General features: G+C 63.6%; 48 protein-coding genes (1 of these 48 cut by a window edge). 34 read left to right on the top strand and 14 right to left on the bottom strand.

Annotated features, from left to right (window positions below):
* Positions 1 to 399, bottom strand: partial view of a sodium:solute symporter family protein gene (locus P3T24_RS05435; protein ID WP_074268381.1) — the start only. The gene continues 1,083 nt to the left of window position 1, outside the view; 399 of the gene's 1,482 nt are visible here — the first part of the coding sequence; the start codon lies at positions 397 to 399; its stop codon lies beyond the left edge, outside the window.
* Positions 396 to 611: a DUF3311 domain-containing protein gene (locus P3T24_RS05430; RefSeq protein WP_074268382.1), complete on the bottom strand. Its 216-nt coding sequence runs from the start codon at positions 609 to 611 to the stop codon at positions 396 to 398. The genes P3T24_RS05435 and P3T24_RS05430 overlap by 4 nt, the downstream gene beginning before the upstream one ends.
* 348 nt (positions 612 to 959) lie before the next feature.
* Here P3T24_RS05430 and P3T24_RS05425 point away from each other — a divergent pair, with 348 nt between their 5' ends.
* From P3T24_RS05425 to P3T24_RS05410, 4 genes are all read left to right on the top strand, one after another.
* The gene (locus tag P3T24_RS05425) at positions 960 to 1,628 is read left to right on the top strand and encodes a MarC family protein (protein WP_074269428.1); all 669 of its coding nucleotides are present in this window, start codon (positions 960 to 962) and stop codon (positions 1,626 to 1,628) included.
* A 95-nt stretch (positions 1,629 to 1,723) separates the two neighbouring features.
* The gene (locus P3T24_RS05420; RefSeq protein WP_429432973.1) at positions 1,724 to 2,005 is read left to right on the top strand and encodes a type II toxin-antitoxin system HicA family toxin; all 282 of its coding nucleotides are present in this window, start codon (positions 1,724 to 1,726) and stop codon (positions 2,003 to 2,005) included.
* Complete coding sequence (locus tag P3T24_RS05415) at positions 2,002 to 2,343, top strand: type II toxin-antitoxin system HicB family antitoxin (protein WP_074268383.1); 342 nt, start codon at positions 2,002 to 2,004, stop codon at positions 2,341 to 2,343. Before P3T24_RS05420 ends, P3T24_RS05415 begins: the two co-directional genes overlap by 4 nt.
* 49 nt (positions 2,344 to 2,392) lie before the next feature.
* Positions 2,393 to 3,226 carry a class II glutamine amidotransferase gene (locus P3T24_RS05410; RefSeq protein WP_429432971.1) on the top strand — a complete coding sequence of 278 codons (834 nt, stop codon included), beginning with the start codon at positions 2,393 to 2,395 and terminating at the stop codon, positions 3,224 to 3,226.
* Between the two features lie 94 nt (positions 3,227 to 3,320).
* Here P3T24_RS05410 and P3T24_RS05405 read toward each other — a convergent pair whose 3' ends face one another.
* Entirely contained in the window at positions 3,321 to 4,904 is a 1,584-nt protein-coding gene (locus P3T24_RS05405) for a methyl-accepting chemotaxis protein (RefSeq protein WP_074268385.1), read from the bottom strand.
* A gap of 207 nt (positions 4,905 to 5,111) precedes the next feature.
* On the opposite strand from P3T24_RS05405, the gene P3T24_RS05400 reads away from it, so the two are divergent.
* Positions 5,112 to 5,972, top strand: a complete 861-nt coding sequence (locus P3T24_RS05400; protein ID WP_429432969.1) for an MBL fold metallo-hydrolase — start codon at positions 5,112 to 5,114, stop codon at positions 5,970 to 5,972.
* 65 nt (positions 5,973 to 6,037) lie between these two features.
* Here P3T24_RS05400 and P3T24_RS05395 read toward each other — a convergent pair whose 3' ends face one another.
* Together P3T24_RS05395 and P3T24_RS05390 are read right to left on the bottom strand one after the other, a co-directional pair.
* Positions 6,038 to 7,777 carry a cobaltochelatase CobT-related protein gene (locus P3T24_RS05395; protein WP_429432967.1) on the bottom strand — a complete coding sequence of 580 codons (1,740 nt, stop codon included), beginning with the start codon at positions 7,775 to 7,777 and terminating at the stop codon, positions 6,038 to 6,040.
* A 5-nt stretch (positions 7,778 to 7,782) separates the two neighbouring features.
* On the bottom strand, positions 7,783 to 9,042 hold the full coding sequence (locus tag P3T24_RS05390; RefSeq protein ID WP_429432965.1) for an AAA family ATPase: 1,260 nt from the start codon (positions 9,040 to 9,042) through the stop codon (positions 7,783 to 7,785).
* 358 nt (positions 9,043 to 9,400) lie between these two features.
* Between P3T24_RS05390 and P3T24_RS05385 the strand changes: the two genes are divergently transcribed.
* The 13 genes from P3T24_RS05385 (at position 9,401) to P3T24_RS05325 (ending at position 22,557) form a co-directional block, all read left to right on the top strand.
* Positions 9,401 to 10,486: a porin gene (locus P3T24_RS05385; protein ID WP_429433253.1), complete on the top strand. Its 1,086-nt coding sequence runs from the start codon at positions 9,401 to 9,403 to the stop codon at positions 10,484 to 10,486.
* A 145-nt stretch (positions 10,487 to 10,631) separates the two neighbouring features.
* Positions 10,632 to 11,753: an NAD(P)/FAD-dependent oxidoreductase gene (locus P3T24_RS05380; RefSeq protein ID WP_429432963.1), complete on the top strand. Its 1,122-nt coding sequence runs from the start codon at positions 10,632 to 10,634 to the stop codon at positions 11,751 to 11,753.
* Between the two features lie 307 nt (positions 11,754 to 12,060).
* On the top strand, positions 12,061 to 12,546 hold the full coding sequence (locus P3T24_RS05375) for an Hcp family type VI secretion system effector (protein ID WP_429432961.1): 486 nt from the start codon (positions 12,061 to 12,063) through the stop codon (positions 12,544 to 12,546).
* Positions 12,547 to 12,548: 2 nt separating this feature from the next.
* Positions 12,549 to 13,067, top strand: coding sequence for a DUF2778 domain-containing protein (locus P3T24_RS05370; protein ID WP_429432959.1), 519 nt, complete (start codon positions 12,549 to 12,551; stop codon positions 13,065 to 13,067).
* A 676-nt stretch (positions 13,068 to 13,743) separates the two neighbouring features.
* On the top strand, positions 13,744 to 14,841 hold the full coding sequence (locus P3T24_RS05365; protein WP_429409569.1) for a BMP family ABC transporter substrate-binding protein: 1,098 nt from the start codon (positions 13,744 to 13,746) through the stop codon (positions 14,839 to 14,841).
* A gap of 36 nt (positions 14,842 to 14,877) precedes the next feature.
* On the top strand, positions 14,878 to 15,993 hold the full coding sequence (locus P3T24_RS05360; protein WP_429432957.1) for an ABC transporter permease: 1,116 nt from the start codon (positions 14,878 to 14,880) through the stop codon (positions 15,991 to 15,993).
* On the top strand, positions 15,986 to 16,912 hold the full coding sequence (locus P3T24_RS05355) for an ABC transporter permease (protein WP_429288808.1): 927 nt from the start codon (positions 15,986 to 15,988) through the stop codon (positions 16,910 to 16,912). Before P3T24_RS05360 ends, P3T24_RS05355 begins: the two co-directional genes overlap by 8 nt.
* 73 nt (positions 16,913 to 16,985) lie before the next feature.
* A complete protein-coding gene (gene biuH, locus P3T24_RS05350) occupies positions 16,986 to 17,678 on the top strand; it encodes a biuret amidohydrolase (protein WP_074268393.1) in 693 nt (230 codons plus the stop codon).
* 6 nt (positions 17,679 to 17,684) lie between these two features.
* Positions 17,685 to 19,307 (top strand): ABC transporter ATP-binding protein, encoded by a 1,623-nt coding sequence (locus tag P3T24_RS05345; RefSeq protein ID WP_429432955.1) that lies wholly within the window; start codon positions 17,685 to 17,687, stop codon positions 19,305 to 19,307.
* A gap of 159 nt (positions 19,308 to 19,466) precedes the next feature.
* Positions 19,467 to 20,129: a cysteine hydrolase family protein gene (locus P3T24_RS05340; protein ID WP_429409574.1), complete on the top strand. Its 663-nt coding sequence runs from the start codon at positions 19,467 to 19,469 to the stop codon at positions 20,127 to 20,129.
* Positions 20,130 to 20,131: 2 nt separating this feature from the next.
* Positions 20,132 to 20,530 (top strand): oxalurate catabolism protein HpxZ, encoded by a 399-nt coding sequence (gene hpxZ / locus P3T24_RS05335; RefSeq protein WP_429409575.1) that lies wholly within the window; start codon positions 20,132 to 20,134, stop codon positions 20,528 to 20,530.
* Position 20,531: 1 nt separating this feature from the next.
* The gene (locus P3T24_RS05330) at positions 20,532 to 21,293 is read left to right on the top strand and encodes a GntR family transcriptional regulator (protein ID WP_429288812.1); all 762 of its coding nucleotides are present in this window, start codon (positions 20,532 to 20,534) and stop codon (positions 21,291 to 21,293) included.
* A 301-nt stretch (positions 21,294 to 21,594) separates the two neighbouring features.
* Positions 21,595 to 22,557, top strand: a complete 963-nt coding sequence (locus tag P3T24_RS05325) for a carboxypeptidase-like regulatory domain-containing protein (RefSeq protein ID WP_429409576.1) — start codon at positions 21,595 to 21,597, stop codon at positions 22,555 to 22,557.
* Positions 22,558 to 22,621: 64 nt separating this feature from the next.
* Here the strand turns inward: P3T24_RS05325 and P3T24_RS05320 are convergent, their stop codons facing one another.
* Positions 22,622 to 22,909: a DUF4148 domain-containing protein gene (locus P3T24_RS05320; protein WP_429432953.1), complete on the bottom strand. Its 288-nt coding sequence runs from the start codon at positions 22,907 to 22,909 to the stop codon at positions 22,622 to 22,624.
* A 399-nt stretch (positions 22,910 to 23,308) separates the two neighbouring features.
* Here P3T24_RS05320 and P3T24_RS05315 point away from each other — a divergent pair, with 399 nt between their 5' ends.
* Together P3T24_RS05315 and P3T24_RS05310 are read left to right on the top strand one after the other, a co-directional pair.
* Positions 23,309 to 23,524, top strand: a complete 216-nt coding sequence (locus P3T24_RS05315; RefSeq protein WP_074268399.1) for a hypothetical protein — start codon at positions 23,309 to 23,311, stop codon at positions 23,522 to 23,524.
* Positions 23,525 to 23,583: 59 nt separating this feature from the next.
* Positions 23,584 to 23,880: a hypothetical protein gene (locus P3T24_RS05310; RefSeq protein ID WP_429432951.1), complete on the top strand. Its 297-nt coding sequence runs from the start codon at positions 23,584 to 23,586 to the stop codon at positions 23,878 to 23,880.
* A gap of 54 nt (positions 23,881 to 23,934) precedes the next feature.
* Here P3T24_RS05310 and glgA read toward each other — a convergent pair whose 3' ends face one another.
* Entirely contained in the window at positions 23,935 to 25,521 is a 1,587-nt protein-coding gene (gene glgA, locus P3T24_RS05305; protein ID WP_429432950.1) for a glycogen synthase GlgA, read from the bottom strand.
* 506 nt (positions 25,522 to 26,027) lie between these two features.
* Between glgA and P3T24_RS05300 the strand changes: the two genes are divergently transcribed.
* Positions 26,028 to 26,321, top strand: coding sequence for a hypothetical protein (locus P3T24_RS05300; protein ID WP_429288818.1), 294 nt, complete (start codon positions 26,028 to 26,030; stop codon positions 26,319 to 26,321).
* 57 nt (positions 26,322 to 26,378) lie between these two features.
* Positions 26,379 to 27,413: an alpha/beta hydrolase gene (locus P3T24_RS05295; RefSeq protein ID WP_429432949.1), complete on the top strand. Its 1,035-nt coding sequence runs from the start codon at positions 26,379 to 26,381 to the stop codon at positions 27,411 to 27,413.
* Between the two features lie 63 nt (positions 27,414 to 27,476).
* On the opposite strand, the gene P3T24_RS05290 is transcribed toward P3T24_RS05295, so the two are convergent.
* Positions 27,477 to 29,420 (bottom strand): putative bifunctional diguanylate cyclase/phosphodiesterase, encoded by a 1,944-nt coding sequence (locus P3T24_RS05290; protein WP_429432947.1) that lies wholly within the window; start codon positions 29,418 to 29,420, stop codon positions 27,477 to 27,479.
* 195 nt (positions 29,421 to 29,615) lie between these two features.
* Positions 29,616 to 31,448, bottom strand: coding sequence for an ABC transporter ATP-binding protein (locus P3T24_RS05285; RefSeq protein WP_429288821.1), 1,833 nt, complete (start codon positions 31,446 to 31,448; stop codon positions 29,616 to 29,618).
* A 229-nt stretch (positions 31,449 to 31,677) separates the two neighbouring features.
* Between P3T24_RS05285 and P3T24_RS05280 the strand changes: the two genes are divergently transcribed.
* A complete protein-coding gene (locus P3T24_RS05280) occupies positions 31,678 to 32,643 on the top strand; it encodes a J domain-containing protein (protein ID WP_429432945.1) in 966 nt (321 codons plus the stop codon).
* A gap of 40 nt (positions 32,644 to 32,683) precedes the next feature.
* Here the strand turns inward: P3T24_RS05280 and P3T24_RS05275 are convergent, their stop codons facing one another.
* Genes P3T24_RS05275 through P3T24_RS05265 form a run of 3 tightly spaced genes read right to left on the bottom strand, consistent with a single transcriptional unit; the run spans position 32,684 to position 37,102 of the window.
* On the bottom strand, positions 32,684 to 33,826 hold the full coding sequence (locus tag P3T24_RS05275) for a lipocalin-like domain-containing protein (RefSeq protein ID WP_429432943.1): 1,143 nt from the start codon (positions 33,824 to 33,826) through the stop codon (positions 32,684 to 32,686).
* Entirely contained in the window at positions 33,826 to 36,393 is a 2,568-nt protein-coding gene (locus P3T24_RS05270) for an FtsX-like permease family protein (protein ID WP_429432941.1), read from the bottom strand. The genes P3T24_RS05275 and P3T24_RS05270 overlap by 1 nt, the downstream gene beginning before the upstream one ends.
* Positions 36,386 to 37,102: an ABC transporter ATP-binding protein gene (locus P3T24_RS05265; protein WP_429432939.1), complete on the bottom strand. Its 717-nt coding sequence runs from the start codon at positions 37,100 to 37,102 to the stop codon at positions 36,386 to 36,388. The genes P3T24_RS05270 and P3T24_RS05265 overlap by 8 nt, the downstream gene beginning before the upstream one ends.
* 232 nt (positions 37,103 to 37,334) lie before the next feature.
* On the opposite strand from P3T24_RS05265, the gene P3T24_RS05260 reads away from it, so the two are divergent.
* Positions 37,335 to 37,769: a PRC-barrel domain-containing protein gene (locus P3T24_RS05260; protein ID WP_429409587.1), complete on the top strand. Its 435-nt coding sequence runs from the start codon at positions 37,335 to 37,337 to the stop codon at positions 37,767 to 37,769.
* A gap of 33 nt (positions 37,770 to 37,802) precedes the next feature.
* Here the strand turns inward: P3T24_RS05260 and P3T24_RS05255 are convergent, their stop codons facing one another.
* Positions 37,803 to 38,567 (bottom strand): flagellar brake protein, encoded by a 765-nt coding sequence (locus tag P3T24_RS05255; protein ID WP_429409588.1) that lies wholly within the window; start codon positions 38,565 to 38,567, stop codon positions 37,803 to 37,805.
* 465 nt (positions 38,568 to 39,032) lie between these two features.
* On the opposite strand from P3T24_RS05255, the gene poxB reads away from it, so the two are divergent.
* The 10 genes from poxB (at position 39,033) to P3T24_RS05205 (ending at position 54,183) form a co-directional block, all read left to right on the top strand.
* Positions 39,033 to 40,754: a ubiquinone-dependent pyruvate dehydrogenase gene (gene poxB / locus P3T24_RS05250; RefSeq protein ID WP_429409589.1), complete on the top strand. Its 1,722-nt coding sequence runs from the start codon at positions 39,033 to 39,035 to the stop codon at positions 40,752 to 40,754.
* Positions 40,754 to 41,134 carry a YtcA family lipoprotein gene (locus P3T24_RS05245; protein ID WP_429432937.1) on the top strand — a complete coding sequence of 127 codons (381 nt, stop codon included), beginning with the start codon at positions 40,754 to 40,756 and terminating at the stop codon, positions 41,132 to 41,134. Before poxB ends, P3T24_RS05245 begins: the two co-directional genes overlap by 1 nt.
* Positions 41,135 to 41,149: 15 nt before the next feature.
* Positions 41,150 to 42,265 (top strand): multidrug transporter subunit MdtN, encoded by a 1,116-nt coding sequence (mdtN, locus tag P3T24_RS05240; RefSeq protein ID WP_429432935.1) that lies wholly within the window; start codon positions 41,150 to 41,152, stop codon positions 42,263 to 42,265.
* Positions 42,262 to 44,412, top strand: coding sequence for an FUSC family protein (locus tag P3T24_RS05235; protein ID WP_429288824.1), 2,151 nt, complete (start codon positions 42,262 to 42,264; stop codon positions 44,410 to 44,412). The genes mdtN and P3T24_RS05235 overlap by 4 nt, the downstream gene beginning before the upstream one ends.
* 4 nt (positions 44,413 to 44,416) lie before the next feature.
* Positions 44,417 to 45,967, top strand: a complete 1,551-nt coding sequence (locus tag P3T24_RS05230) for an MdtP family multidrug efflux transporter outer membrane subunit (RefSeq protein WP_429432933.1) — start codon at positions 44,417 to 44,419, stop codon at positions 45,965 to 45,967.
* Complete coding sequence (locus P3T24_RS05225) at positions 45,968 to 47,443, top strand: mechanosensitive ion channel domain-containing protein (protein ID WP_429432931.1); 1,476 nt, start codon at positions 45,968 to 45,970, stop codon at positions 47,441 to 47,443.
* A 171-nt stretch (positions 47,444 to 47,614) separates the two neighbouring features.
* Positions 47,615 to 48,028: a MucR family transcriptional regulator gene (locus P3T24_RS05220; RefSeq protein ID WP_074268415.1), complete on the top strand. Its 414-nt coding sequence runs from the start codon at positions 47,615 to 47,617 to the stop codon at positions 48,026 to 48,028.
* Between the two features lie 104 nt (positions 48,029 to 48,132).
* Entirely contained in the window at positions 48,133 to 49,176 is a 1,044-nt protein-coding gene (locus P3T24_RS05215) for a helix-turn-helix domain-containing protein (protein WP_429432929.1), read from the top strand.
* A 208-nt stretch (positions 49,177 to 49,384) separates the two neighbouring features.
* Positions 49,385 to 51,091 (top strand): LuxR C-terminal-related transcriptional regulator, encoded by a 1,707-nt coding sequence (locus P3T24_RS05210; protein WP_429432927.1) that lies wholly within the window; start codon positions 49,385 to 49,387, stop codon positions 51,089 to 51,091.
* Positions 51,088 to 54,183 (top strand): ATP-binding protein, encoded by a 3,096-nt coding sequence (locus P3T24_RS05205; RefSeq protein WP_429432925.1) that lies wholly within the window; start codon positions 51,088 to 51,090, stop codon positions 54,181 to 54,183. Before P3T24_RS05210 ends, P3T24_RS05205 begins: the two co-directional genes overlap by 4 nt.
* Here the strand turns inward: P3T24_RS05205 and P3T24_RS05200 are convergent.
* Positions 54,180 to 57,230 (bottom strand): AAA family ATPase, encoded by a 3,051-nt coding sequence (locus P3T24_RS05200; protein ID WP_429432923.1) that lies wholly within the window; start codon positions 57,228 to 57,230, stop codon positions 54,180 to 54,182. The genes P3T24_RS05205 and P3T24_RS05200 overlap by 4 nt on opposite strands.
* Positions 57,231 to 57,368: the final 138 nt, after the last annotated feature.

Genomic DNA, 57,368 nt, shown 5'->3' with positions numbered 1-57,368 from the left:
CGGAATCAGCGCAGCCACGCCGACCAGCGCGACCAGCACGCCCAAAGCCGGGCTGTCGTATTTGCGCGCGAAGAAGTGCGGCTGCGAGATCAACCGCTGGGCTTTGGCGAAGCGCCAGATGGGCGGCAGCATCCAGTACGACAGGATGTAGGCAAGCGACCCGTAAGCGAGGATGTAATAGACCGGCGCACCCTTGCCGTAGGCAAACCCGCTGCCGCCGAGAAAGGTGAAAGTGGTGTAGATCTCACCCGCCATCAGCAGGAACACAAACGCGGTGCCGAAACTGCGGCCGCCGACGGTCCACTGTTCGAGACTCATGTCGTGACCGCGCTTGGCGCGCAGTCCGAGATACAGCGCGAATGCCGTGAAGAGGGCGATGATAACGAGAGCGCTGCTCATGATCGGGCCTCTTCGGTATCGACGGCGGTTTGACGATTGGTCGGATCGAGCCGGTAGACGATCCCCATGATGATCGAGATCAGGATCACCCACAGGACGATCCATGCAAGCACGAATGGCATGCCCAGCACGAGCGGCTCGACACGGTTGACGAACGGCACGCCGAGCAGGATGCCGATGAACGGCAGCGCGGCGAGAATGCGAAGGAACATGGGGAGCAACTCCTCGAACGGTAGGTGCGTCTGGGGAAGCCAGTCTTCCGTCCCGACTTTATGCCAGATGGCTCTGGTCCGTAAAGGTCGTCAAAAAGATGTAGGCAATTTGAAGGCTTTGAGTCGCGGCGGTCGTAACGGGAGCGGCCGGGATATGATTAGGCGTGCGACCATAGTGTGGCCATGGGTGTCTACGGCAATCGGGTTTGCCCGCATGGTCTGACCGCGTGAATAACAGAAGAACGATCTGGGCGGGGAAGCAGGTTCCGTCCAGCCAGACACAATCCGATGGCTCATCGCGTCCCGGCCGGGACCCATCTGAGCTGTCGCTCGATGCGGATCGCCAACATGGTGGAAAGTCTGATCTCGGACATTCTGTTTGGGTTTACCGGATTGATCAGCATCATCAATCCATTCGGCATTGCCTTCGTTTTCCTTGACCGGACTGCATCGCTTACCACTGAAGAACGCACCGCGCTGGCGCGCAAGATTGCCATCAACGTGATGTGCGTGCTGCTCGTCGCGTTCTTCCTCGGCACGCCTGTTCTGCATTTCTTCGGCATTTCCATGGAGGCGCTGCGCATCGGCGGTGGCTTGGCTGTCGCGGTCGCCGGCTGGAACATGCTCAATGCGCCCGATACGCCGCCGGCGGAATCCGCCGTCAAGCGGGTCGATGCGGAGAACGCCACGTCACGGGCTTTCTTCCCGTTCACGGTGCCGTTGACCACCGGGCCGGGTTCGCTCGCCACGGCTATCGCGCTGAATGCGAACCGAACCCACAAGCTGTCCGAGTTCGTGCTGTCCAGCATCGCCTCGGTCGTGATCTCGATCATCGTGGCCGTGGTCGTCTATGTCACCTATAGCCGTGCCGTCATTTTTGCCCGCTATCTTGGCGTCGAAGGCACCAAGGTGGCGATGCGGGTGTCGTCGTTTCTGCTGCTCTGCATTGGCGTGCAGATCATATTGACGGGGTTTTCGGAGTTTCTGATTCCTATCGCGCAGTTGCCACCTAAGTAGGTGGCGGCCGACACAGAGAACTGCTGCCGCGCTGAAAATTTGCGCGACATCAGCGTGCCAGTGAGACGCAGCTTTATCGAGATACGTGGCGCGTTATGATATCACTTTATGATATCATCGACCATGAAGCCAGGCACAAATCGACATTGCACGCGGTCTTCAAACGACCTACGCCCGGCGGCATCGTGTTCGCGGAAATTGAATCGCTGATCGTTGCGTTAGGAGGCGAAGTCAGGGAAGGCGCCGGTTCGCGGATTGCATTCGAATTGAATGGCAGTCGACGATATTTGCATCGACCGCATCCGGGCAAGGACGCGAAAAGGTATCAGGTGGAGGAAGTGCGGGAATGGTTCATCGAATTGGGAGTAACGCCATGATGAATGCAATGACCTATAAGGGTTATCTGGGCAAGGTCGGATTCGATCCAGCCGACAACATTTTTGTTGGACATGTGCTCGGTGTGTCGGACCGCATCACTTTCCACGGCGAAACAGTAGCCGGGTTGACGGCTGACTTTCGCAAAGCAATCGATCACTACCTGGACGATTGTGAGAAGACCGGGCGGGAACCTCAAAAGGCCGCGTCGGGCAAACTCATGCTCCGCATCCGCCCCGAGGTCCATGCCGCAGTCAGTGTCGCCGCCGCGGCAGCTGGTAAAAGTATTAGTCAATGGGCCGACGAGGTGTTGGACCAGGCTTCGCACGCGTTCGGGTAAGCCAACCGCGTAGGTCCCGATATCCCGACTCAACCCGAGGAGGTCCCACATGTGTCGCTGGCTGGCCTACACCGGCAATCCCGTCCAACTCGAGACGGTTCTGTTCCGCGCCAAACATTCGCTGATCGATCAAAGCCTGCATTCGCGCCTCGGCAAAACCACCACCAATGGTGACGGCTTCGGCATCGGCTGGTACGGGCGTCCTACGGACATCCCGTTCCGCTACCGCTGTATGCAGCCCGCCTGGAGCGACCGCAACCTGCGCGAAGCCGCTCGCGCGATCCACTCGCCGCTTTTTGTCGCGCATATTCGCGCAGCCACCGACACCCCCGCTCAGGAAACCAACTGCCACCCGTTTCGCCACGGACGCTGGCTATTCATGCACAACGGCCTCGTGCGCAATTACCCGTTGGTGCGGCGCGAACTGATGCTGGCGATCAAGCCTGAACTGTTCCCGTCGATCGAAGGTTCGACCGACTCCGAAGTGCTGTTCTATCTCGCGCTGACCTTCGGCCTCGAATTGACGCCGGTCACCGCACTGGAGCGGATGGTCGCTTTTGTGGAGGCCACCGGTCACAAGAACGGCGTCGAACACCCACTGAACATGACGGTCTGCGCGACCGATGGCGAGCAGATCATCGCAGTACGTTATTCAAGCGAGCGCGATTCGCGCACGTTGTTTCACAGCACGTCGTTCCACCACCTGCATGAACTGTATCCGCACGATGCACGTATCGCCGCGGCCGGCGACGATGCGTTTCTGGTGTTGTCCGAGCCGCTGGTGGATCTGCCCGGCTGGTGGGAGGAGATTCCAGAGCGTACGGCGTTGGTGGCGCGTGGCGGCCAGATCGAACAGTACGACTTCAACCCGCACCTGGGATGAGGCGGGCTAAGGCGGGCTTACGTGGGGGGCGCCGGGTCAACCTTCGGGCGCGGGCGCGGCCACGCGCTCAGCTTCAAGACATGGCGCCACGGCTTCAATGCTGGACCGCTGAGCCGTGCGAAGTTTCCCCCACGTCGAACGCCGCCACGGCCGCTTGCAACTGCCGCGCCTGATCCTCGAAAGACAGTGCCGCCGCAGCCGCCTGCTCGACGAGCGCGGCGTTCTGTTGCGTCACGTTGTCCATCTGCGTGACGGCCACGTTGATCTGTTCGATGCCCTCGCTCTGCTGCGCCACCGCCAAGGCGATCTCCTGCACGATGCTGGTCACGCGCGCCATGGCGTCCTGCGCTTCCTGAATCGTCGCACCGGTCCGCTCGACCAGCTCAGCGCCCGAGCCCACCTTGCCCACGGCGTTCTGGATCAATCCGCGAATTTCCTTGGCAGCACTCGCGCTGCGCTGCGCCAGATTGCGCACTTCACCCGCCACCACCGCGAAGCCGCGGCCTTCCTCACCGGCCCTCGCGGCTTCGACGGCGGCGTTCAACGCGAGGATATTGGTCTGAAAGGCGATGCCTTCGATCACCGCGATGATGTCGACCATCTTCTGCGATTCGCTGGAAATGTCGCGCATGGTGGCGACCGCTTCGACCACCATCGCGCCGCCGCGGTCGGTGACCTGCGCGGCGTTGGTTGCGAGCTGGCTCGCGCTGCGGGCGTTCTCCGCAGTCTGGTGCACCATCGAGGTCATTTCTTCCAGGCTCGACGCGGTCTGCTGTAGCGCAGCCGCCTGGCTCTCGGTGCGCGCCGAGAGGTCCGCATTGCCGCTGGCAATCTGGCGAGCGGTGACAGCCACGTTGTCGGCGACGCCGCGAATCTCGCCGATGGTGCGTTTCAACGCATCACGCATGCGCCGGATGGTCTGCATCAGGCTATCGGTGTCGTTCCTGCGCGTGCGGATGCCGATGGCGAGGTTGCCCGAGGCGATCGCTTCTGTGATGTCGGCGGCGTAGTGCGGATCGCCGCCAATGGTGCGTTCGATGCTGCGGTTGATAAGCGCGACCAGCAACGCCAGCAGCACGGCGAGCACGAGGAACACGCCGCCCGCTGCGTACAGGGAGTTATGGAACGCAGCGGCGATATCGTCTGTGTAAGCGCCGGTGGCGATAATCCAGTCCCAGGGCGCATAACGCACGACGTAGCCGAGCTTGTCGACCGCCGTGGCCGGCGTGATATGCGGCCGGGGAAACACGTAGTCGACGAAGCCGCCTTGCGGGGCCTGCGCGGTCGAGGCGAAAGCGACATAGTGGTGGCGGCCGTCGGCGTCGGCGACGCCGCTCAGATCCTTGCCGTTCATCGCCGGCTTCATCGGATGCATCACCATCTGCGGCCGCGAATTGATGACGAGGAAGTAACCATCCTCGCCGTAGCGGATGTCGCGCAGCCGGGCGAGCGCCTGCTGGCGAGCCTGATCCTCGGTGAGGGTGCCGGCCTGCGCAAGTGCTGCGTACTCCTCGACAATCGACAGACCTATATGCGCGACGTTGACCAGATCGTGTTTGCGCTCGTCGATTCGCGTCTGATAGGACAGCCAGGCAGCGGAGATCGACACCAGCAGCAGGGCGGTCAGGCTGACGAGAAGCGGTAGCCAGAGTTTCTGCTTGAATCCGAGCTTGCGCATGCACACTCCGTGAGGTGCTTGTTGTCCAGGGCGGGCCGCGGCAGCCAGGTCCGCCGGCCCTGAACGGATTATCGGCATGCGCTGCCCGCAATTGTCTAGAGTCAAACCCTCGGTGGCGCTACGCGGAGCGCATAGGTGGGCCTGAGCGCCGTTGCCGGCGCGCAATAGCGAATAATATGGCTTTGAACCGCTCGCCGGAAATCGACCATGCCGCTCCTCATTGAAGCTTTTTTCGATCACGCCACCTCGACCGTGACCTATGTGGTCCATGCGGGCGACGGCTCGGCCTGCGCGGTGATTGACCCGGTGCTCGATTACGACCCGAAAGCCGGGCGCACGTCGACCGCATCGGCCGAGCGGGTGGTCGCGTTCGTACGCGAGCACAGTTTGCAGGTGGCGTGGCTGCTCGAGACGCACGCGCACGCCGATCACCTGTCGGCGGCGCCGTACCTGAAGGAAGCGCTGGGCGGCCGCATCGCGATCGGCGAAAACATCCGCACGGTGCAAGGGGTCTTCAAGGGCGTCTTCAATCTCGATGCGGAACTTCACGCTGACGGCAGGCAGTTCGATCATCTGTTCGCGCCGGACGAAACCTTCAGCATCGGTGCGTTGCAGGCGCGGGCGCTGCATGTGCCGGGCCATACGCCAGCGGACATGGCGTACCAGATCGGCGATGCGGTGTTCGTCGGCGACACGCTGTTCATGCCGGACGTAGGGTCGGCGCGTTGCGATTTTCCGGGCGGCGACGCGCGGATGCTGTACCGCTCCGTGCAGAAACTGCTCGCACTGCCGGCGCAAACGCGGCTTTTCATGTGCCACGATTACCCGCCCTCGACGCGCGAGCCGCAATGGCAAACCACGGTGGCCGAACAGCGGCGCAGCAACATCCACTTGCACGACGGTGTGACGGAGGACGAGTTCGTTGCGATGCGCACGGCGCGCGACCGCACGCTCGAGATGCCGACGCTGATTCTGCCCGCCATTCAGGTGAACATCCGCGCCGGGGCGTTGCCGGAGGCGGAGGCAAACGGCGTGCGCTATCTGAAGATTCCGTTGAATGCGCTTTGATTCTGCGCGTCTGAATCCGCCTTGAATCCGCCTTGAATCCGCCTTGAATCCGCTTCGAATCGTCTCTACCGCTTCAGCAACATCGCGCTCAACACGGAAAACACCGTCGACGGCAGTTCTGCCAGCCGGCTCACGACCACGTTGTGCGGATAAAACGCCTCCACCGCGTCGGTCAGCACGCCGATCCCCACCAGCTCGATACCGGTCTTCTGGATCGCCGTCACGCGTTGCCGCAGATCGCTGCGCAACACCAGCGGATCGCCGTCGCCGGTGGCCGGATAGCCGTCGGAGAACACCATCAGGATACGGCGCTCAGCGGCATGATCGGCTAGCCGCGTCGCTGCCCAGGCGAGTGCTTCGCCGTCCGGATTTTCGTGACCGCAGTCGATGCCGGTGAGGCCGCTCAGATCCGCCGTGCCAAAGCGTTTATAGATCTGCAGATCGAGCCGTTCGACGAGCCGGTTGTAGCGGTGCAAATCTGCGCCGGCGGCCTTTTGGCGGGCGTAGAGCAGTTTCATCTGCGGGGATTCGATCGAACTGTAGCCGAGCACTTCGCAATCGAAGCCCAACTGGGTTAGCGCGTCGCCTAGCGCGGCGGCGCACAGCTGGGCCAGTTCGATCTTGCGGCCCGCCATCGAACCGCTGCGATCGATCAGCAGCGTGACGGCCACGTCGCGTCCTTTGGTGGCGCGCTTCACCTTGAACGGGGTTCGATAGCCGGGCGACGTGGCGAGCTTCGCCAGCGACGGCCGGTCGATCTCGCCGCGCTCCTGCTCGCGCCGCCAGCGCGTGCGCTCGTCGGCGCTGAGTGCGCGCTCGAGCTTTTCCTTGAGTTGCGCGGTTTCGGCTCGCGCCCGCGTGCGCAGTTCGCGCCAGGCGGCGAGGTCGCCGCGGCCCGTCTGGTCGTTGACCACGTCGAATTCGGTGGCGAGCGGGATCGACATCACCATCCGGGCAGACGCGCGCAGGGGTTGTACCGTGCTGTCCGCACGCGCGGCGGACGGTTGCGCATCGGCGAGTGCGTGCCCCATGCCGGCGCCGTTCAAGGCCTCGGCGCCGCCGCCCGGATCCAGCGGCGCGGCTGCTGCGTTCTCTTCGCTGGCGCGCGTGCCGTCGCTTTCGAACGGCTCGAAGGAGGAGCGCAGCGGATCGGTATCGATGTCCTCCGCGGTGCTGCCCGTGAACATCATGTTATTGACGTCGCCCGCGGATAGCGCCCGGACCCGCGCCAGAATCTCCCGCGCGGCGGCGATGCTGTCGGCGGTCGACCGGCTGCGGCTCGCCCGCTCGAGCAGATCCTGCGCGGCCACCATCGCAGCGGAAAGCGACTGGCTGTTTTCCGCGCCGCTGGTGGTCTCGTCCCACAGCCTGCGCTCGACGCGCCAGATAAAGCGCTCGCGCCAGCGCAGACGATTCCAGCCTTGCTGCGTGCGGCCCGCAGCATGTGCGCGCAGCTTGCCGATAAACCAGCGCGCACCGGGATACTCGTCGAGCAACTGGCCGCACACACGCCGGTCTTCGATCACCTGCGCGAGGTTCGCTTCGACACCGCGAGGCAGCGCTTCGAGTTGCGCGAGGTCCGAATGTTTTGCGCGCGCCACTAGCAGGTCGAGATAGCCGACCAGCACATCGGTCGAGAGGGCGCCGCCCACCTCGTAATCGGGAATGACGATCCGTCCGCGCTCGACCCGCGGTCCATCCGGACTGAACACGACGCTCACGCCATACTGCCCCGTGAGGACGCGCGCAATCTTGCTGAGCGCGGGCTCGAACTCGAATCCTTTGGCGTCGCGCGCTGCGTGCATCGCGCTCACTCCGCCGGAGCGATGTGATGACGAATGATGCCGCGGATCAGCGTGGCGTCTTCCGGGCTCACCTTGGCGTAGATGGCAGGGCCGGCCGCGCGCTCGGGGTCGCCGGTGCGCAGCATCAGTTCGGCCCAGTCGAGGAGCCGCCGGGTGGAGAAGGCGCTCGCGAGGTCTTCGCGTGCAAACGCCGCACGGCAATCGGCGGCGATCGCCGCGAGCGTGGCGGCGACAGTAGGCGTCATATGCGGGGCGAGCGTGCGCACCAGCACGTCGGTTTCTTCGGCCGGCGAGAGATAGTCGAGCAGATAGACGCGCCACCGGTCGAGAAACGCCTCATTCATGAGATTCGCGCCCTGGTAAAGATGGCGGAACTGGCTCATGGCGCCGACCGCATTGGCCGTGCCGAACAGGCGAAACGCCGGGTGAGGCGCCACGACCTCGTTGCCTTTTTCCTTCAGCGTGAGGCGGCCATGCGGTTCGAGCACGGCGGTCAGCGCGGCGAGAATCGACGGCTCGGCAAAGTCGATCTCGTCGACGATCAGCCAGAGTCCTTCGCGCATGGCGGTGGGCAGGACGCCGTCGACCCAGAGCGTCTCGCCGCCCTTGACGGTCCAGAAGCCGACGAAATCGCCCACCGTCGTCTGGCCGTTCATGTTCGAGCGCACCACGCCATGACCGGCACGCGCCGCCACCTGTTCGATCAGACTGGTCTTGCCCGCACCGGTGTGGCCGATCAGCATGACGCGTTTGTTTTCGACGATATCTTCGACGATGTCGTTAAAGCGCTCGGAGAACAGATAGGCAGGGTTGACGCGCGGCACGAGCGCGCCGCCGGCGCCGCAGGGCACGTCGACTTCGCCGATGCGAACCGTAGCGGCACGGGCCTCACCGGAGTTTGAGTTGGAGCCGGGGCCGAGGCCAGCGCCAGGGGCGGCGGCACCCGCGCGCCGCTGCGCCGCCGCTCGCTGCAGGTCCGGCATAAACGCTGCCCGTTGCAGTGCATCCGCTTCTGGCACCGCACCTCGCGCCTCGAAGACGAAACCTTCCCGATGCCACTTCTTCAGCTTGGCGCGCAGGTTTTCGGCGTCGACCACCAGATCGATATCGACGGCGCCATTGCCTTGCGCGTGCTGCACGCCGTGTTCGAGGCGATAGGTTTGCGGCCGGTCCGCTACGGTGACGCGCCACCACTCGTCGCCGGTGTCGGTGGCGCGCAGGTAGAGGCCAAGGTGTTCAGCTTCAGTCAATTCAGGAGCGTTCATCGGAGCGTGTCGATCGGGTTCAGCCATGCCGGCCAGGAGCAAACGTCTATCTTATCCCGGACCTGCGAGCGGGCGCAGGCCGGTTCCATCTGCGAATGGCGATTCGCCTCGCGTCCGGTCGCCGCTTCAGGCTGTTTCAGATCGACCGTCACCGGCCCATTCAATTAAGTAATTCGCACAATCGGGCCTCGGTCGAATGCCCCGACGCTGTTTTGCGCAGCCGGCTTTTTTCACCTAGAGTCAACTTATCCAGCGTCGCGAAAGCCCGCTCGCATAGGGTCTGGAGATGGCCCGTTTTGGGCGAAACCAATAAATAGATGGTGTTCGGCAGAATAAAATGAAACTACGCGAACCGTTGATGGCCACCTTGCTGGTGGCAAGCCCTTTTGCGCAAGCGCAATCGAGTGTCGTGCTCTATGGGCGGCTCGACGCGGGTCTGCAATATATCAATCATGTGCCGACCGGCAACGGCAGCACCGCAAATAGCTGGAGCGCCGAAGGCGGCGACTGGGGCACCAGCATGCTGGGGTTCAAAGGCACGGAAGATCTGGGTGGCGGGTTGCACGCCATCTTCACCCTGGAAACGGGTTTGCAGGTACAGAACGGCACCACGAGCGGCGGTTTGCTGTTTTCGCGGCGTGCATTCGCGGGCCTGAAGAGCGACGAGTGGGGCACGCTGCAGGCCGGCCGCAACCTGTTCATCGATAGCGACGGGGTGTGGGAATTCGACCCAATGGTGCAGCAGGCGTTTTCATCGGCCTCGCTGGTGCGCGGCCGCAACTGGCAGCAGACCAGCAACAACGTCGAATATCACAGCCCCGTGTTTGGCGGTTTCGACGTACAAGGCCAGTACGCCCTCGGTAATCAGCCGGGCGCCTTCAACAACGGCGCGGTTGGCCAGTTCGGCCGCTCCGACGGCATCATGCTGACGTATCACTCGACGTTGTTCGACGTGCGCGGCATCTACGACGAGCTACGCGACAGCAACGGCCAGTTCGCCAATATCTTCACCAGTTCGCGCGAGTTTTTCGCGGGCGCGAACGTGCACTTCGACGCGGTCAAAATCCAGGGCGCCTATACGCATTACTCCGCACCGGATACGCCAGCCGGTCTCGCGGACAGTGCGAATTACTACTGGCTGGGCGCGACCTACACGTTCAATCCAACGTGGGCTGTGACGGCGGCGGGCTTCTACGTGATTGTCGGCGATGGCGGCGGCGATGCACTGCACGATCCATCCGGTCATGCCTCAATGTATACGCTCAGCACAACGTACAACTTTACCAAGCGGACTTTCCTCTACGGCACGATCGCTTACGTGGACAACAGCAGGCAAGCCGACTTCTCGCTGCTCGCCAATCCTCGTGAAGGCACGGGCAGCACAAGCCCGCTGCAAGGCGAGTCGCAGACGGGGGCGTACGTCGGGATCATGCATCAATTTTAAAGGCGATCACGGCGACGACGGTACTGTCCACACAGTTCGTGGTGGCATCGTTGCCGGGATGCGGCCGAGTCTGTATGGTGGGTGAGCCATGCGCGCCTGGTCGTGACCAGAGACGACCCCGCGTGCTCAACCCCAAGGACGCCGAATGACTGCAGAAGTAACCCCGCCGACAGATCCATCACAGGCAGCGCCTACCCCGCAACTAGCTGGCGGCCTCGACGCGTCGCAAGGGACATCCGATGTACCGCTACGCACCGACGTACTGATCGTCGGCGCCGGACCCGTTGGACTCTTTGCCGCGTTCGAAGCAGGGGTAATCGGCCTGTCGTGCCACATTGTCGACGCACTCGACCGCGTCGGCGGCCAATGTACGGAGCTGTATCCCGACAAGCCGATCTACGATATCCCGGCCATACCGTCGTGCACCGCGCGCGAACTGGTTGAACGTTTGCTGGAGCAGTGCAGACCGTTCGACGTACCGATTCATCTGGGCCAACGGGTCGACACCGTCGAGCAACGCGACGACGGCCGCTGGACCGTCAAGACCGGCCAGGGGCTCGTGTTCGATGCGGCCGCCATTCTGCTTGCAGCAGGCAACGGCGCGTTTGCACCGCAGCGGCTGGCATTGGACGAGGCGGTGCCGCTCGAAGGGCGTCACGTGCATTACAGCGTGCCGAGGCTCGCGGATTTCGCCGGCAAGAACGTGGTTGTGGCGGGCGGCGGCGACTCGGCGCTCGATTGGGCGCTCGCACTGCGTTCGGTGGCGCGCAAGCTGACGTTGGTGCATCGGCGCAATGGTTTCAGTGCGGTGGATTCGAGCGTCGAGCAGATGCGGCGTGCAGTCGACGCCGGGGAAATGACGTTCATGGTCGGCGCCGTTGGTGGCTTGAGCGCGCCCGACGGCAAGCTCGAATCGATTGAGATTCGCCAGATTGGCGGCTCCACCCAGATCGAAGCGGATCATCTTGTGGTGCTTTATGGACTGGTGGCGAATCTTGGCCCCATCGCCGACTGGGGGCTAAGCCTTCATGCCGGCCGGATCGACGTCGATACGTCGAACTACGAAAGCTCGCGGCCAGGCATCTTCGCGGTAGGCGACGTCGCCAACTATCCGAACAAACAAAAGCTGATTCTGTCCGGCTTCCATGAGGCATCGCTGGCCTTGCGCAAGGCTTACACCTACGCCTATCCGGAACAGAAACGGGTGCATGTGCATTCGAGTTACGACGCCAAACTCGCAGCTCGGGTTGCGGCGAGCATAGAGTAGCAGGGCGGTGGGCTTACTCAGCCCACGTGGTCTCGTCCTTTGCAACGTTCATAAACTGAAATTCCGCATTCAAACCGTTGCCAGATAAGGCTTTAGACGTGTGCAGGTGTGACGCGTTTCGCGAAAGGTGAGTTTTAACAGGAGGCGGTTATATATCGCTAAGAGGGATTCGCGATATATGCATCATGTTGATGCACATCAACTTGCCCATCCCGAACGCGCAATATGCTTTCCGGACCCCGCCCAAAAGGGATGAACACGTCCCGCTTTGCACTCACACAACCTTCGCTGACAAAGGATCAATAGAATGCCGATTCCGGCTTATATGTGGCTGAAAGACGATGGTGGTTCCGCTATCAAAGGCTACGTCACGGTTCAGGGACGTGAGGGAAGTATCGAAGTGGTTGGATTTAGCCATGGCGTGAATCTTCCCGTCGATAGCAATACCGGGAAAATTACCGGTGCACGCTCACATTCTCCAATGAGCATCGAGAAAGAATTCGATGCTGCAAGCCCTTACCTGTACAAAGCCGTAGCGAAAGGGCAGACCCTGAAATCGGCTGAACTGAAGTGGTACAGGATTAACCAGGCGGGTCAGGAAGAAGTGTACTTCATCATGCTGATCGAAGGGGTAAAGGTCACCGGCGTGAACCCGGGCATGCCTAACACCAAAATCGCCGGAATGTCACAAGTCAACCACATGGAGGCGGTCTCGCTCATGTATGAGCGAATCACATGGCATTACACGGACGGCAACGTCAAGTTCACAGACGCTTGGAACGAGCGGTCCTGAACATGCCACTACAGGGAAAATTTATCGTCGATAACAAGCCCTTTTCTCCATTGAGTATTTTCGGAATGGGTACCTTCATGGCTTTCTCGGGCGATGATGCATACCGCAACCGGGGCGGATGTACTGCCATAGCAAATAAGGGACCGCTGCCGGCGGGGAAGTATTGGATAGTCGATCGGCCCGCAGGAGGCTTTTTATCTCAAACAGAATCGCAGATCAAAGATTCATGGAACGCCGTTTGGGGTGCACCTTCGCATCACTCGGAATGGTTCGCACTGTATCGTGATGATGGCGTGATCGATGACTATACCTGGGTGAACGGCGTCAGGCGCGGCAATTTCCGCTTGCATCCCATTGGGGGCGGCGGTCACTCACATGGATGCATCACTCTGGCGAGCTACGCAGAATTTCAAGGACTGCGGCGCGCGTTACTTCAAACGAACACCATTCCCGCGCGCAATTCAGGGCTTGACGCATATGGCTGGATTGAGGTCATCACGTATGGCAATACTTGTCCGTAGAATGTCCAAGACACTCCTGTTCGTAGGACTATTTCTTTTGGTTGTCAGATATGTATATGCTCCACTGTCGTTCATCCAATCGTGGAATCAGCATTATATTTTTGTTGTTGGCGAGTTTTTGGGGTTTCAAGACATCGATCTTTTTGAGGTAGTCGTAGGCGTCACCGTAAGCCTCATCTGTACCACAGCAATTTACGTCATGCTGGTGAAAACCTGCAGATCTTGCTGCGCACGACACAAAGCGACGGCTAGCCGGGGCGAGGCGTAACTTTCCACGCAAACTACTACCGGCGCAGTCGTTTGACGCGCGAGGCCAACCACACCGCCCCGTTTTGGCCATTATCCAAACACCCCCTCGTCGACCGTAAATCGCGCACGATCCTGCGCGGTTCACGATCGCCCCGTTGTGGGGAATGACGCACAAACATAGGCCGTCCTCCGGCCGTCCGGGACTGTCCCGATTCCCCAGGGAAGCTCCTCGCGGCGCGCCGCAGACCCTTGCTGCGTAAGCCTCTGCGCCATGCCATAGGCTACGCACCCATCAATTGGCATAACTCCTGCTCTATGAGTTCAAACTTGTATCCAAGATTGAACTCATGAACCTCCCGCGCTTCGACGCGCCGTTTTCCACCGCTATCGCTGCAATCAACCTCAACCACACGAGACCGGACCCGCTATGAGCAATCGTCGCCACTTTCTAAAGAATGCCAGCCTGCTGACGCTCGGCGCGGTGCTGCCGTTCGAATCCGTTTTTGCCGCCGGCAAACTGACCGTTGGCGTGATCTATGTCGGCGCGCGCGGAGACTACGGCTACAACCAGGCGCAAGCCGCCGCTGCCAACGTGATCAAGGCGTTGCCCAACGTCAAGGTGGTCGAAGAAGAGAATGTGCCGGAGACCATCGCGGTGCAGAAGTCGATGGAAGCCATGATCGAACAGGACGGCGCGACGCTTGTCTTCGCCACCTCGTTTGGCTACTTCGATCCGCACGTGCTGAAGATGGCCGCCAAATATCCGAACGTGCGCTTCGCGCATTGCGGCGGTTTGTGGAAGCAGGGCAACCCGTCGAATATCACCAGCTACTTTGGCTATATCGACGAATGCCAGTACCTGAACGGCGTTGTTGCCGGCCATATGAGCAAGAGCAAGAAGCTCGGTTTCGTGGCGGCCAAGCCGATTCCGCAGGTGCTGCGCAATATCAATGCGTTCACGCTCGGCGCACAGTCGGTTGATCCTTCGATCACCACACATGTGATTTTCACAGGCGACTGGTCGATGCCGGTCAAGGAAGCCGAATCGGCCAACAGCCTCGTCGATCAGGGCTGCGATGTGCTGACCTGTCACGTCGACGGTCCGAAGGTGGTGATCGAAACCGCCGAAAAGCGCGGCGTCATGAGCTGCGGCTATCACGCGAGCCAAGCGGCACTCGCGCCGAAAGGCTATTTGACGGGCGCCGAGTGGGACTGGGCTACGCCGTACAAGGAACTGGTGGCAGGCGCGCAAACCGGCAAACCGCAACCGAACGTCTTGCGCGGCGGCCTCAAGGAAGGCTTCGTGAAGATGTCGGCATATGGTCCGAAAGTCACGCCCGACGCACGCCAGAACGCTGACGGCGTGAAATCGAAAATGATGTCCGGCGAGTTCGTGATCTTCAAAGGCCCGATCAAGGACAACAAGGGCGGCGTGGTAGTCGCCGACGGCACGAGCCATATCCAGACCGACTACACCTTGGAAAGCATGAACTATCTGGTCTCGGGTGTCGTGGGCCAGATCTGATTCTTTCGCAATCCGAACGTCTTTCAAGGAGCGGCTATGCGCCCTAATGCGAGTTCTGCCCGGCTGATGCTTGGGGTGCTGCCTGCGTTGCCGACCCTGTGCGCGCTGGTGGGCACGCTTTTGCTGTTCTGGCTGTTTCTGCTGGTGCAGGGCGCGCCGGCGTTCGATGCGATCGGGCTGATTTTTCAGGGCGCATTCGGTTCGTCGTTCGCATGGCAAAGCACCTTGCTGCGCGCGTCGCCACTGATGTTGACCGCGCTGTGCGTCGCTTTGCCGGCACAGGTCGGGTTGATCGTGATCGGCGGCGAGGGTGCGCTTGCGCTCGGCGGTCTCGCCGCCGCGGTGGTGCCGCAGTGTTTGCCTGCCGGTACACCGTGGCTCATCGCGACGCCTTTGATGGCCGTGGCAGGAATGCTCGCGGGCGGCATCTGGATCGGAGCGGTCGGGGCGTTGCGGCAATGGCGCGGCGTCAACGAGACAATCAGCAGCCTGTTGATGTCGTACATCGCGATTGCGCTATTCAAGCACCTCGTCGAAGGACCGTTGCGCGATCCCGCGAGTCTGAACAAGCCCTCGACGCTGCCCGTGCCCGACCCAATGACGATCGGCTCGCTGCCGGGACTCGAAGTGCACTGGGGCCTGTTGTGGGGCGTGGTGGCCTGTATTGCCGCGTGGGTGTTCGTCAAGCACAGCACCAAGGGCTTTGCAATGCGCGTGGTGGGCGGCAGCAACCGCGCGGCCCGTCTGGTCGGTTTGCCGGTCGGCATGCTGGCGCTGGCGGCCTGTTCGATGGGAGGCGCCGCAGCGGGTCTTGCCGGCATGTTCGAAGTGGCCGCAGTACAGGGCAGCGCGAACGCATCGTTGCTGGCGGGTTACGGCTACAGCGGCATTCTCGTCGCTTTCGCCGCGCGTCAGAACCCGCTGGCCATCGTGTTGTGCGCGGTGCTGATCGGTGGGATCGAAGCGAGCGGCAGTCTGCTGCAGCGTCGCCTCGATCTGCCCGATGCGACCACGCTCGTGCTGCAGGGGTTGTTGTTTGCCAACCTGCTGGCATGGGAAGCGTTAGGCGGCCGTATCGTCGCATGGCGCGTGAAACTGCAGGCGCTCGCGGTGACCGAAGTGCCGGTGCAACTGGAGAAGACTCATGCCTGATATGCACTCGCCTGTGGTGATTCTGCTGCTCTCGTTGCTGGCCGGTGCGATTCGCGTGAGCACGCCGTATCTGTTCGTGAGTCTCGGCGAATGCCTCACGGAGAAGGGCGGCCGGGTGAATCTCGGCCTCGAAGGCATTCTCGTCTCCGGCGCGATGAGCGGCTACGCCGCTTCCTATCTGACCGGCTCGCCTTGGCTCGGTGTGTTGGCCGCAGGCGTCGTAGGGCTGCTATTCGGATGTCTGCACGGTCTCGTGTGCTCGTTGCCGCGCGTCTCCGATATCGCCTTCGGCATTGCTCTGATGCTGCTCGGCACGGGCCTCGCGTTCTATCTCGGCAAACCGTTTATCCAGCCGCAGGCGCCGATGCTGCCGTCGATCGATCTCGGCAGTTGGGCCGTCTCGCCGCAACTGCATAACGCACTGCATATCAATCCGCTGTTCGTGATCGGCATCGTGCTGGCGTTTCTGCTGCAGTGGGGTCTGCGCAGCACGCGCTGGGGCATGACGCTGCGCCTCGTCGGCGATCACGCCGAGACGGCACGCGCGATGGGTTATCCGCTCACGCGCATCCGGATTGCAGCCACCGCAATCGGCGGCTTTTTCGCGGGCGTCGGCGGGGCATATCTGTCGCTCGTGTATCCGGGTAGCTGGAACGAAGGGCTCTCGAGCGGTCAGGGCCTGATGGCCGTCGCACTGGTGATCTTCGCGCGCTGGCAGCCGTTGCGATGCCTCGTCGCAGCGCTCCTGTTCGGTGCGGCGGGTGCGCTCGGGCCCGCGTTGCAGGGCATTGGCGTGACGAGCGGTTACTACCTCTATAACGCCGCACCGTATGTACTGACGCTCGTGATCATGATCATCAATTGCCGTCCCGATCGAACATTGGCCGGCGCACCCGGCGAACTGAGCCTGACGCGCTGATGTGCTGACGCGTGCACGTGTTCGCGCGTTCGCGCATAGCGCCTGTCGATGCCAACCTGAAGAGACCACCACCATGACCCGATTCATCGATGCGAAGCCTTACCCCTGGCCCTACGACGGCGACCTGCGTCCCGAGAATACGGCGCTGGTGATCATCGACATGCAGACGGATTTCTGCGGCCACGGCGGCTACGTCGACAAGATGGGCTACGACCTCTCGCTCACGCGTGCCCCGATCGAGCCGATCAGCAGGGTGCTCGCACTGATGCGCGAGCAGGGCTTCACGATCATTCACACGCGTGAAGGTCACCGCCCGGACCTGTCCGATCTGCCGGCCAACAAGCGTTGGCGCAGCCGCCGCGCGGGCACCGACGGCGTGGGTATCGGCGACGACGGTCCGTGCGGCCGCATTCTGGTGCGCGGCGAACCGGGCTGGGAAATCATCGACGAACTCGCGCCGTATCCCGGCGAGATCATCATCGACAAGCCCGGCAAGGGCTCGTTCTGCGCGACCGATCTCGAACTGATCCTGCGTACGCGCGGCATTGCCAATCTGGTGCTGACCGGCATCACCACCGATGTCTGCGTCCACACGACGATGCGCGAAGCGAACGATCGCGGCTTCGAATGCACGGTGCTGGCGGACTGCTGCGGGGCGACCGACAAGGGCAATCACGACGCCGCGCTGCATATGATCACGATGCAGGGTGGCGTGTTCGGCACGGTGTCCGATTCGCACGCGCTGCTTGCCACACTCGGACGCTGACCGATCATGTCGACTCCCGCTCCCTACAACCAGCCGCAAGACGCCGCCACGCACGCCCTGGGCGTCGAGGTGCTCGGCGCTTCAAAAACGTTCGGCACGTTTCGCGCGCTCGACAAGGTTTCCATCAAGGTTGCACCCGGCACGATCCACGCGTTGCTCGGCGAAAACGGCGCGGGCAAGAGCACGCTGGTGAAGGGACTGGTCGGCTATGGACTGCTCGACGAAGGACAGATCACCGCCGACGGCCGCGAAGCGAAAATCGCTTCGCCGCGCGATGCGCAGGCGCTCGGTATCGGCATGGTGTACCAGCATTTCACGCTGGCAACCGGCCTCTCGGTGGAAGAGAACCTGTTGCTGGCGCGTGGGCGTCTGTCCTGGCGGATCGACTGGAAGAACGAACGCGCGGCCTTGACGGAGTTCATGAAGCGCATGCCGTTCAGCCTGCCGCTTGAGGCGCCCGTCGCCGGACTCGCGGCCGGCGAGAAGCAGAAACTGGAAATTCTCAAACAACTGTATCTAAAGCAACGTTTCCTGATTCTCGACGAACCGACTTCGGTGCTCACGCCTCAGGAAGCAGACGAGGTGCTTGGCCTGATGCGCGATCTCACGTCACGCGGCGAACTGACCGTGCTGATGATCACGCATAAATTCCGCGAGGTAATGGCCTACGCCGACGACGTCACCGTGTTACGCAAAGGTCGGCAGGTCGGCACGACGGCCGTCGCACATACCGATCGCGACCAGCTTGCGAGCTGGATGATGGGCACAAGCTCGGCACTGCAGACCGATTCTGCGGCGAAGGATTCACCGGTACTGGCGGAGATCCGTACCGAACGCCCAGCGCGCAAGCCGGTCGATCCTCACGCAGCGATCCGGCTGGAACTGCGTGATCTTTCGGTGCAGGACGATCGCGGCCATACCGCCGTGCGGCACGCCACGCTGGCAGTGCGTGCCGGCGAGATTCTCGGCCTCGCAGGGGTCTCGGGCAATGGCCAGAAAGAACTGGTCGAGGCCCTGGTCGGGCAGCGCCGTCCGGTAGAAGGCGAGATGCAGATTGCCGGTGCGCCGTATCAAGCCACTCGCGAACAGATGACTACACGACGTGTGTTTGCGATTCCCGAAGAGCCGCTCCGGAACGCCTGCGTCGCCGGGATGAGCGTGGCGGAAAACCTCGCCTTGCGCGACTTCGACCGCGCGCCCGTGTGCCGCAGCGGCTGGCGCCTCGATCGTCGAGCGGTGCGCGAGCGGGCCACACAACTGATCCGCGATTTCAACGTAAAGCCTCCTGTGCCTGAGCGGATGATCGGCACGCTATCGGGCGGCAATGTGCAGCGCGCTGTGCTGGCACGCGAGCTGGGACAACCGGTAGATGTGCTGATTGTCGCGAACCCGGTGTTTGGCCTCGACTTCGCGTCGGTGGCCGATATCCACGCGAGACTGATCGCCGCACGCGATGCCGGTGCGGCCGTGCTGCTGGTCAGCGAAGACCTTGATGAACTGCTGGAACTGGCTGACCGCATCGTCGTGATGGCGGAGGGCCGGCTGGTCTACGAAACGCCGGCAGCGAGCGCTGAGCGCGCAGTGCTTGGGCAGCACATGGCGGGACATACAGAGGAAGCAGTACTTTAGGACACGTGCAGGGATGAGCGTTCCAGGACCGTATAAAAACGGGGGCAGTGGCAGGTGACTGCGTGCCACTGGCAAGCAGGGCAGGGATAGAGGACCGGTGACGGCGGGCGGCGCAAGCCGCCCGCACGTTATAACAAGGCTTAAACCAAGGTTTAAACCATGAGCAGCGAAGTTCAGGCTTTACCCTCGCCGTTTGTTTTCGAGCCGCGTCACACCGCGCTCGTGATCATCGACATGCAGCGCGATTTCATCGAGCCAGGTGGCTTTGGCGAATCGCTTGGCAACGATGTCTCGTTGCTCGCCGAGATCGTTCCAACGGTCGCGGAGCTGCTAGCGCTCGCGCGCACGGCAGGCTTAATGGTGGTGCACACCCGCGAGTCGCATGCGCCGGATCTCTCCGATTGCCCGCCCGCGAAGCGCTTGCGCGGTGCGCCGCAGATGCGCATTGGCGACCCCGGGCCGATGGGGAGAATTCTGGTGCGCGGCGAACCCGGCAATGCGATCGTCGACGCGCTCGCGCCGCTCGCAGACGAACTCGTCATCGACAAGCCCGGCAAGGGCGCGTTTTATGCAACGCCGTTGAGCGGCGAGCTGAATGCGCGCAGTATTACGCATTTGCTGTTCGCCGGCGTAACGACCGAAGTCTGCGTACAAACTTCGATGCGCGAAGCGAACGATCGTGGCTACGAATGTCTGTTGATCGAAGACGCGACCGCGAGCTACTTTCCCGCGTTCAAGCAGGCGAGCCTCGAAATGATCCGCTCGCAGGGAGGCATCGTGGGCTGGACCGCGCCGCTCGCGGCATTGAAAGAGGGACTGTGAGGATGGAAGTCAACAAGCCGGAGATCGTCGCCGAAGTGACAGCGGCCTTTGTCGAATACGAACGGGCACTGGTCGACAACGACGTCGAAGCAATGAACGCGCTGTTCTGGCACACGCCTGAAACCGTGCGATACGGAATCGCCGAAGTCCAGCACGGCGGCGAAGCGATTCGTGCGTGGCGCGCGTCGTGCGCGCCGGTGCCACGTTCGCGACGCCTGCATCGAACGGGGGTGACCACGTTCGGCAACGATTACGCCACCGTCAGCACCGAGTTCACCAGCGACGCGACCCCGTTGCTCGGCCGCCAGATGCAGACCTGGGCACGCATCGAGTCTGCGGCGCAGGCGCACCAGGGTTGGAAAATCGTCGCAGCGCATGTCAGTCTGATCGCAATGCCTTGATATGAGCGAAAACGCAGCTGCAAACGTAATCGGAAGCGGTACAACGGGTGGCACCGCAAGCCCCTCGCCAAATGCACCGAACGCTCCGAACGCGCTGGCCGAGCAGGTGTATCAGCAACTGAAGAGCGACATCTTCAGCTTCCGGCTTTTTCCCGGCGACCGCTTCTCCGAGAGCGACATCGCGCAACACTACGGCGTCTCGCGCACGCCGATGCGCGACGGCCTGTTTCGCCTGCAGCGCGAGGGATATCTGGAAGTGGGGTTCCGGCGCGGCTGGAAAGTCTCGGAGATCAACTTCGAGCAACTGGACCAGCTCTACGATCTGCGCATCGTGCTCGAACTGGCTTCGCTCGAGCGTCTTACCTCGGGCAATGCGCCGCATGAGTCGATCGATCCGCTCAAGGCCGTCTGGTGCGTCGAAACCGAGGCGCGCGAGAGCGATCCCGTCACCATGTTCGGCATGGATGAAAACTTCCACCGGCAGCTCGTCGCCGCGACCGGCAATCGGGAAATGCTTCGCGTCCACAACGAGGTGACCGAGCGCATCCGCATCGTGCGGCGGCTCGATTTTCTGAAGCCGCATCGCACCAGTGCGACCTACGACGAGCACTCGACGATGCTGCACCTGATCGAACGCAACCGCCTGCCCGAAGCCAGCATTCTGCTGCGTGCGCACATCACGCAAAGCAAACTCGAAGTGCGCAAGATTACGTTGTCGATGCTTGCCGCCGCGCGCGATCAGAAGCTGCCGTTTGTGTCCTAGCCCAAGCAACGATCTCGCTGCGTAGCATGACGCGCGCCGCGAACTTGCACCCGCAATGTGCGAATTCAGGTCGATCATGCTGGAACATGGCGGACATCGACTAATTCGCGCGGCCTTTGGGGCGCAGCGAAAGCAAATGGGTTTGCTACACTGCGATTGGGTTTTGCAGTACCCGCGACGCAACTTATCCCCGCAAGACTACGCGTGCCGCTGTGTTTCCAAAGAAGTTAAGCGAAGCGCTCATTGACGCTCCCTGAATCGACCCGACGCAATACTCCCGAGAATGTCCCGGAGGTGATTCATGTCCACTACGTTTTCCGGTTTGTCGAAGACTCTCCGGTGGACGCTGATGTGCGGCGCTGCGGTGCTAGCTTTCGGCACGCACGCGCAGCGTCTGCTGGCCCAACCCTCGGCCGTTCCATCCGAGCTGCTCAGCGACGATGAACGGGTCGCTTTCTGCACACAAATGCGACGCGCCTCCACACCGCAGGAACGCAGCGCGGTGACTGCGAGCATGCGCGATACGTTGACGCCGCGCGCCAAGGGGCAAGGTGTTGCATTGCCGGCGTGGCTGATCGAAGGACGGCCTGCCAGCGAAGGCGGCAGCATACCGGGGCTCAGCTGCGAACCCGGCACGCCGCGGCCCCACGTGCAGGCCGCTGCACCGGCACCTGCTCCCGTCCCGGCTCCTGCGAGCGCGCGGGAAGTGCCTGAACACAAAGCGCCGCTGCCGCGCGAACTGGCGACGCGTGAGCCTGTGCCACATGTACCTGCCCCCGCAACGCAGGAACCGGCCACACGTCCGATGCCGGTTCGCGAGCAGACCGTGGCGAACGTGCCGGGCGTCCCAGCAAGACCCACGCTACCGGACGACGATGCGCCGGTGCGCAACGCCGTGCCGAGCGACATCCCCGTGGCGCACGACGACCACGGTGTCGCATACGTCACAGGCGGAGTGGGGCAAGATGAGGTTGCAGCGTTTCGCGGACTGGCCTCCGGCTACAACATGCGCGCGACCTTTACGACCGGGTCGGGCGAGTATCTGTCGGGCGTCGCGGTGCAGGTAGCGAGATCCGATGGCACCGTCGTATTCAACGCCACATCGGATGGTCCTTATCTTTATGCGCGGCTACCGCAAGGCCACTATCGGCTGGTTGCCAGCCTCGACGGCGCGCAGCGCAGTCGAGATCTCTACGTGCCCGCCCGAGGGGGCGTGAAACTGAACCTCGTCTGGCCGCTGCTTCACTCGAACTCAGTGAACTGATGAGGCCCGTGCCGCTCGCGGAACACGCCGGTCGTTCAAACTCCGGCGTGTCGCGCCCGCGAGCTTAATTGCCCCTGTAGACGGTGCGGTTGAGGGTCTTCATCTGACCGTCGGTTTCCGCCTGATACAAGTCCTGCTTCACCTCGGCACGGGTGAGGCCGGCGGGCGCGCCAGAGGCCACTTGTCCATTGGTATCCATGCCGACGCCGCTATTCTGGTTGCTGTTGGCGTTGTCATTTCCCATGTTCGAAGTTGCGGCCGGTTGAGGCGCGTTCTGGGTGTCCTGCGCGAATACGGGCGCGGCGCAAGTCATGACGGATACGGCTGCTGCAATATAAGCGATTCGGATCATATTCGACTCCTTGGTGAAAGGACGTTTGGATGGTCGGCTTGGTTTTCTGATGCGACGCCGATTCCGGTCTCCACAACGCCAGTTCAGTCTACGGCCGCAGCCGGGGCGCAACGCTGACGCGTCCATGACAAAACAGCCAGCAAACGCTTGCGGCCCAAGACGCTCCGGACGAGCGCCGGCCAGGACAATGCGTGTCGCATAACATGCCAGTCTTTCCCCGCAGTGACATCAAGTTGACCCCATGTTCCAGCAAAACTGACACTCACGGTCAAGCCTCGCGTCAATCTGCAGGCACACTGGCGGTCAAGCAGCATCATGAGAGCAATCAAGGCAATGCAAGGCCATACACGCACGCACCGACGGGCGAAGACCTTATTGATGGGAGTGCCCGGGGAAGCAATGAATCACCACCAGCTCGAAAAAGATATCGAACATCTTGAACACCTGCTGCCGCGTATCGCCGCGCTGGACGGCGCCTTGCCGCTAAGCTACTGGCGCAGCCGGCTCGCCAGTGTGACGGTCGCGGCGCGCGTGCCGTCGCAGGTCAGCCGGGTCAAAAGACTGAACGACGCGCTGCTGGCGCTCGAAGCCCGCGAGAAGGATCCGGCACCGTAATATTGGCTACGCAGGCATCGTTTATGCTGCGATCCCGGTATTTACGGGAAAAAATCGCCATGACTCGCGAAGAGTTCGACAACCGGTTAGCCATGATCTTGCAGGACGCTGCCTTCGGCACGACCGCCGACCTTACGGATCGCGCCGTCGCTTACTGGAATGGCCAGCGTATCGTGTACGCGACGCTGCGAGACGACGACAGCGGCCTCATCGACAAGGAATTCAGTCTGGAGGGGCACTGGAGCGAATGGCGCGAGTGGCTCGAGGAATGGATGGTCCAGCCGAGCTTCAGCGTGCGGCCGGAACTACAGGACGAGATCAGGGTCGCGCCTTCTTCCGGCACGCCCACGCCGTGACCTCGCTTTAACCTTCCGCTTTAAGCTTCCGTTTACAGCTAGCTGCCAGGATCGCTACTGAACGGCCGCCGCCTGCGAATTGTCGGCGGGTGCCGGCCTCGCCGCGGTACGGCGGCGGCGCGCGGCGATAACCGGAACTGTCGTCGGCTCTTCGCGCGGTGCCACAGGGCGCGCATCCGTCAATTCGCAGTACACGTCGACGTAGCGTTTGACTGCCGTGCCCCAGCCTGAATCGCGCGTCATCGCATTACGCTGCAGTGCGCGCCACAGCGATGGATTCTTGAACGCCTCGACAGCACGCGCCACGCCGCCAGCGACATCCTCGAGCGACTCTCCTTCGAACAGGAAGCCGGTCGCCGCGCCCGATTTGCCCAGCCCTAACGCATAGTCGGAGATCGTGTCGGCAAGACCGCCCACGCGCGAGGCCACCGGAATCGTGCCGAAGCGCATCGCGTACAGTTGCGTGAGCCCGCACGGTTCGAAGCGGCTCGCGTGCAACAGCATATCCGCGCCGGCATGCAGCATGTGCGCGAGTGTCTCGTCATAACCAATGCAGGTGCCTACACGTCCTGGCCAACGCGCAGCCAGTTCGCGCATGCGTGCTTCGATCGGCGCGTCGCCCTGGCCCAGAATGGCGAACTGCAGCCGCTCGTGCCGCGCCATCATGGCTGGGATCGCCTCGGCCACCACCTCCGCCATCTTCTGTTCGGTGAGCCGGCTGCCGATCGCCACCAGCGGCACGAACGGCTCGCGGGCAAGTCCGAAGGCCTGTTGCAACGCCCGCTTGCACGCGTATTTGCCCGCTACGTTGTCCGCCGAATAATTGCTCGTGATCAGCGCGTCGGTGGCGGGGTTCCACATCTGCATGTCGATGCCGTTGGTGATGCCGGAGAGCTTGTGCGCCTCCGCATTCAGCACGCCTTCCATCCGATGGCCGAAGCGCGGTGTGAGAATTTCCGTCGCATAACGCTCGCTCACAGTCGTGACGCGGTCGGCGTGGACGATCCCGGCCTTCATCAAACTAAGCGAACCGTAGAACTCGATGCTGCGCTCGTCGGTGAGTGCCGGCGCGAGCAGTTCAGGCGGCACGCCCATCCACGGACCGGCGGCGAGCGGATAGTTACCCTGAAACGCCAGATTGTGGATCGTGAAGACGCTGCGGGCCTGCACGCCGCCGAGTTTCATGTAGAGCGGCGTGAGCCCCGCGTGCCAGTCGTGAGCGTGCACGACGTCCGGCCGCTTGATGCCGCGCACACCGCGCGCAATCCGCGCCGCGGCGGCAGCGAGCGATGCGAACCGCACGAGGTTGTCCACGTAGTCGCGGCCGTAGCGGTCGCGGTAGATGCCTTCGCGTGTGAACAGATGATCCATCTGCAACAGCAGCACCGGCACGCCCGTGTCGGGCATATGCGCCCGGATGATGACGCCGTCGCCCCCCGGCAGACCCGCGAGTCTGGCCACGCGGGTCGCGCCGAGCACGCGCTCGAGTGCGCCGGGATAGGCCGGCATCAGGATCGACGCAGCGACGCCGGCTTCGCATAATGCGGCGCCGTATGCGCTGACCATGTCGGCGAGCCCGCCCGTTTTTGCAAGAGGGGCTGCTTCGGATGCAACCAGTAAAACGTTGAGCGGCGTCGGCATAGTCGGATAAAAATTTGGCGGTGGGGCGTAAGCGGATAGACGTACGGCAGAAATCAAAACCGATAGTTTTCAGCAAGCACTGTGCCCGTGGCCCTTGAACGATGCGAGAGCTGCGAGTTCAGCCGCGACGAGTGCGTGTCGTCGCTCGTCGATGTGCGCTCGCCCAACCTGCGCGCAGCGCTCTTTGCCGCGCTGCACAAGGATCTGCGGCTTGCGGCCCAAAACGAAGCCGCGCGTCGATTCAGGTTTGCATCGCGTAGCGCATCACACATTTGCGATTTTCGTACGTAGCTCGTGACGCATTCGTGGCAGCACGCGTCTGGCAAGACGGTCAATGCGGGGCAGTTTTTACGCACGACGGCTACACAACAGTGCAGCGATGCACGCTCTTCGCTCCCGGCGCTTTTTCAACGGCACGTCGCTTGCTGAATCTTTGGCAGGCCTGCGTGCATTGGCAACGCAGCCGCTCAAATCTGAATCTCTCTGATCTCACCAAGGAGCAAGTCATGAAAATGCAAAAAGCGGTCTTGATTTCGGCGTTGTTGTTGGGCTCTGGCGTTGCTCTGGCTGCGGGTGGCGGCGGTGCCGGTACCGGCGGAGCGGGCGGCAATGGGAATGGCAACGGAGGCGGGGGCGCCCCTGGTGATTCGGCGATGACCGCCGCCAGCGGCAGCGGCCCGACGACGATGTCGAAGAGCAAGACGAAGAAGAAACACACCCACACGACAGCGTCCAAGCCGGCTAACGATACGACCAACATGCCCGGCGCCGACGCGAGCAGCGATACAAAGGGGCATTGAGCCGGGGGCTCGACGACAACCCATTCCCGATTTCCCGGTCTCACCTGGAGCCGCGCCATGACACTCGCCGATACCCTCAAGGGCATGATCGGACTTGATCCGACCGCCCACGCAGACGCCGATATGAAGGCGGTGCTCGCCGCGCTCAAGGAACTGAACCCAAAGCCGATCGAAGAATGCAGCGTCGCCGAGGCCCGCGAGCAACCGACGCCCGCCGACGCCGTCCGGAAACTGATGACGCAGGCGGGCCACGCCGCCCGGCTACCGCTGGAAGTGGAGGCGGTGCAGAGCGAGGACACGGTGATTCCGGGCGCTGCCGGCAGCAATCCGGCGCGCATCTACCGTCCGGCCGGCGATGGCCCGTTTCCGCTGATCCTGTATTTTCACGGCGGCGGCTGGGTGATTGCCGATCTGGACGTCTACGATGCGACACCGCGCTCGATTGCGGCACAAAGCAACGCGATCGTGGTGTCGGCCCATTACCGGCAGGCGCCTGAGCACAAGTTGCCCGCCGCACACGAGGATGCGTTCGCCGCGTGGCGCTGGATCGTCGAAAGCGCGGCGAGCCTCGGCGGCGACCCAAGCCGGATAGCGGTGATGGGCGAGAGCGCCGGGGCGAATCTTGCCATCAACGTGGCCATTCACGCGCGCGATTCAGGCTTACGCGCACCGTTGCATCAGGCACTGATCTATCCCGTGGCGAGCAACAACATCGTTTCGATCTCCTACGAGGAGAATCGCAGTGCGAAGCCGTTGAACAAGAAGATGATGTTGTGGTTCGTCCAGAACGTGATCAACGACGAGGGTGATCTGAAAAGCCCGCTGATCGATGTGGTCAGCGCGGATCTGTCGAACCTGCCGCCTACGGTGGTGGTGACCGCGGGCATCGACCCGTTGCGCTCCGATGGCGAGAAACTCGCGGAAAAACTTCGTGATGCCGGTGTTGCCGTCGAGCACCGCAACTATCAGGGGGCGACACATGAGTTCTTCGGCATGGCGCCGGTGGTTCAGGCGGCGCGCGATGCCCAGACTTTCGTTTCGCTCGCGCAGCGCCAGGCATTCGGCGGCGTGCCGCTCGAAGAGGCGCCTTGATCCGGACGGGCGGTCGCAACATGTACCGGTGAGAGTCAGGCGCTCCGGTAATTCACGCCTTCTTTAAACGACATTGGCCTGGAAAAACTGCAGCGCCTCGGCCGGCATCGGCTTGCCGAACAGATAGCCCTGCATCACACGGCAGCCGAGTGCGGTCAGCATTTCGCACTGCGATTCGGTCTCGACGCCTTCCACCACGCATTCGAGACCGAGGTTGCGGCACAAGTCCATCACCGATTTGATGATCTTGCCGCACGCCACGTCCGTATCGACCTCGGCTACGAAACTGCGATCGATCTTGATCGTATCGAAGGGCAGGCGATGGACGTAGCTCAGGCTGGAATAGCCGGTGCCGAAATCGTCGAGCGACACCTGGCAGCCCACCTGTTTGATCAGCGACAAGGAAGCACGCGCCTGTCTGAAGTCGCGGGTCACCGCAGTCTCGGTGATTTCGAAATGCACCCGTTCGGCCAGCGTCGCGCTCGCCTGCACGATGTCGAGCAACCGCCTTGCGCGCGGCACCGACGAGATGTCGAGCGCCGAGAGGTTGAACGACAGGTAAATATGCGGCGGCCAGTTGGCGGCTTCGTTCAGCGCCTTGTGCAACAGCACCTCGGTCACCACACGAATCAGATCGGTCCGCTCGGCGATGCGGATAAATTCATCCGGCCTCACCTGACCGAGCTTCGGACTGCGCCACCGGCCAAGCGCCTCGAAGCCGACCGCGGTACGGGTGGCGACGTCGTAGATGGGCTGAAACTCCAGGTAGAGTTCGGCGTCGAGGTTCGCCGCCTTCAACTCCTGGGCGACGAGGCTCGCGCGCCGCACGCGGTTTTCGTGCTCGGCGGAAAACACCACGGCCGTGCCGCGCCGGCTTTCCTTGCCGACGTAGAGCGCGGCATCCGCGCGCTCGAACACCTCGGCCACGCTGACACTCGCAGGCGGCAAACCGGCCCAGCCGATCGTGCCCGACAACTCGGCGGTGTTCTCGCCGACCGTATAGGGCCGGCTGAGCCGCTCGCATAGCGTTTGTCCGAGGCGGTCGAGTTCGTCCTCGCCAAGACGCCGTTGAATGATGATGCCGAATTCGTCGCCACCCAGCCGTGCGAAGAAAATCGTCGGATCGGCGAGCGCCAGAAGCCGGTTGCCGACTTCCTTGAGCACGAGGTCGCCGCTCGAATGACCGTAGATGTCGTTGACCTGCTTGAAACCGTCGAGGTCGATCAGCCCCATGTGGAAGTTGGCGACGCCGCCTGTGCTTTGCTCGGCCAGCGCATTGAGCGACGAAAAGAAACTGCGCCGGTTGGGCAGACCGGTCAGGCTATCGATGTTGGCGAGGCGGAAGTTGTCGTCGCTGAGTTTCTGCGTGACCGACTGGCTCACGAGCAGTTCGCGCTTCGAAGAGACGAGGCTCGCGAAGTTCCGGTAGTAGAGATGGACGATAAAAGCGAGGGTCACGCCGACGAACAGCATATCCGCCGCCATCGCCACGAACACGGGGCGCCCCGCGGCCAGCAGAAAGATGGTGAAAGAACCGATCACGATGGTCAGCAGCGTGAGCGCCGCGGTCCGCAGATGCATCAGGCAGAACACGCATCCGACCACCGTGGTGGCCATGTAGAACGCCACCTGACACTGCTCGTAGGCGGGTCCATAGGGGAATAGCAGCAGCGACCAGGTGGTGAAGCCGACGCCGAACCCGCACGCGAACCAGAAAGTCTTGCGCAGTTCGGGTACGGCTTTCTCATGCGTGAGCGTGCGGTGCCGGACGAACCACCACCGTACGCAGCGGAACACGCAGACCGTGCAAAGGGCCGCCGGAATATAGACGGCGAGCCAGGCCGGCGCGTAGGCAAGGTGGGTGATGGCCACCGCCATCGTGTTGACCACCAGCATAAAGTAGAGGAGCGGGATTTGCCGGCCGAACGCCTGCATTTGCGAGCGCACGAGTTCCGGGTCCGTGCTGTCGACCGTGAACGCCCCCCGTATTCGAGCTACCGATCCCATCAGTGCTCCTCGTGTGAATTGAGCCTTAACCCTCGTATATCGGCAGGTTTCTTAACATTCTTCAGTTTTTATGAGCAGTCCGAGGGAAATTGCCGATGTGCGCGGGCCGCGAGCGGGTTGCGCAAACGTTGTCGTGGCAATGGGAGGAGTGGGCGGGGAGTGGGACCCCGGCGCCCGCGGGGTCCGGTCAACCGGTCACGCCAGTTCTGGCGGCGGAGTGCTGCGCTTGCGTTGGCGCGTCAGCGTATCGCGGTAGATGCCGGGGACGGTCGCCAGTTCAGAGGGCGAGCCGTCCTGGACGACGCGGCCGCGATTGACCACGACGATCCGGTCGAAGCTCTGCAGCGTAGACAGGCGGTGGGCGATGGCGACCACCGTGCGGTTTTGCATCAGACGTTCGAGCGCCAGCTGGATCGCGGCTTCCGAGGCCGAGTCGAGCGACGACGTGGCTTCGTCGAGCAGAAGGATCGGCGAGTCGCGCAGAATGGCGCGCGCAATGGCGATCCGCTGCCGTTGACCGCCGGAGAGCTTGGTGCCGCGATCTCCGACTACGGTGTCGAGCCCGTCGGGCAACGCGCTGAGGATGTCCATGCAGTTGGCATCCTCGCAGGCGCGCTTGACATCCGCCTCGTTCGCTTTCGGCACCCCATAGCGGATATTTTCGAGCAAGGTCCGGTGGAACAGCGAGACATCCTGCGGCACGATCGAAATCGCGGCCTGGAGACTGTCCTGGCCGACCTTCGAGATGTCCTGTCCCGAGATGCTGACGGTGCCGGACGCCGGTTCGTAGAAGTGCTGGATCAGGGCAAGAATCGTCGATTTGCCGGCGCCCGACGGACCGACCAGCCCCACGCGCTCGCCCGCGCGGATCTGCAGGTTCAGGCCGTTCAACACCGGCCGGCGCCCCGGATAGGCAAACGTGACGTTGTTGAAATCGATGGTTGCGGTGGTGACGTGCAACGGCGGTGCGTCGTGGTGCTCCGGCATCGCGTGGGGCGCGAGCAGGATGGCCGAGGCTTCGCCAAGGCGCGCCACGTACTGCGTCAGATCCACGAATGCGACCGCCAGATCGCGTGTGCCGTGCAGAATCGCGAAGCCGAGCGAGCTGATCAGCACGACGTCGCCCGTCGTCGCGCGGTCCATGCTCCATAGCCAGAGGGTCCAGCCGAGCATGCCAGCGGAAAGGATCGCCGTGGCGATTGCATGCAGCAGACGCAGCTTTTCGAGGTAAAGCAGGCTGCCGGTACGCGCTTTGGTCTCAACGCCCAGTTGCTCGTCGAGGCGTCGACGTTCCCTCCCGATGGCTGAGAACGCACGCACGAGCCCCATGTTGCCGATGATGTCCACCAGTTCGCCATCCACCGCTGCGGCCCGCGCAGCGAAGGCATGGTGCCGCGAAGTGCCGCGGCTCGCCAGGACGTAAACACCGAAAGCGAGAATGCCGGAGACCGCCACCAGCGCGGCGCTCATCGGCACGCTGACGGCGCCAACCATGATGATGGCGCCGATTACCGTGAGGCACGGCGGTATCGCCGTCCACGAAGCGGTGTTTTCGAGTATGTACGCCGCGTTCGCCGTGGCGGAAATGCGGCTCGAGAGGACGCCCGGCTGCTTGTCGGCGAAGAACGCGGGTGGGTGAGCGGTCAGATAGGCGAACATCTCGCGCCGGATATCGCCGGTCACCGTGACGAAAGTCCGCGCGGCGATCCAGCCGCCGACGCGCCAGAACAGGTTGTCCGCGAGAATCAGTCCGACGAGAATTACGAAGGCCCGCATTACGACAGCGGGATGGGTGCGGCCAGAAGGTAACGCATCGACGAGATTCTTGATGCCCCATTGCGAGGCCAGCGCGCACCCGACCGCGGCAAGCACACTCACCAGCACGATCAGATGGGAGACCTTGCGCCGGGCGATGTAGCGCCATAGCAGAGCCATCGGCTTGCCGGCATAACGGGACATCTCGCTCGAGCGCGCGCGCCGGCGCGCATGGCGAATATGGCGCCGGCGGGTCGGTTCGGGAATTTCCATTGCCTGTTGCTCCGTCGTTTTTACGGGGCCGGCAGGGCTGCGCACCGATACAATCGGGCGGTTGCTGCAAGCGGAAAGGCTTGGTGAAACGGTACACCACGGAAGGCGTCAGCAACCGGCGTGCCTGTCGCGCGCAAAGCGGTAAGGGCTCGCATGGCCGCGCCGTTCAAGCAATCTGTTTTTGAGCCGATATGCTGTCGATGCGGGGAAGAATCGCCACGGAAAGCACATGCATACCCATTACGACAATCTCAAGGTCACGCGCGGCGCGCCGGCCGAGGTGATCCGGGCCGCCTATAAGGCCCTCAGCCAGCGTTACCATCCCGACAAAAATACCAGTCCGGATGCACAGCGCATCATGCGCATTATCAACGAGGCTTACGCGGTGTTGGGCGACCCGGAACGCAGAAAGGCGTACGACCGCGAACTTTCGGCGCATGAGCAGCAAGCGCCGAAAGTGCAGGGGCCGCCGCCCGATGCGGCGCCGGCGTACCCTTCGCCGCGCGAGCGCAACGGCAGGGCGGAACCGTCCTTCGCGGCGTCCGCCAGGGCTTCGACGTTCAACGAGAGGCGGCACACAGCACCCGAAGCGGCCACTTCCCAGCAGGGCAAGACGAAGGAGTCGGCTCGGGCGCGCGCCTTCAGGATTGTTGTTTGCGTTGCCATCGTATTGGCCGCGGCGTGGACGGGTTGGCACGCGAACCATCGCCTGCCGGTTCATCGGACCATTGCGAGCGCGGCACCGCACGCCAATGTCGCCGCCAGATGGACTAATCCTGTCACCGGTGCGAGTGTGCAGATAGATGGCGTCTGGACGCTCTCGGTAACCAGAACCGAAAACGGCGAGCCGATCTATACCTTCACCGACCCGACCGGCCACGCCGCGGTCGTCTTCGCGCGGGAAGTTCTGCCGGACGTGGGGTTCAGCCGATACATCCCCGCGTATCTGCGCAACAATGCGTCGACGATGCCGCTCGGCGTGCCAGGGACGCGCGACACGGTCGACGGTCATGAAAGCTGGATTGCCGAGGGCCGCCTAAAGTCGGACCCCACGATGAAAACGCATGTGGAATTGCGCCATATCGACGCGTCGTTCTGGCGCATCGTGACCGTGCAGGGGCAACCCTACGAGAACACGGACGAAGCGACGGGCAAGCTCAAACAGCAGTTGTGGGGCACGCTGGCAGGGCTTTGATGGGCCGACAGCCGCATCAGGACAACGGCAAAGAGTAGCACTACCGCGCAGCCTTCGTCGGGTTCTGAAGTTCAAACGGCTTCTGATAGCCGGTCAGCTCCAGATAGCCCCGGCCCACGTTTGCGCCGCCGCGCTTCAAAGTCACCGCACCTTCCCAGTAAGCAGAGCCGGTCGAGTCGCGGGCGTCCATTTCCTGATCGTCCAGCAAGGGTTCGAGCTGCCACGTGAGCGTGCCGGTCTTGACGGTTTCGGCCACCGGATAAAGCGTATTCGTGCGCGGCGAGCGCCACGTTCTCTGCGGGACGAAATCGACCTGCGCCGGGTCGAACGTGGTGAGCTTGCCGCTTGCGTCGCGCAGCACCGCGTGCGCCCAGACGGACCCGCCATTGCGGCCGCGCACCTTGAACGCCATCAACGCAGAGCCATCAGCGAGGTTGGCACCGAGCCAGTCCCACCCAGCCGCATCGGGGCTCAGGATCGTGCTGGACCATTCGTGATCGAGCCATGCCACGCCGCTTACTGACGTGGGTGTGCCTGAGCGGCCCGTCGGGTGCGAGGGCCGCGAGACGCTGCCGCTGACGCGCAGCTGCGGCTCGCTGTAGTAGTAACTGGCTTCGCTCTGAAGCGGGCCTTTTTGCGAGTAGCCGTGGTCCCCCTGCAGCAGCAGTGGCTGCGTCGGCGTGAACGACAGGTTCAGCGCAAACTCGCGGGTTTCGGCATGCACCAGGTAGCGGCCGTCGGTCGCGCGCACCATGCTCCATGTGTCGAGCTTGACGTCGGTATTGCCGGTTTTGGCATAGGCGAGGCCGAAACCCTGCCGGGCGATTTTCTGGTCATGTACGAGCGTGCCGAAAGCCGGATCGCTCAGCGCGGCGTGCGCGATGATCAGCTGTGAAGGCGCGAATGCGCTCGGATCCGCCGCGTCGTCACCGGTGGCCGAGCGGAAGAAAGTAATCTGGAAACCTAACGGTTTGCCGTCCGGTGTGTCGAGCCAGCCGGTGGCGTACCACCATTCGGTCTGAAACGAGGGATGCGCGCCGGTATCCGCTGGAAACGCCAGCGCGTGACCGGGCGTGACCGCGGCGAACCCGGGTGACGCGGCTATCGTGGGCATGGCAATCGTTATGCCGAGAAAGAACATGAACAACGCAATACCCGACACGGTTCGGACTCTGTGCCGCATCACCAATCCTCCTTTACGGCGCGGACCGCATCGACGGAGACTGCCCGGCGTCCCGCCACCACGGCGGTTGCGCACGAAGCGACCAGCATCACCGCAGCCACCATGCTCAAGACGAACCACGGCATGTGCAACGACATGCTCCAGTGAAACGACTGCGGGTTGACCACGAACACGAGAATCAGGCTGATGGCAAAGCCGAGGACAAAGCCCATCGCGATGCCAAGCGCCGTCAGCATGCCGCCCTCCTTGGCGAGGATGGCGATGATCTGCGCGCGCGTCACGCCGACGTGGCGCAGCATGCCGAACTCGCGCGAGCGGGCCAGCGTTTGCGCGGAGAACGTCGCCGCAACACCGAACAGCCCGATGACGATGGCGACCGCTTCGAGCAGATACGTGACGGCAAAGCTGCGGTCGAAGACGGTCAGCGAGCGGGCGCGAATCTCGCCGGGTTGCGCGAACTGCAGCGCGTCGCCGAACGGCAGTGCGCGCAGCGCGGCGATGACCCGATCGATGTCGGCGCCCGGCGCGACAGTGATCGCCACATCGGTGGCGCCGGTGTCGTGAGTCAGGCGCCGATAGTCGGCCAGCCGCAACTCGATCGCGCCGGTCTGACGCACATAGTCGCGCCACACGCCGGCCACGACGAACGCCTCGTTGTGCTGCCCGACCGGCAATTCGACATGTTCGCCGAGCCGGTAGCCATACAGATCGACCATGGCCTCGGACACCCAAACCGGCTTCTCGCCATGCAGTGCGGATGGAAGCAGCACGGGCCCGGACATTTGCAGACTGGCGCCGGGGTCGGCTGCGTCGATTTCGCGGGCGAGAAGAACGATTGCGGGACGTGCGGGATCGAGCGTGAGTTGCGACGCACGCGTAAATGCCGCGGTCTTCACGCCGGCTGTTGCCGCGATGCTTGCCTGATCGGCGAGGTTCAGCACACCGGTGTCGCCGTTCGGCGCAACTCGCACATACAGGTTGGCGGACAGCAGATGTTCGAGCCATTCGTCGACGGAAACGCGGAAGCTCGCCACCATGATCGCCATTGCGACGATCAGCGCGAAGCTCGAGAGCACGCCGCTCATCGCCACCGACGCTTGTCCGGGCGCATTGGCAAGCCGTGCCAGCGACAGCGCGCTGGTGGTTTTCGCCTGACGTCCCACGCGCGAACGACCGAGGGCCGTGAACAACACGGCCGTGCAGCGCGGCATCAACGCAATGCCACCTACGAGCAGAAGCGCGACCGCGAGGTAGCCAAGAACCGGCGCCTCGAAAACGGGCGGCATCTGCGTGAACACCCCCGCCAGCGCGAGGCAGCCGAGCGCAGGCCACGGCGTGGCGAGCCGCGCCAACGCGCCTTCTTCACTGCCGGCCTTGAGGGCGGCAGCCGGTCGGGCACGTGCTGCCTCGAGCGCAGGCGCGAAACTGCCAAGCACGGAGACTCCAATTCCCAAGGCGAGAAAAATCGCTGTCGCGATCGGTTCGAAACTGACACCAGGCCGAACGCCTGGGAAATAACCGCCACCCAGATCGCTGCCGAAAAACCGCAACGCGACGCTTGCCAACGCGTAACCGAGCGCAAGGCCCGCAATTGATCCAAGCACGCCAAGAACGGCGCCTTCCATCAGGATCTGCCGCAGCAACTGCCCGCGCGTAAAGCCGAGCACCCGCAGCATGGCCAGTTGCGATCGGCGCCGCACGACACTCAACGCCTGGGTCGAGAACACCAGAAATGCCCCGGTGAACAGCGCCACCAGCGCCAGCACATTCATGTTGATACGGTACGCACGTGACAGACGGTCGGTCCGGCTTTCGACGTCATGCGGTTCGGACACAACCAGTTGATTGCCCAACCGCGCCTGCAGTTCGCGTCTGAAGCGTTCGCGGTCGACGCCGCGCTCGAGTTCAAGGTCGACCCGCGACAACTTCCCGAGCCTGCCGAAACGCCACTGCGCGGCGGCGATATCCATCACGGCAATGCGCTGACCCGGCCTGGCTCTGACGAGACCGCCTGCGACGCGGAACGGCACACTGGCTGTGCCGCTCAACAGGGAGATGTGCTGGCCGGTCACGGTGTTTAGCCATTGCTGGGCCGCTGGCGAAAGAAAGAGGGTGTCGTCGGCGAGGGTATCCATGGGACGCTGCGACGCAGGCACCCCGACCAGGTCCGGCGCGATCTGGCTGGCTTTGAAAACGTCGATGCCCAGCACCTTGAGCGGTGCATTCTGGCCAGGCACGGTCGCGTCCAGTTCGAGGACGGGGCTGGCGAGCGCGACGCCGGGTTCATCGGCAAGCCGCGGGTACCACGACTCATCGAAAGTAGGCTGCGCGCCCCGCACCTGCAGGTCAGCCTGGCCGGACAGGCTCCGGGCCGCTGCCGAGAATTCGTTGAACGCCGCGCTGTTGATCAGCTGCACGGCGTAACCGAGCGCCACACCCAGCGCGATCGTCATGACGGCGACAATCGCGCGCCCGCGCTGACTGCGCCACTCCGCTTCGAGCAGCCAACGGGCGAGCCGCCGACTGCCGCTCACGGGCGCAGACTCCGGCCGCAAGGCGTCACTCATGAGACGAACGAACCTGCTGCACGTCGGCATGCCCAGCGGGATGCAGGCCGCCCTCACTGAGGATCAGCACGCGGTCCGCGACGGCCGCGGCCGCGACGGAGTGCGTCACCATCATGGTTGCCGCACCGTTCGCCTTGGCTTCGGCGCGAAACAGGGCGAGCACTTCGTGAGCCGTATCCGGGTCGAGATTGCCGGTGGGCTCATCCGCCAGAATCAGCCGCGGACGATGCACCAGCGCGCGGGCGATCGCCACCCGCTGCAGTTCGCCGCCGGACAACTGCCGCGGGAAATCGTCGCCGCGTCCAGCGAGGCCGACTGCAGCCAGCATTTCAACAGCATGGGCCGGCGGCAAATTGTTGAGCAGCAGCGGCAAGGCGACGTTTTGCGCGAGCGTCAGATGCGGCAGCACATGAAATGCCTGGAAAACGAAGCCGAGCTTTTGCCGGCGCAGGCGGGTCGCTGCATCGTCGTCGAGGCCCGAGACCAGCGTGCCATCGATGAGGACCTCGCCGCTATCGGGCACGTCGAGCCCTGCGATCAGGTTGAGCAGCGTCGATTTGCCGACCCCCGAGTCGCCCATGATCGCTACGAATTCGCCAGGGTCGAGCATAAAGTCGAGCTGTGCGAGGACCACGCGGGCGGTCCCGTAGGCTTTGCTCAATCGTCGGCATTCAAGCGCCGGAGCAGGGCATTCATCGCGAACGCGCATCGGTATCGGTATCGGTGGTGTTCAGTTCAGGGGAAGGGAAGCGGGCGGCGCCATCGCGCTTGTCATTGCGGTCGTCATTGCGTTTGTCATCGCGTTTGCCATCTTACCCGGCGCGGCCGATCGGCGTGCGCGGCGCCGGCAACGGCCGCCGCATGAGGCGTGGGCATGGCGTGTGCTACCCGGTAATTCGCCTGTTGGCGAAACGCCTTTGACCCAGATTAAGGATATGAAGATGAAAGCAAAGACACTCGTATGCGCCGGCGCGCTCGTATTCACCTGTTGCGCAGTGCCGCTCGCGCAGGCGCAGATTGCCGGCGTTCAACCGCTCGGCGGCTCGGTGGAGGAAACCAATGGTCTGCTGCACGGCTGGAGCGTACGTAAGGCGCTGGTCGACGAACCGGTCTACAACGATGCCAATGACAATATCGGCAAAATCTATGACCTGATCATTGCGCCCGATCGCAAGGCGACGTACGCGGTGCTATCGGTGGGTGGCTTCCTCGGCATGGGTATCCATTACGTGGCCATTCCGATCGACCGCTTCGACATCCGCAACGGCAATCTCTATCTGGCGGGCGCCACCAAAGAAGCCTTGAAAAACCTGCCTGAATTCCAGTACAACAAGCTCGAGAAGGCGACCAGGCCGCACAAGGTTAACCCGCAATAATCCCTGCGACAATACCGTCGAATGGTGCCGCGCTCACTCGCGCGGCACCAGCGCCTGGCGCCGCGTTTCAAGCTGCGTAATGACGCGCTGAAGCATCCGTTCGGCAGGCCCGGGTAACCCGGCAAACCTGCAGCCCATCACGAAGCGCCGCTCGCCGCTGGTACTCGTAAAGTGCCTGGGCGCGACAATTTCCAGATCGAGCCTGAGCGTACCGAAGTCGCCAAGCTGCAATGTGACATCCGTCAAGACGCAGCCTGCGTCGAGCGTGCCGAAACGCGCATTCGCGGTGCGCAGCGCAACCCCACCCAGCGACAGATCCTGCATCTCCACCTTGAACGAATCGCCGTCCGCGTAACGTCCGCTGACGACATACGGATCGAGTGCGGGCGTCTGCACGCGGAAATATTCACGACGCTGGACGTAGTAGAGGAGTGCAGGGAACGGCGCTTCGAAAGCAAGCCGTCCTTCGAAGACGATTGCCTCGGCCGCGTCCGTGGCGAACTCGACCCGAATACCGCCGGGCAAGCTGCGGAACATCAGCTTCTTCGCACCCGGCAAGCTGCGGTTGTCGGCGGCGACGCTACCGGCATCGAAAATAAAACGGCCGTTGCGCGAGTCGACCGCGAGCACCTGCGTGACGATCTGCCGTCCATCGAATTCCGCCGTGACAAAGTCCCCGCCTGATACGAGCTTGCGAAGGCACACCGCAATCTGCAATGGGTGGCGTTGCGCGAAGTCCGGATGAATATCGCTCGCCGGTTCGGCAAGGTCGGAATCGAGCAAAAGGTCGTCGATCATCGTGGTCCCCGTGGACGTTGCGGCCCTGGTACGGCCTGGTTTCTAGTCGATGAACGCGGGAGAAAACCACGCCGGCGTCCGTCTCTACAGGCTGTACTGCAGGGATCGTGCCATGTGAATGAAGGGTGATCTTCGATGGCGGGGAGCAGGGCGCAAAGCCTTGTGGGACGGGACTTCCGAGGCAATGCAACAGCGGCGGCGCAACGGACATCAAAGGCTGCCGCTACGTAACGGCCAGAGGATTGTTACGGGCCACGTGGGCGATGGACGGACAACGCGGCGAACCTACGGCCGATACACGCCAGAGCCCGGATTGCACACCGTGCTAAATCGCAAGCAGCCCGTGCGATTTGAACAGCGCCGGCAGGCGCGGCGCGGCACTATCACCAGACGCACGCGGCATGCCGGCCTCAGTTCCCGGTCCACCGGCTCACTCGCACTCACCTGTCCGTACGGAGGTACCGCATGACTACCGCAGCTGACTACCTGGTCACCACGCTTGAGCATGCTGGCGTCAAGCGTATTTTTGGCGTCGTTGGAGATTCATTGAACGGCATCTCCGACTCGCTGCGGCGGCGTGGCAAGATCGACTGGATTCACGTCCGGCACGAGGAAGGCGCGGCGTTTGCCGCCGGTGCCGAGGCGCATCTGACCGGGCAGCTCGCGGTATGCGCGGGCAGTTGCGGACCGGGCAATCTGCATCTGATCAACGGGCTGTTCGACTGCCAGCGCAGTGGTGTACCCGTGCTGGCGATCGCCGCACATATCCCGAGCAGCGAGATCGGCATCGACTACTTCCAGGCGACGCATCCGGAGAGCCTTTTCAAGGAGTGCAGCCACTACGTCGAACTGGTGTCGAACGCCGAGCAACTGCCGCAGATCCTGACCCGCGCGATGCGGGTCGCGGTGGCACGCCGCGGCGTCGCCGTCGTCGTGATTCCGGGCAACGTCGCGCTGTCGCCTTCGATCGCTGAAGTGCCGGCCTGGGTGGTGCCCACCTCGGCGCCGGTGCTGCGCCCGAACGACGACGACATCGCCTGCCTCGCGGGCATGTTGCACTCGGCATCGAAGATCACGCTGATGTGCGGCGCCGGCTGCGCGGGTGCGCATGACGAAGTCGTGGAACTGGCCAGGCGCCTCAAGGCGCCGATCGTGCATTCGCTGCGCGGCAAGGAGTACATCGAGCACGACAATCCGTACGACGTCGGCATGACCGGCATGGTCGGCTTCGCCTCGGGCTATGCTGCGATGAAGGCGTGCGACATGCTCCTGCTGCTGGGCACGGACTTTCCGTACCGGCAGTTCTATCCGGACAACGCCAGGATCGCCCAGATCGACGTGCGCCCCGAAGCGCTCGGCAATCGCTGCTCGCTCGATCTCGGTCTGCTCGGCACGGTGAAGGACACGCTCGCCGCGTTGCTGCCCGTGCTCAACGAAAAGACCGATACCTCGCATCTCGAGAGCGCGCTCGAACACTACGCCACCGCACGCAGGGATCTGGATTCGCTTGCGGAAAGCAATCCGTCGAGCACGACGATTCATCCTCAATACGTCACGCGTCTGGTCAGCCAGCTCGCGGCGGATGATGCGATTTTCACCTGCGACGTCGGCACACCGATCGCATGGACCGCGCGCTATCTGAAGCTGAACGGCAAGCGCAGGCTGATCGGCTCGTTTAACCATGGCTCGATGGCCAACGCGCTGCTGCATGCGATCGGCGCCCAGGCAGCATGTCCGGGCCGCCAGGTCGTGTCGATGTCCGGTGACGGCGGCTTCGCGATGATGATGGGCGAATTCCTCACGCTGGTTCAGGCCGGCTTGCCCGTGAAGGTCGTGGTCCTGAACAACGGCACGCTCGGCTTCGTCGAAATCGAAATGCGCGCGTCGGGCTTCATCGACACCGGCACCGAGCTGATCAACCCCAACTTCGCGAAGATGGCCGAAGCGATCGGCGTGAAGGGCATTCGCGTCGAGAAGCCGCAGGACCTCGAAGCGGGACTCGCTGCAGCGTTCGCGCACGATGGTCCGGCGCTGGTCGATGTGGTCAGCGCGCGCGAGGAACTCATCATGCCGCCCAAGACGACGATCGACGAAGCGTGGCATTTCGGGCTCTTCATGATGAAGTCAGTGCTGGACGGCCGCGGCAAGTCGCTGATCGATCTGGCGAAAGTGAATCTGACACGCTGATGCTGGCTACCCGTACCGGTTCACGCGTGCGCTGCGCTACACCTGGGCCGCACGTGCCGAAGCCGCCCTCCAGCACCGCTACAGCGGAAGACGCACGCCTGCAGAAGGGGCCGGCACGCCGCCGGTGCGAGGCAGCCTTGAGCCTCCTGATGTGCGTGCTGCTGACGGCATGCTCGGGCTCGCCGTCGGTGGGGATTCTCGGAGCGTATTTTCCGGACTGGCTGTTCTGCGTGATCGGAGGCACGGTGCTGACGGCCGTCGTGCATGTGTTGTCGTACCGCAATGGCTACGGTAGCTGGCTTACGCCCCCGGCGATCGTCTATCCCGCGCTGACGGTGCTCTTTTCGATTGTGCTCTGGGCCATTGGCTTCAATCTGTGACACACGGTGCGAAATATGAGTTCTAATCCGACCGCGCCAAACGGCTCCGGTACAACGAAGCCTCGACCCCGCACCTGGCCGGCGATCCTGCTGATCGTGCTGGTGGTGGCTGCCGCCATCGCGGCGATCTGGCGCGTCGACACGGTGCCGCGCACCGACGACGCCTATGCCTATGCGGACACCATCGGCGTGTCGCCGGAAGTGAGCGGCAAGATCGTCAACCTGGCCGTGCGCGACAATCAGCAGGTCAAGCAGGGCGATCTGCTGTTCCAGATCGACCCGCGTCCGTATCAATACACGTTGGCGCGGGCACAGGCCTCGCTTGCGCAACTCGATGCGCAGATTCCGTTGACCCAGCGCAGCGTGAACGCGCAGACCTTCGCTGCTGCCGCGGCGAAGTCGGCGGTCGTGCGTGCCCAGGCCGCGGCGAACCAGGCAAGCGACACGCTCGCCAGAATGGCGCCGCTGATCGGCAAGGGCTACATTTCCGCCGACGACCTCGATCGCGCACGCACCGCACAGCGCTCCGCGCTCGCGGAACTGGCGGCGGCCGAATCTCAGGAACGCGAAGCGCAGGCCGCCGTCAGCAGCGTCGACGCGCTGGTGGCGCAACGCTCGGTGTTGCAGGCCGAAATTGCGTCGGCGCAGCTCAATCTCGAGTACGCCACGGTACGGGCGCCATTCGACGGCCGCGTCGTGCAGCTGACCACATCGGTCGGGCAGTTCGTCTCCGCACAAAAGCCGGTGTTCACACTGATCGATACACGACACTGGTACGTGATTGCGAATTTCCGCGAGAACGAACTCGGCAATATCCACCCCGGCACACCCGCGACGGTCTACCTGATGAGCGACACCGGGATTCGCTTCAGCGGCGCGGTGGATTCGATCGGCTACGGCGTCGATCCGCAGGACGGCGGCGCCACGGCGAACGGCTTGCCGAATATCCAGCGCAGTATCAACTGGGTCCATGTCGCGCAGCGTTTTCCTGTGAAGATCGTGATCGATCATCCGGATCCGCGGCTGTTCCGTATCGGCACGTCGGCGGTAGCGGTGTTGCGTGTTCATGCGCAAGATGCAACGCACGATCCCGCGCACGACACGGCCGCCGCCAGCGGAGCACAGTCATGAGCACGGTGACCGGCTCGCGGCGCGAGCTCGCGTGGCCGCGCCCGCTGGCGCGTTTCGCGGCGTTTCTGCGGCGTGAACTGGCGGCGTTTCCCGGTCGCGGCAATGTCATGATGCGTTGCGTGCTGGGTAGCGCGATTGTGATCGTCACGTCGATGACGCTGCAGGTACCCGAGCTGGCGCTGTCGCTGATCGTCGTGTTCTTCGTCACACAGTCGAACGTGGTGTTGTCGCGCGTGATCGCGCTGAACATCGTGATTGGCTCGACCTGTGCGATCGCCAGCGCGATCGTGGTGTTCATGTTGACCTTCGATTACCCGCTGCTGCGCATCGCCGTCGCGAGCGCGGTATTTTTTTGCTGCACGTATCTGCTGCGGGCCGTCACGAAGTTCGGCCTGGTTTTCTTTGTCACCGCGTTGATCGTCATCTATGCGCAGAGCTTCGCCGATCGAACCGATAACGCTGAAGCATTGGTACGCGCCTGTCTGTGGGTATGGTCGGCAGTCAACTATCCGGTTGCCGTGGCCCTGATCCTCAATACGATCCTGCTGCCCGCCGAGCCTGAGCGGCAATTGCGGGCCGCCATGCACCGGCAACTTGGCGCAGTGCAGTCGCGTCTCGCCGCGCTGGTCGATCCCGCTGAGGTGCCAGTCGCGCTCAATACGAACGATCTGCAGCAGGGCGCGTTGTCGTTGCAGAAACTCATGCGCTTCTCCACGATGCGCAAACGCTACAGCGGACCTGCGGCCGCAGCGATGCTGGCCTGTGTGACCGCCGTGTCGCGGCTGTACGAAGCAGCGGCGGGATTGCCTGTCACGGCGCAACCGTCCACTGCGGCTGGGATTGCAGCTATCCGCCGCGTTCGGGGCGAAGTCGCGGCGCTCGATGCCGCGATTTCCGAAGGCTTGCCATTGCCGCGCGCAGCCGCTGCGGGCAGCGAGGAAGAGGGGCCGTCGATTCCCGCAGTCGCTGCGATGCAGCGAGCCATTGAAACCCTCGCCGATGCCGCCGCCAGCCAGGAATTGCACGCCAGCGCGCCGCCGCCCGCCGCCCCCGCGATGTTGCCGGCAGATGCCTTTACAAATCCGCTCTACGCCCGCTTCGCGCTTCGCACACTGATGTCGGTACTGATCTGCTATGTGTTCTACAACGCGGTGAACTGGCCCGGCATTCACACGATCATGCTGACCTGTCTCATCGTCGCGTTGCCTAGCCTCGGCGCATCGACCCGGCACGGCGTGCTGCGCATCAGCGGCGCGCTGATTGCAAGCGGTCTTGCACTGTTCGCGGTTGCGTTCGTCATCCCGCATCTGGAAAGCGTGACGGGCCTGCTGCTGATGAGTCTGCCGGTGATCGCGCTGGGCGCATGGGTGTCGGCCGGTTCCGAGAGGATCAGCTACGCCGGCCTGCAGATCATGTTCACCTTCTCGCTCGCCCTGCTGGAGCAGTTCGCGCCGCCGTCCGATCTCACCGAGATTCGCGACCGGCTGGTGGGGATTCTGCTCGGCGTGGGGGTTGCGACTTTCATGCAGATGTCGCTATGGCCGGAAGGCGAGGCCGACTCGCTGCGGCTGCAACTCGCCAAGGTTCTGCGCGCGATCGTAGGGGTTGCTCGCAATCATGCACAAGTGGTCGAAAGCGACGCTCCGGCGGCAGAATCGCAATCCGCGTCGACCGCCTGGGTCATGCTGGCCGATTGCGAAGCAATGCTCGCACGGGTTGCGCTCGAGCCCGACTGGCGCGAGGGCGAAACGGCCCGCGTCACGCTTCTCGCGCAAACGGTGCTCGCGCAGAGCCGCTCGATTCTGCTGGCGAGCGACGCGTTCCATATCGAGGCAAATTTCGACGCGCGACGCACTAATGTGTCGGGTGCGGGTTTGAGGCAAGCGTGCGGCGCATTGCAGCGAAACCTGGCAGAGTCGCTTGAGCGATATGCGCAGCAATTGTCGGGCGAGCCGCCACTCGCTGTGCCGCCGCTGCCACTCGATTTGACAAGGGTGGCCGCGGCGGCGGCAGGTGAAGAGGGAGGCGCGCCTGCCAACGCGCTGCTGGAGTGGGCCGCACGCATCGATACTGCGTTGTCGGGCCTGCCGCAATGGTCGACCGATGAACTGCCTTTAGCATTGCCGGCTGTTGCCGGACAGGGATAGCGCGATGCGCGACGATCAAAACCCGTTGATGCAGACCGCGCGTGGCACAGGTGCCCGCCATGGGTTGCCGCGCTTCGTGCAGCGTTGGCTGGTGCTGCTGCCAGTCTGTGCGGGGCTGGCAGCCTGCGCGATGATTCATCACGATAGCCCGCCGGCGACGCTCATCCCACAGGACCAGATCCGCCTCGCCGACGATATTCACCTCGCGAGCGAAGGCTGGCCCTCTGCTCGCTGGTGGGAGCACTATCACGACCCGCAACTCGAAGCGCTGATCGAGCGCGGCCTCAGTCATGCGCCGACGCTGGCTATCGCCCGTGAGCATGTGTCGCAGGCCCACGCCCAGGTAGAACTGGTTCGCGCCGGGAGCGATCTGCAGATCTCCGCGATCGCCGAGGCGGATCGCGAGCACGTATCCGGCCATGGATTCCTCAGCGCCTATGCTTCGAAGGATCCTGCCATCGGCGCGTACGGTCCGTGGTACTGGACCGGGTTGGTCGGCGTGGATGCTCACTACGATATCGATGTATGGGGCAAGCAACGCGACCTCGTGCGTGCGGCGCTCGGCGAGCAGAACGCACGGCGTGCCGAGGCAGCGCAGGCCGAGCTGGAGGTGTCGACCGGCGTCGCGCAACTTTACTACCAGATCCAGATCGTCTACGCGAGCCTTGACCTGCTGCAGCAATTGCGCAGCGTCGAGGCGCTCGAACTGGACACCCAGACCGCGCGTCACGAACGAGGGCTGGCGGCGGTTACGCAGTCGGCCGAGGCACGCTCGCAACTGCTCGCGATCGACCAGCAGATCGCTTCGGCGCAGGAACAGATCGTTCAGACTCGCGAGGCCTTGCGCGCAGTACTCGGTGCGGGACCGGACGACCTGCCGCAAATCACGCCGGTGGCATTGCCCGCGCCCTCGGCCGGCCTGCCGGCCACGCTGTCCTTCGAGCTGCTCGCCCGCCGGCCCGACCTGCAGGCAATGCGCTGGCTCGTCGACGCATCGTTCGACCGTATCGATTCATCCAGAGCGGCGTTTTACCCGAGCTTCGACATCACGGCGTTCTTCGGTTTCAACGCGCTACGGATGCGGGATCTGTTTACGCATACGGCTGAGCAGATCAATATCATTCCCGGGCTGTATCTGCCGATCTTCGACGGCGGTCGTCTGAATGCGAGCTTGCATGGCGCACGCACGGCCAGCAACACGCTGATCGAGCAGTACAACGAAGCGGTGCTCGATGCAGTTCGCGATGTGGCGCAAACGGGCAGTCAGATCGACGATCTCGATCATCGCGCGCAACTGCAGCACGAGCGGATCGACGCGCTGCGCGTCACGAGCGACAGCACCGAGGCGCAGTACGAGCGCGGTCTTGCCGACCGCACCGCGTCGATCCAGGCGAAGGCTCCGGTGATACAAGGGCAGCTCGCGCTGCTACAGCTCAACGGCGACGAGCTCGAAGCGGAAATCGTGCTGACGCGGGCGCTGGGCGGCGGCTATCGCAGCGACGACCTGCCGAGCCGGCCGCCGGTGCCACCATTAGCGGCCAGCGGAGCGAACTAGATGCTGCCGCAGCCGCTCGCGCCCTTGTTGCTTCCGGTCGCCGCGGTCGCGCTCAATTTCATCGTATTGCTGTGCTGCGCACGCATGCGCTTCGCGATGCCGCGCACCACGTTGCGCTGCCTTGCATTTGCCGCGCTGACGATCGCGATGCTGCACGCGGGTGTGACGCCGACGCAGACGCCCGATCTCGGCGCCTCCGCCGAGTACCGCTTTGCGCGCGGGGCGGTGCAGATCGCCTGGTGGCTGCTGGCGGCATCCACGATCATGGCGGTGGTGCGGCTCTACTACACGATCAACGACCGCACGCGCCAGGAGCGCTTTACGCTCGATGTCGCCGAGGTCGTGGCGTATCTGACCGCGGCGGTCGCCATCGTTGCCGATGTGTTCGACATTCCGCTCAAGGGCGTGCTGGCCACATCGGGCGCCGTCGCGATCGTGCTGGGGCTGGCGTTGCAAAGCACATTGGCCGACCTGTTCTCCGGCTTTGTCATCAATGCGACGGCGCCGTATCGCGTCGGCGACCGGATCGTGCTCGACGACGGCTCGGAAGGCTCGGTGCGCGAAGTGACGTGGCGCGCGACACACGTGCTCAAGAGCAACCATGATCTGATCGTCGTGCCGAACTCGGCGATCGCGAAATCGAAGGTCGTCAACGCGAGTGTCCCGGCTGGGACGCACGCGACCGTGGTCCGGTTTCAGGCGGATCCCGTGCATCGTCCGTCGTCGGTGGTGTCGGCGCTGCGGCTGGCAATCGACTCGTGCATCGGCATCGACGCTGCGCTGCCGGCGAACATCGTCACGAAGACGGTCGGCTGGCAGGCGACCGACTACGAAGTGACGTTCTTCGTCTCGAGCGATCGCAGCAGCGACGACACGCTCAACGTCTTTTTCGACGCCGCGCACCGGCATCTGGAAGCGCTGTCGCTGTTCCACACGCCAGCGAACGACGCGGACGCTTCGGGCGAGCGCTCGGTCGGGCGGCGCCTCGTCGAGAGCATCGGCATCTTCGGCCTGCTGTCGCGTGAAGAAAAGGAACAGCTCGCGAGCGTCCTGCAGGTTCGCGAACTTGCGCCTGGCGACGTGCTGCTGCAGGCCGGCGACGTGCCGTCAGCGATTACGCTCATCGGCTATGGTGTGATCAATGCATCCACCCGGCTCGACGGCGGGACCGTGGACGTCATGCGCTTTTCACCGTGCGAATACTTCGGCGAGAGCGGACCCATCGCGGGCGTGGCGGTTGGCGCGGAAATCTCGGCGAAGACCTACGCAATTGTTTATGAACTGCCGGGAGCGGCGATTGCCGCGTTGCTCAAACGGCATCCCGAACTGACGCATGTACTGGCCGCAAAACTCGCGGAGCGTGAACGCCGCGGACAGGCGTTAATGGAACCACCCAGGGACGTACCGCCAACGCCGCACGGCCTCGCCGCCTGGCTCGCACGCGGTATGCAGGCGCTCCATGGAATGCATCTCTAACCCGGCGCGCAGGTTTGCCCCCATTCGGGGGATTGACCCGTTCAGGTCGCGCCACTACTTTGATCAGGTATCCCACCTGAGAGCGAGACAAGCTTATGGTGCCGTGCGAATCCGCCTGCCGCTTTCGGGCAATCCCAGTAACGCAGGGCCTTTGAGCTCGCGAGGCCGCCCGTGACGGAGCGCCCCCATCTGATCGAACTGACCGCCGAGATCGTGGCGAGCTTTGTCTCGTGCAATCCGCTGCCCGCGGCCGATCTGCCCGCCTTCATTTCGAGTACCCATGCCGCGCTGGCCGCGTTGCGCGATCCTTGCGAGGACGCAGGTCCGCATGCCGAGGCAGCGGTCCCGATCGGCGAATCGATCCACGACGAGTACCTGATCTGCCTGGAGGACGGCCGCAAGCTGAAGTCGCTCAAACGCCATCTTCAACACCGCTACGGCATGACCCCAGACCAGTATCGGGCGAAATGGGGGCTGCCGGCCAACTATCCGATGGTGGCCCCCGCCTACTCGGCGCTGCGCTCGACCATCGCCAAGAATCATCCCGCCGGTGCCATCAAACCGCGGCGCGGCACGCGGACCTGAGAGAACACGGACACGCTCGTGCAGTGCGGTTTCACCCATTGGGGGGATACCGGAGGAGCGCCAGTCTCACGCATGATGCTCACCAATGAAAACGGAGTGACATCATGTCCAGACAGTCACAGGACGCGTCGAGCGTTCTCCGGGCGGCCTGTCCGGATGCGGCAGGCGGGTTCGGTGCAAACTTGTGGGCGAACGAGAGTTCGGTCGTGCAGGTCGAGGAGCGTTGGCGCTGTCCGCCGTTTTCCGCAGTCGATGCCGCGGCGGCGGATCGCATCCTCGCCGGCAGCTGGAGCGAGGACGTCCCCGCGGGCGAGCCGCGCGAAGTGTCGAGCGTCGGCGATGAACGCTTCTATACGGTCGGCATTGCCCTGAGCGCCACCACGCTGAAATTCCAGCACGACGGCAAGATTATCTGCGACGGACCGGTGATGCCCGGTTCGATCCAGATCACGAAGCCCGGCGAAAGCGTCAAAGCCTTTTATGCCTCGCCGTGCCGCGTGATACATCTGTTCATTTCGCCGGACCTGTTGTCGCGGCGCTATGACGAAGCCGCAGGCCAGCTCGTGCGTCCCGATCTCGCGGACCAGGATCCGCGGATCTTTCGGGATGTCGCGGTTGAACGGCTGGCGCTCGCGCTGCAGGACGCCAATCCGCTCGCCGATACCTTCGGCCGCATGTATGCGGACAGCATTTGCGATGCAATCGTGGCCCGCCTGCTGGCGAGGCGCACCGACGTCATGGCGGCGTGGCCGGTCGCGCGGGGCGCGTCGCTGCCGAGATGGCGTCTGCGCCGGGCGATCGATTTCATCGAGGCCAATCTCGCCAACCCGATTGGCCTCGCCGAGGTGGCCGCCAGTACGGGACTCACGCGCATGCATTTCGCGGCCCAGTTTCGCTCGACAACCGGCTATTCGCCGCACACTTACCTGCTAAGACGTCGGCTCGAACATGCGCAGATGCTGCTGCGCTCGTCGGAATTCAGCGTGCTGAACGTGGCGCTCAGTTGCGGCTTCAGCTCGCATGCTCATTTCACCGCGGTCTTCAAGCGCATGATTGGCGAGCCGCCGAACGCCTGGCGGGCGCGCATGCGCGGTGCCAGGTTGCCGGACGATTCGCCCGGCCACGCCGCTCAACGGGACGTTCCCTGATAGCGGCATTCCCGCATACGAATAGCGGCGTCACACGTTCATTTCCTGCCACGTTGTCCATCTAACTTCCGTATAGGCCTCTTGACGACCCGGCCATTACCGAAAAATAACCGAATCATCACGCTTCGTAGCGGTGCCCGGTTTAGTCTTGGCCGCATCTTCCCTCGTTGTGCGGTTGCGACGATCTGGTGTCCCTACGGAGCCTGAAATGAACGATGTCGTTGTTGCATACGAAAGCTTTTCCAAGACTGGACGAACACAGCGAAGTGGGGCGATTCCGTACGTATCGCCCGAATCTGGCGCGCAGCGTCCCAGCGCCGCCTCGGGATCTCTGCCGGTCGTTAGCGGCAGCGCGGCCGCCCTGCAGATTCCGCGCGCTGGCGGCGACCGGATCGGCGACGGCTTCGCGCACATCAGACTCGATATCGAACGGGCGTGGCAAGCCATCATGCGCTTCGATTCGCGCGAGGCGCTGGCCATCGCGGAGCTGATCGAGCAGCAGGCGAGCCGGCTATCGGTGACGGTGACGAAAACGCTTCACGGCGAAATTGCGGCGCTGCGGGCTGTGGCGCTCGTGTTCCAGGACGATGAGGTGGCCGCGTTGCCGGCTGCGTTGTCCGCGCTTGCGCTTGGCGCAAGCGCGCCGACGGAGCAAGTCGCATTGACAGTGTGCCGCTGTGTGTACTGGCGGCGCGGCGATCTGGAGAGCTTTTACGCGGTGGAGCGCGTCAGGCTGGACGCGCGGCCGGGCCCGATGCAGGCGCTCTCCGCGCTGTTCGATCTGGCCTTGGATGCCGCCGTCGCCTTCGATCAGATGCGCTTCAACGCGGCACGCCTGCTGGCTGCCGACGCGCTCGAAACGGGGCGGCGCCTGCTCGGCAGACAGCTTCCGGCCGATGCGTTTCCGGCGTCCATCATCGCGCAAGTGCTCTACGAGCAGGGGCAGGTGGACGAAGCCGAGGCGCTGATCGCCGCACGGATAGCCAATATCCGCGAACGCAGTACGTTCGAAGGCGCACTGCGCGCGCATGTGCTGCTCGCGCGCATCGCCAGGAACCGGGGGCAAGCCGGCCGGGCGCTCGTGATTCTCAGTGAGGCCGAGGCGCTCGGTGCGCGGCGTGGCTGGCCCCGGTTGCGGGCAGCGAGCCTCGCGTACCAGGTCGAAATCGAAGCCGGGAACGGGCGCCTCGAGCAGGCCGAGCAATGTCTGGAGCGTCTCGCCGCGCTCACACGTGAAAAGCGGGCCGCGAGCACCAGCGGCAGCAGCGCGGCCCTCGAAATCGCGCGTTTTCATACCCTCGCACGGGCGCACGTCGCTTTGGCCCGCTCGCCAGGTACCGTCGATGTCGCGTCATTGCAGCAGGCTCATTTCGACACGGTACGGCGCGGCAGTCTCTATGCGGCGGTACCCGTTGCGCTCCTGCTTGTCGAGGCCTTGCTCGTGACGGGGCAACGCGGCGAAGCCGTCGAGGTGCTGGTCAATCTGCTCAAGCTCGCGCCATCGGTTGGTCTGCATCAGACGCTCGTCGATTGCAGCGTGCGCGTCGCGGAGCTGATCGAGGCGATCGTGCAACGGCGGATCGCCTCCGTGCACGAGGCGGGCGAACTGCTGCCTTACGCGGGGCTGCTGCTGGTGCACCGGCAACGCGGCGCGCGCCAGGCGATTGAGCCATTCGCGGCGCGACGCCCGAACGCAGCCGCGGCACTGAGCGAGCGCGAGCGTCTGATCGTCGACCTGATGGGGCGAGGTCTGTCCAACAAGCAGATCGCGGTTCAGTTGTGCATCGCGCCTGAGACCGTAAAATCGCACGCGAAGCATCTCTATACGAAGCTGTCGGTCAGAAACCGGACCGAAGCGGTCACACTCGCCACCCGCCTTGGCCTGATCCAGATTCCGAGGACTTTTCCGGCTTGAACCCCGACTCGCGTATCCACACGTCGCTCCAGTTTCCCGGCTTTCAGCTCGACTTGTCCAGTCAATGTCTGTGGCGGCTGGATCCGGCGCAGGCCGCTACCCGTATCGACCTCCCGCCCAAGACCTTCGCTGTGTTGCGGCATCTGGTGGAACATGCGCAGCAGCTGATGTCGTTCTATGCGCTGCTCGAAGCCGTGTGGCCCGACGTGCATGTGCAGCCCGAAGTGCTCAAGGGACATGTCGCTGCAATCCGTCGCGCCCTGGGTGACGATGCCAGTCAGCCGCGCTATGTTGAAACGCATCGCGGGCAGGGCTATCGCTTTATCGCGCCGGTCGGCAATCTCGCCGTCGGCGGCGAGTCAGGCTTCTTTGCACGCAGGGCGGAGCGCTTCGTGGGCCGCACGCCGCAGCTCGATGCCTTGCTGGCGGCACACCGGCGTGCCGAGGCCGGCTCGCGGCAGATCGTGTTTGTCACGGGCGAGGCGGGTATCGGCAAGACGGCGCTCGTCGACGAGTTCCTCGCTGCGGCAAGCCAGGGCGACACGCGGGTGATGGGAGGTGGGTGCGTCGAAGGCTATGGCGGCACCGAACCTTATTATCCGGTGCTCGAAGCGCTCGGCCGCCTCTGCCGCGGAGCAGGCGGCGAGCAGGTCAAGACGGCGCTCGTCTCGATCGCGCCCACCTGGGCCATCCTGATGCCGTCGTGCGTGCCGGCGGATATCCTCGATTCGTTGCTCGCCCGGACACTCGGCGCCGGGCGCGAGCGCATGATGCGCGAAATCTGCGACCTGCTGCAGACGCTGGCGAGAGAACGCCCGCTGTTGCTCGTGCTGGACGATCTGCACTGGGCGGACTTTTCGACCATCGACATGCTGTCCGCGCTTGCCCAGCTCGAGGGACCGCTGCGGCTCATGATCGTGGCCGTTTACCGTAGCGACGACGCCTCGTCCGTCCGGCATCCGGTGATGAAGCTCAATCACACGCTATTGCTTCGCAGAGCGTGTGAGGTGATCGAGCTTGCCCCGCTCAAGCCCGACTCGGTCGGCGCCTGGCTCATGCATGGCGCGAGCCTGAACCCGCTCGACGAGGAGTTGGCGCATCTGGTCGCCGAACGCTCGGGGGGCAATCCGCTGTTCATGCAGGCGATTCTCGAGCATCTGTACGAGCATGGCCTGGCGATCAGGACGGTTGACGGCTGGCATCAGACGGCGAGCGCCGCGCAGTTGCGCGAGGCGCTTCCGCGCACCATCGTGCAGGTCATCGAAATGCGTATCCGGCGGCTGGCTGCCAGGGCGCAACGCATGCTCGAGGCGGCGAGCGTGGCGGGACTGACGTTTGCGCCGGCAACAACGGCCGAAGCGGCTGCGATGAGCATCGAGGCGTTCGAGGATCTGTGCGACAGCCTTGCTCGCCAGGGCCAGTTCATTCGCCGCGCCGGCGTCCAGAGCTTGCCCGACGGCGCCAGCGCACAATCGTTCAGCTTTACGCATGCGCTGGTTCGCAGCGTCTTCTACGACCGTCAGGGACTAACGCGGCGCTCCAGGTCGCACCGGCTGATTGGCGAGCGTCTCGAGACGCTGTTTCCGGTGGGGCAACGCGGCAGTCTCTCGGCGGAGCTCTGCTGGCACTTTGCCGATGCGCAGCAATGGGACAAGGCGCTCGACTATGTACGCACCGCCTTGCAAACCGCCAAGGTTCGCTGTGCCTATCGGGAAGCGCTAGCCGCACTCGATCAGGCCGATACGCTGCTCGCACGCCTGCCGGCCGACTTGCGCGCGTTGCGGCGCGTCGAATTCGTCGAAGCGCGCGCGGCGCTCTATGCGGCCGCCCATGACCGGCAGGCAATCGACGCATACCGCGCGCTGCACGAACAGTCGACGCGGCTCGGCAAGATCGAAGTGCAACTGCGCGCGCTGCTCGGCCTCTCGTACGTGCTGAGCTGGGACGATCAGGCTCGCTCGGTGGAATGCCTCGACGATGCGCTCAGGCTCAGTGCGTCCTATCCGGACCGGAGCGTTAGCGCGTCGACGCAGATCGCGTGCAATGTGCGGCGGATCTGGACGCAAGGCTGGAACACGGACGATGCGCAGCAATTCAGCGACGCGCTCGCGACCGTGCGCGAGGTAGGCGATCCGGTGTCCATCGCGCAAGCGCAAATGGAGCACTGCATGCTGATGATGGTGTCGACGCAGTACCGCAAAGCGCTGCAGACCACGCAGGCGAGCTATCGGGTGTTGTACGACCATGCCGCGAGTCACCCGTGTTTCGATATCTCACGCCCAATGTGGATGGTGCGTCTGGGCGTGCCGTGGGCGTACCTGTCGCTTGGCGAACTGGGCCGCTCGCTCGACGAATTCGACCATGGCATCCGGCAGTATCACGACAACGGCAATTACTTCGCGGCGCGCACCCTGCAGGTCTATCGCGGATGGCTGCTGGTCCATACGATGGACTTCGAAACCGTCCTCGAACTCGACCGTCAGTTCAGGCAGGCGGCGGATCGGCCCGGGTCCGACGACGAAGCCCGCCAGCGTGCCGCATTCCTGCCGCCCCAGCAGCGCGTCTGGACCATTCTCGCCGGGCTGGCTCACGCTGGGCTTGGCGAAAACGCCGCTGCCGCAGCGCGTTTTGCCGAAGCGGAACAGCAGATGGAGCGCGAACCGATCATGTTCGACTGGTACTGGCGACTCCTGCTCGAATGGGGATGCGCCGACCTCGCGATAGCGCAAGGCGACTACGACGCGGCGCAATATCGTGCCCGCCGCTTTCTCGAACGCGCGCTTGCCACCGAAGAACGGACCTGGCAGGCGCTCGCGTGGGAAACCATGGCGCGCGCATCGTTGGGGGAGGGCCATTTGCAGAACGCCAAGGTCCAGCTGGACGCCGCGTTTTCGGTGACCGAAGGTTTCGAGACGTCGCTCGCGGACTGGCGTTTGCAGCGCACCGCTGCGTCGCTGCACGAAGCGCGCGGCGACATGCAGCGTATGGCAGCGGCACAGCAGCGCTACGTCGAATTGCGTGTCCGTCTGGCCGGCTCGATCCCGCAAGACGCGGGTTTCGGCCGGCGGCTCGCGGAGCCGGTCGAGGGCTAATCCCCGGCGTCGAGCGTGGCCCGCAGACGATGCCCGGTGGGCAAACTTGCCGCGAGCGCCGCTTTTTTGGCAACTGCGAATTCGGCGTGACGCTCAGCCGTTTGCGCATCGCCGCTCAGGCGATAGGCCTCGCTTGCCGTGCGATGGATGCGCCAGTCCGCGAGCGGAGTCTGGAAATGCTGCGTGGCAACGAGCGCTTTTTCCACATACCGCACAGCGTCCGCCACCGCACCAAAGCGCAGCGCGACGCGTGCCTGAATCTCCCACGACAAACCCTGCCAGGTGCGCTCTTCCGTGCCGCTCGCCGCCTTCACCAGACGCGCGGCGTGCGTCATCGCTTCGTCCAGATCGCCCTGCATCAGGGCAAGGCTCGCGAGACCCCATTCGAGCGCAAGTCGCCAGTACCAGTCGAAAATCACCGGCTCGTTATCCATGCGCTGCATCACGTCGGCCAGATGCACGCGCGCCGTGCAGGTGTCGCCGAGGCCAAGATAGGCCAGTCCCTTCAGGAGGATGGCGAGCCGTTGTTCCGCGGGAAGGGTCGAGCGGCGCACCGCGGTCCCGGCCAGCGTTTCCGCGAGAACCTGGCTGCAGGACTCGAGCATGGCGTCGAAGTCCAGCGCATGGAATTGCACCCAGCAGCGATACAGCGTCAGCGTATCGGCACCGTACTGATTGCCATTAGTGGCATACATGGCAATCGCCCGGTCGAACTCCTGATGTGCGCGCCCAAGCTCGCCCAGATATAGCAGCGTCCAGGGCACACCGAGATTGACCATCCAGGTGGCGCGAGCCATGTTGAACTCGGGCCGGTTCTCGTCGTTGTCGACGAGGAACTGGTAGTTCGCGAGAATGTTGTCCTGGGCCTGCTGATACCGCGCGGACACCATCATGACCATGCTGTATTCGCATTGCGACCAGGCGGTCGTGAACGGATCGTCGCCATTGCCCAGGGGTTCCAGCGCAGCTTCGCACTGACGGATGTCGTCGGCACGCCAGCCGCGCACCCACATTCTCCAGACGTAACAACTGATGCGGGTGCGCGCCTGCTGTTGCAGGTTGGTCTGGCGTTCGCTCAGCACCAGCGCTTCGTCGATGATCCGACTGCTGCGCAGCTGATCGCGCCAGCTATAGGCGTAGGCGAGGCTCAGTAAGGCGCGGCTCTGGATATCGATCAGACCGAGTTGCGCGGCACGCCTAGCCAGTTGTTCGCAGGTCTCGAGCGCGCGCCGGTCATGCGCCGCGGTAAAGACCGACGCACGTCCCTCGAGGAACTCGGCCTCGGCCGCTGCGCGTGCCTCGTTCGGCAAGTTGGCGGCCAGCATCATGGCGCGATCGAGGATGGCGAGTGCGTCGTTGTATGCGAGACGCTTCTTCGCGGTCTGGATCGCGATCCGCAGATACCCCAGCGCGCGCGACCATTGCTTGGCTGCCGCGAAGTGCTGGGCCAACTCCGCCGCGACGCTGCCGTGCTCTTCCGGCGCGCTGCGCGCTTCGAGCTCCTCGGCAATCCGCAGATGCGAATGAGCGGTACGCAACGCGCCCTGACGCTCGTAGAAGGTCTGCCGGTACATCGTGTGGCGGAATGCGTAGGTCCGTGCCGTGATCATGCGCTCGAGCGGCGCAGGCGCTTCGCGGCGGATGAAGCTCTCCTGGCGGCACAGCGCTTCGCACGTCTCCTCGATGCTTTCCTGGCTCAACTGGGCCGCCGGCGCGACAAGCGTGGCATCGAAGCTGAGTCCCGCCACACTGGCGGCTTCCAGCACGCGCTGTTGATTGCCCGTCAGCCGCTGGATGCGATGCTCGATAACCTGGCTCAGAGTCAGCGGCACTTCAAGCCGCACTTCCGACGGAGACAGATGCAGCTTCCACCCCTCGGGGGTGGACTGCGCGATGCCCTGTGCGACCAGATGATCGAGCGTCGCCACCATAAAGAGGGGATTCCCGCCGGAGTGCTCGCAGACGAGTTGTGCCAGGCCGTTTTCGCGAGCGTTCTGCGCCTTGCCTTCAAGGTATTCGGCAATGGCGTTTTCGGTCAGCGGCTCGAGCACGATGTCGTGGCAAAGCTTCTGCAAACCGAGGTCGTGGTTCAGGCGGCACAGAGGATGCTGAGCGAACTCCGCATCTTCGGGGCGATAGGTGACCACGACCATCAGGCGTGCGTGGGTGCGATGACGGGCGAGCGTAGAGAGCATGTCGACCGTCGAATAATCCGACCAATGAAGGTCTTCGAAGACGAGGGCGAGCGGCGTTTGCGCCGAGAGCGCGGCGAAGAACTCGCAGATCTCGCGCAGCATGCGGCCGCTGACCGCGCCGACCAGCTGCCGCTGCAACTGCGCGCGATGCCGCTCCGGCACCGAGCCGGGAAGCTGCGCGGCCCAGGTGGGCGCGATCGAAATCAGGCTGCGCATGATGGCGGCGCCCGCGTCGCCGCGCACCAGTTGAGCCAGCGCTTCGAGCACGGGGTAATACGGCTCGGTGCCGCCGTAGCCCTCCACGCAGCGCCCGAGCGAAGTCAGCACGTCGCCACGGCCGTCGAGCGATTCGAGGAACTGATTGACGAGCGTGGTCTTGCCGATGCCCGGTTCGCCGGCGACGAACACAATCCGCGATTCGCCTGCGCAAGCCTCGTCGAAAAGCGTTTTGAGCTTGTTCAACTGCGGCGTGCGTCCGACGAAAGTACCGTCAGCCGGTCTCTCGACATCGTCCGTGGCGTTGACCGGCGTGCGGGCCAGCAGCGGGGCGATGAAACGGTAGCCGCGGCCGCGCAGCGTTTCGATAAAGCGGGGGTTGGCCGGATCGTCGCCGAGTGCGGCGCGTATGGACAGCATGTGCCCCTTCAGCACTTCCGGTTGCACTGTGACGTTTTGCCAAAGCGCGTCGAGAAACTCGTCGTGCGTCACGAGGCGGCCGGCGTTGTCGATCAGGTACTGCAGCATGTCGTACGCACGAGGCCTGAGATTGAGCCGGGATTGGCCCCCATCCGGCGTCGCTTGCCAGACACACTGGTTGGCCCGGTCGAGCCGGAAAGGCGGGAATTCGCTCACTTTTGTCTCCGACCGCACGGCCCATTCATTCTTGCAATCCTATATGAAAGGCGATGGCCGCCTCGGTGCGCTGGGTCTGGCGCGGATTTCAGCACGGCAGGGCAATCGACCACTGAGGCGTGGCGAGCCCTGGCGTCT

Source organism: Paraburkholderia sp. GAS33 (assembly GCF_050436645.1).
Classification (GTDB): Bacteria; Pseudomonadota; Gammaproteobacteria; order Burkholderiales; family Burkholderiaceae; genus Paraburkholderia; species Paraburkholderia phenazinium_B.
This window is presented reverse-complemented; position numbering and strand designations above follow the sequence as displayed.

What these genes read in the sequence shown, in the direction of transcription:
- P3T24_RS05340 (WP_429409574.1), top strand. Translation starts at nt 19,467, where the DNA reads ATGAGCAGCGAAGTTCAGGCTTTACCCTCGCCGTTTGTTTTCGAGCCG.
- P3T24_RS05395 (WP_429432967.1), bottom strand. Translation starts at nt 7,777, where the DNA reads ATGCACGCAGCGCGCGACGCCAAAGGATTCGAGTTCGAGCCCGCGCTC.
- P3T24_RS05410 (WP_429432971.1), top strand. Translation starts at nt 2,393, where the DNA reads ATGTGTCGCTGGCTGGCCTACACCGGCAATCCCGTCCAACTCGAGACG.
- P3T24_RS05280 (WP_429432945.1), top strand. Translation starts at nt 31,678, where the DNA reads ATGCATACCCATTACGACAATCTCAAGGTCACGCGCGGCGCGCCGGCC.
- P3T24_RS05245 (WP_429432937.1), top strand. Translation starts at nt 40,754, where the DNA reads ATGCTGGCTACCCGTACCGGTTCACGCGTGCGCTGCGCTACACCTGGG.
- P3T24_RS05430 (WP_074268382.1), bottom strand. Translation starts at nt 611, where the DNA reads ATGTTCCTTCGCATTCTCGCCGCGCTGCCGTTCATCGGCATCCTGCTC.
- P3T24_RS05315 (WP_074268399.1), top strand. Translation starts at nt 23,309, where the DNA reads ATGAATCACCACCAGCTCGAAAAAGATATCGAACATCTTGAACACCTG.
- P3T24_RS05270 (WP_429432941.1), bottom strand. Translation starts at nt 36,393, where the DNA reads ATGAGTGACGCCTTGCGGCCGGAGTCTGCGCCCGTGAGCGGCAGTCGG.
- P3T24_RS05415 (WP_074268383.1), top strand. Translation starts at nt 2,002, where the DNA reads ATGATGAATGCAATGACCTATAAGGGTTATCTGGGCAAGGTCGGATTC.
- P3T24_RS05300 (WP_429288818.1), top strand. Translation starts at nt 26,028, where the DNA reads ATGAAAATGCAAAAAGCGGTCTTGATTTCGGCGTTGTTGTTGGGCTCT.
- poxB (WP_429409589.1), top strand. Translation starts at nt 39,033, where the DNA reads ATGACTACCGCAGCTGACTACCTGGTCACCACGCTTGAGCATGCTGGC.
- P3T24_RS05235 (WP_429288824.1), top strand. Translation starts at nt 42,262, where the DNA reads ATGAGCACGGTGACCGGCTCGCGGCGCGAGCTCGCGTGGCCGCGCCCG.
- P3T24_RS05325 (WP_429409576.1), top strand. Translation starts at nt 21,595, where the DNA reads ATGTCCACTACGTTTTCCGGTTTGTCGAAGACTCTCCGGTGGACGCTG.
- P3T24_RS05330 (WP_429288812.1), top strand. Translation starts at nt 20,532, where the DNA reads ATGAGCGAAAACGCAGCTGCAAACGTAATCGGAAGCGGTACAACGGGT.
- P3T24_RS05375 (WP_429432961.1), top strand. Translation starts at nt 12,061, where the DNA reads ATGCCGATTCCGGCTTATATGTGGCTGAAAGACGATGGTGGTTCCGCT.
- P3T24_RS05320 (WP_429432953.1), bottom strand. Translation starts at nt 22,909, where the DNA reads ATGATCCGAATCGCTTATATTGCAGCAGCCGTATCCGTCATGACTTGC.
- P3T24_RS05210 (WP_429432927.1), top strand. Translation starts at nt 49,385, where the DNA reads ATGAACGATGTCGTTGTTGCATACGAAAGCTTTTCCAAGACTGGACGA.
- P3T24_RS05230 (WP_429432933.1), top strand. Translation starts at nt 44,417, where the DNA reads ATGCGCGACGATCAAAACCCGTTGATGCAGACCGCGCGTGGCACAGGT.
- mdtN (WP_429432935.1), top strand. Translation starts at nt 41,150, where the DNA reads ATGAGTTCTAATCCGACCGCGCCAAACGGCTCCGGTACAACGAAGCCT.
- glgA (WP_429432950.1), bottom strand. Translation starts at nt 25,521, where the DNA reads ATGCCGACGCCGCTCAACGTTTTACTGGTTGCATCCGAAGCAGCCCCT.
- P3T24_RS05355 (WP_429288808.1), top strand. Translation starts at nt 15,986, where the DNA reads ATGCCTGATATGCACTCGCCTGTGGTGATTCTGCTGCTCTCGTTGCTG.
- P3T24_RS05225 (WP_429432931.1), top strand. Translation starts at nt 45,968, where the DNA reads ATGCTGCCGCAGCCGCTCGCGCCCTTGTTGCTTCCGGTCGCCGCGGTC.
- P3T24_RS05275 (WP_429432943.1), bottom strand. Translation starts at nt 33,826, where the DNA reads ATGCGGCACAGAGTCCGAACCGTGTCGGGTATTGCGTTGTTCATGTTC.
- biuH (WP_074268393.1), top strand. Translation starts at nt 16,986, where the DNA reads ATGACCCGATTCATCGATGCGAAGCCTTACCCCTGGCCCTACGACGGC.
- P3T24_RS05345 (WP_429432955.1), top strand. Translation starts at nt 17,685, where the DNA reads ATGTCGACTCCCGCTCCCTACAACCAGCCGCAAGACGCCGCCACGCAC.
- P3T24_RS05310 (WP_429432951.1), top strand. Translation starts at nt 23,584, where the DNA reads ATGACTCGCGAAGAGTTCGACAACCGGTTAGCCATGATCTTGCAGGAC.
- P3T24_RS05405 (WP_074268385.1), bottom strand. Translation starts at nt 4,904, where the DNA reads ATGCGCAAGCTCGGATTCAAGCAGAAACTCTGGCTACCGCTTCTCGTC.
- hpxZ (WP_429409575.1), top strand. Translation starts at nt 20,132, where the DNA reads ATGGAAGTCAACAAGCCGGAGATCGTCGCCGAAGTGACAGCGGCCTTT.
- P3T24_RS05215 (WP_429432929.1), top strand. Translation starts at nt 48,133, where the DNA reads ATGTCCAGACAGTCACAGGACGCGTCGAGCGTTCTCCGGGCGGCCTGT.
- P3T24_RS05420 (WP_429432973.1), top strand. Translation starts at nt 1,724, where the DNA reads ATGATATCACTTTATGATATCATCGACCATGAAGCCAGGCACAAATCG.
- P3T24_RS05385 (WP_429433253.1), top strand. Translation starts at nt 9,401, where the DNA reads ATGGCCACCTTGCTGGTGGCAAGCCCTTTTGCGCAAGCGCAATCGAGT.
- P3T24_RS05370 (WP_429432959.1), top strand. Translation starts at nt 12,549, where the DNA reads ATGCCACTACAGGGAAAATTTATCGTCGATAACAAGCCCTTTTCTCCA.
- P3T24_RS05290 (WP_429432947.1), bottom strand. Translation starts at nt 29,420, where the DNA reads ATGGGATCGGTAGCTCGAATACGGGGGGCGTTCACGGTCGACAGCACG.
- P3T24_RS05365 (WP_429409569.1), top strand. Translation starts at nt 13,744, where the DNA reads ATGAGCAATCGTCGCCACTTTCTAAAGAATGCCAGCCTGCTGACGCTC.
- P3T24_RS05380 (WP_429432963.1), top strand. Translation starts at nt 10,632, where the DNA reads ATGACTGCAGAAGTAACCCCGCCGACAGATCCATCACAGGCAGCGCCT.
- P3T24_RS05285 (WP_429288821.1), bottom strand. Translation starts at nt 31,448, where the DNA reads ATGGAAATTCCCGAACCGACCCGCCGGCGCCATATTCGCCATGCGCGC.
- P3T24_RS05425 (WP_074269428.1), top strand. Translation starts at nt 960, where the DNA reads ATGGTGGAAAGTCTGATCTCGGACATTCTGTTTGGGTTTACCGGATTG.
- P3T24_RS05390 (WP_429432965.1), bottom strand. Translation starts at nt 9,042, where the DNA reads ATGAACGCTCCTGAATTGACTGAAGCTGAACACCTTGGCCTCTACCTG.
- P3T24_RS05295 (WP_429432949.1), top strand. Translation starts at nt 26,379, where the DNA reads ATGACACTCGCCGATACCCTCAAGGGCATGATCGGACTTGATCCGACC.
- P3T24_RS05265 (WP_429432939.1), bottom strand. Translation starts at nt 37,102, where the DNA reads ATGCGCGTTCGCGATGAATGCCCTGCTCCGGCGCTTGAATGCCGACGA.
- P3T24_RS05360 (WP_429432957.1), top strand. Translation starts at nt 14,878, where the DNA reads ATGCGCCCTAATGCGAGTTCTGCCCGGCTGATGCTTGGGGTGCTGCCT.
- P3T24_RS05260 (WP_429409587.1), top strand. Translation starts at nt 37,335, where the DNA reads ATGAAAGCAAAGACACTCGTATGCGCCGGCGCGCTCGTATTCACCTGT.
- P3T24_RS05255 (WP_429409588.1), bottom strand. Translation starts at nt 38,567, where the DNA reads ATGATCGACGACCTTTTGCTCGATTCCGACCTTGCCGAACCGGCGAGC.
- P3T24_RS05400 (WP_429432969.1), top strand. Translation starts at nt 5,112, where the DNA reads ATGCCGCTCCTCATTGAAGCTTTTTTCGATCACGCCACCTCGACCGTG.